Source organism: Nostoc sp. (assembly GCF_036916575.1).
GTDB lineage: Bacteria > Cyanobacteriota > Cyanobacteriia > Cyanobacteriales > Nostocaceae > Nostoc.
This window is the reverse complement of sequence record NZ_JBALGC010000139.1, coordinates 57672-101420: the sequence shown is the minus strand read 5'-3', so window position 1 is coordinate 101420 and position 43749 is coordinate 57672. Positions and strand designations below refer to the sequence as shown.

Here is a 43749-nt window from a genome sequence, read left to right as displayed (position 1 = left end):
AGCACCGAATTTTAATTACTGTACCGTATATGCTGCGCTGTTTCTTGAATCCTTTACCAGTAAGCATTTCAAGACTTAACGGGAAAAGTCAGATGTGGCAACGGGTTCATTGGGACAAGGACTGCCGATCGCGGTTGGTATTGCTTTAGCTGGAGAGTATTTAGACAAGCTGCCTTACCACACCTGGGTTTTGTTAGGGATAGTGAAATGGCAGAAGGTTCTATTTGGGAAGCCTTTGAACACACCAGTCACTACAAACTGGCAAATCTGATTGCCATCCTCGATGTCAACCGTTTAGGACAGCGAGGTGAAACGATGCTAGGCTGGAACACCCAAACATACTGCGATCGCGCTCTTGCTTTCGGCTAGAAGGCAATTGAAATCGACGGTCACAACCTAGAAGAAATTGACGAAGCTTATGCAGCAGCTATCGATAACCCTAATTGTCCGACATTGATTGTGGCTCGCACAAAGAAGGGCAAGGGTGTTGCAGATTTAGAAGATGTTGGCGGTTGGCATGGAAAAGCCTTGAAACCTGACCAAGCAAAGGCAGTGATCGAAGAACTAGGTGGTGAACGTCAGATCACTATTGCCGTATCAAAACCTAATTTACAAACCCAAAGAACTTCAACTTCAATTTGAAGTGATAAGCTCCCAGCAGATATTGCTGTCCTGCTCCAATTCCTACTAGTTTAACTGCTGGAGGGCGACGGCGATCGCAACAAAAACTAGACGCACTTCAGGCAGAATTTGACATCCGCAGCGAGAAGTTTAAGCAGATGAAGAAAGCTGTAGCAATTGAGGCTGGTACCGCCGTTAAGTTTCAATTAGAACAGCAGCTTCTTGACGAAGAGGCAAAACTGGTACATCTTGGTGATGAACTGGATAAAATTGAGTCCGCATTGCAATCATGAGACTTATGTAAATATACAGTTATTTGGCACATGGAAATCAGGATTTCCCCACCCAGAAAACAAGGAAAACAGAGATATTCAGTTAATTAGTGTTTGTTTATACTATTTCAATTTTTTGTAATCGTTATACTCATGACTTAGGTTCTACCTGGGAATTAGGAAGTGGCTTTGCCACTTCTTTTTATTGATCTGGTAGCCCAGTCAAAAATAAATTAAAAGTTAAAAGAAATTTCCTTTAACTTTTAACTTTTATTAATTATTATACAATTTGACAAAATACCTGCTATATCTACCATTGGTAGTAGAAGCGCACAGTTGTACGCCCCTACAGCCGATTCATTCGTTGCAAAGATTGTTGACAATGGGATAATATCGTGTTCGTCTAATTGACCAAGCAGTCTGACGGAATTCTGGGCATATAGACATGATATTAATCATTACTCATTGTATCTTGCCATCTCTCACGCTTGGGTTTGCTCTCCACATCGCGCGATCGCGCTTCTTGCCAAGTCCCCCACATTAGGGATTGCTGTTTTTCAACATGGTTAATAAACTGCATAATTGACTGATCTGCTTTGATGGGAGTTTTCAAATCAAACTTAATTGTTTGGACAATCTTAATATCACCCATAAGAAAATACTTAGCTACAATCTTAGTCAGCCATAGCACAACTCGATTGCATAACCAACCAAAAATTCCTTTACGTTTTTTAGTCATCAATAAGATTTGACCTTCAGTTTTTCCCCCTTCGTGGAGGCGAACTGCAACCATCATGTGGACATGGAAGAAATCGGGGCCAACTGTCACAATGCCAATGCTGCCGTACCAATAGCAAATACTGTAAGTTATTGCATTTTTGTAGAAAAGACGGATGAGCTTAATGAAAAAGCAATTGTTTTTGATGGGTGTAGTGTTACTGAAGATAATTGCATTCTCGTTCAGTTCCTGTCTTTCAAAAATAACTTCTATTGGCAGTTTGTGAATTGTATTGAGGTGTTGAGCATCAATCGCATTAATCATCACCACATTGGGGTGACAGTTCATCACGAAGTAGGAATGGATGGCGATATCACACTCCTTTTGTTCTAACTCTGGAGCAAAAGGTAGGGGTTGTTGTGGTATTTCTCCAGTCCAAATCCAAATCATTCCGTATTTCTCAGCAGTGGGCCAAGTTTGTAATTTCAAGGAAAGCGGCGTATCTAAACATGGGATATTAATACACATCCCCTCAGCATCAAACTTCCAGTCGTGGAAAAAACAACGCAGTGCATTACCCTCAACTTTGCCTTCAGCAAGGTGAGCGCCCATATGCGGACAATAGGCATCAAAGGTAACTACTCTTTTGTCTTTACCACGGTAAATCACTAGTTCTCTACCCAAAATTGTGATAGGTTTTACTTTACCTACCCGCAGATTTCGAGAGGGCATTACCCAATACCATCCCTCAATAAAACGCTCTGGATTATTAAAAATTTTAGGTTTACGGATTGAGCTAGAAGCCTGCGAGTTGAGATTCATTTTTATGGTTTCACTTGAAGTGAAGCAGTTGATCTAGAAGTAACATGGAAACCAAAAAAAAACAGTTACTTTCAGTACTATGACAAACAGTTACCCAATAAATAGATAAAATTTAGAAAGTAAAACTTTGAATAAATATTGTTAATAATGTCAAAATTATGCCATTCCAATATCAGTTTAACTAAGCTAATATCCATTTAGAATAGATATTTGAAAAATTAAAACTTAGTAAAATCTCTAATTAGATAAAAATTTAAAACACTGATGCCAATATTTTGCTTAACCTCAAACAGCTTAATAATTATATAAATTATGGATTGACAGAAAAGACCAAAGATGCATGATTTTAAAAGCCACATCTGTCGTCGGGGCAATTCATGAATTGCCCCAACAGCGCAGTTACCATCAAATAATGATTAATAAAAACCTTAAACGACGTGTTGACGTTAATATACAACATAATTCTTTTGTACAGTGCGTAAGTCATAAATTAGGAAAATATGTAATAATAATTACAAAATTAGGGAAAATCTCCGGTGTTAACTCAAGATAAAAAACTGCTTTTAATTGGTCAGGTAACAGATTTAAGCGGAATCCCCATCAGGACAATTCGATATTACGAGAGTTTAGGTTTAATCAAATCATCAAGACGAACAGAGGGAGGCTTTCGCCAGTTTTCATTGGATGTGCTGACTCGTCTAGCCTTCATTAAAAGGGCGCAAAATCTTGGTCTTAGCCTAGAAGAAATTGGAAATATTCTTCAGGTTTATGACCAAGGACAAGCTCCCTGTGGTGAAATCAAAGAAAAGCTCAAAGCTAAGGTCTTGCAGATTGATCGCCAAATTGATCAATTGTTAACCTTACGTTCTGAAATAGATGGATTACTTTCAGGCTGGAAGAATATCGGCGACCACCATGAGGATAGAATTTGTCCGATCATTCAAAATAAGACTTACAGTAGGAGTCAGAAGTAAAATAGGCTTTATATATCAATACGTTTTAGTTAAGGCTTAACGTTTTGTCAAAGTCAATAATAAGGATCACAAATGTGAATTGTAGGTTGTGTTTTACTTAACTCTAGCCAAGAAACGCCCAAATAATGTTAGGTTTAGTTCCTCATTTAAGACTCAGAACTTTTATAGAGAAGAAACCACCACAACTCTAGTCCAATTAAGGCTAAACCACCGATCGCAACACCAACTTTCAAGCCCAAAGGTTGCTCAATCCGATGAAATTGGCTAGTTTGCTCTGACGAGTGGGCTGGCATTTCTGCTAATGCTACACCTGATGTTCCAGTGAGAAGCACTAAAGCTGTAAAGCTTCCCCAAAGCATTTTTTTACTGAACATTTCCTAAATTAACCTGCAATTATGAGATAGTTTTTGGTTGAAAGTTACGCAATCTTAGAGCGTTGCTAACAACAGATAGCGAAGAAAGAGCCATTGCAGCCCCGGCGATAATTGGATTGAGTAACCAACCAAAGATAGGGAACAAAATTCCAGCCGCAATAGGAATTCCAATAACGTTGTAAATAAAGGCAAAGAAGAGATTTTGCCTGATATTGTTGATGGTGGCGCGACTCAGTTGAATTGCTGTGACAATTAACAGCAAATCTCCAGAAATTAGGGTGATATCGCTAGCAGCGATCGCCACATCTGTTCCCGTACCAATAGCAATTCCCACATCAGCTTGTGCTAGGCCTGGCGCATCATTTATGCCATCACCTACCATTGCTACAAGGGAGTGGGTATTGGGAAGAATTTTCCCTAGTCCCCAGCGATGCACTGAGCTTGTCGTTGGCGCAGCCTCTCGTAGAGAAGTGTCCCTAGTCCCCAATCTCTCTCTTTGCAGAGATTGGATAATCGCTGCCTTTTGATCTGGACGGACTTCGGCAAAGATTCGCTGGATGCCAACTTGTAGAGCGATCGCTTCGGCAGTTTTACGATTGTCTCCGGTCAACATTACTACTTCTAAACCTAACTTTTGTAAAGCTTGCACCACTGCTGTTGATGAAGGTTTGAGGGCATCAGCAATACCCATTATTCCTTGTAGTTCGCCATCTACAGCAATCAAAATGACTGTTTTACCAGCAGCTTCCCAGGCATCTTTATACTGCTGGAGACTGATGGTGTTAATTCCAAGTTCTGTTAACCAGCGTTGTGTACCAATTTGCACAAGCTGATTTGAAACAACTGCTTGGACACCACTACCTGCGTTCGCCTGAAAGTTCTTTGCATCTATTAAACTCACTTCTTGAGACTGGGCGTATTTTACAACTGCTGATGCTAAAGGATGCTCAGAATTGTCTTCCACCGTTGCTGCTAACTGTAAAAGCTTGATTTCATTACCATTAGCTGTGCCGTTGACAGTTACAAAGTCTGTAACCGTAGGTTTTCCCTGAGTCAAAGTGCCGGTTTTATCTAGAACGATGGTTTGAATTTTGTGTGCTAATTCTAAGCTGTCCGCACCCTTAATCAAGATGCCATTTTCTGCACCTTTGCCCGTCCCCACCATTACAGAAGTAGGGGTAGCTAAACCCAAAGCACAAGGACAAGCGATAATTAATACACCCACTGTTGTGATTGTTGCTAGGGTAAGGTTGCCCGTGAAATTAAACCAAATGACGAAAGTGGCGATCGCGATCGCAATCACAGCTGGGACAAACCATCCTGTCACTTGATCTGCCAAGCGTTGAATTGGGGCTTTAGAACCTTGTGCTTGTTGCACTAGTTTGACGATTTGAGCCAAAAACGTATCATTTCCGACTCTTGTCACCCGAAACTGAAATGCACCCACACCGTTAATCGTCGCCCCAATCACCTCATCTCCTGGCTGCTTTTTGACTGGCAAACTTTCACCTGTCACCATTGCTTCATCTACCGTCGAAGCGCCTGTAATCACTTCGCCATCTACCGGAATCTTTTCCCCAGGACGCACCAAAATCACATCGTTGATTCTGACTTCGGCGATGGGAACATCAATTTCCCTACCATCACGGATAACTCTGGCATCTCTAGGTTGTAGTCCAATCAGTTTGCGGATAGCTTCAGAAGTTTGTCCCCTAGCGCGATTTTCCAACAACCGCCCCAGCAAAATTAAGGTAATCACAATGGCAGCGACTTCGTAATAAAGATGAGGTATTAAGCCCTGAGCAATAAAAAATTTCGGGAAAACGGTGACAAACAAAGAATATAGATACGCTGCACTTGTACCCAAAGCAATCAGCGTGTCCATCGTCGCCGTATGGCGCTTGAGGGTTTTCCAGCCATTGCGGTAAAAAGATCCACCACACCAGAACACGACGGGTGTTGTCAGCACTAACTGTACCCAAGGATTTTGCAGAAAGCTTGGAATTAAGTCCAAGTTCAGCCCAGTCATCATGGGCAGCGATCCCAAAAATAGGAAAATGCTGATTACACCTCCCACTACTACCTTAAGGGAGAGTTCGCGTTGTAATGCTTGCCTACTCGCTTTCTCAGCATCATCTTCTTCAAAGAGCATTTCTTCCTGGAGTGAGTAGGAAGAGTATCCCGCAGCATCTATAGCAGCTTGGATTTTTTCCAAATTGGCTAAAGAGCGATCATATTTAATGATGGCTTGCTCTGCTCCAAAGTTAACGTTGCAGTCAATTACCCCAGGAACAGAGCGAATTGCCTTTTCGATATTGTTGGCGCAAGCAGCGCAACTCATGCCTCGAAGTTTGAGTGTGAGAGTATCCATAATTAGATGAACCGCCGTGATTGGTGGGCAGGATTTTAAAGATTAAGCAACTGGATAGCCAGCAGCAGCCAATGCTTCCTTAATTGCTGTTTCTGATGCTTGAGTTTGTACACTGACCAGCTTGGTTGTTGGATCAGCCTGAATGCTAGCATTGGCATCGACTGCCTGAAGTGCTTTGGTGATGGTGCTTGCACAAGCAGAACAAGCCATGTTGGGAACTGTGAGTTGGAGAGTCATAGATTTACGGGATAGAGTGGAAAAGCTAACCAGACCAAACTGGATGATTGAGGGACAACCTTCAACAGTCAGAAATAACTGCAAAGTAAAGTCGCCTTGAATTCATCCTAGACTCTCTAGCCGGCTGGAGAGTCTAGAGAATTTTAAAAGTTTTTCGCTAAACTTCAAATTTCTTTACATAAGTAGTACATAAATTGCTAAAAATACAACATACTACAAGAAACTTGTCTTCCGATGCAAGTATGTGTTATTAAGGTTATACAACCTGTTGTTTTCCCCACAGTTCTGGGAAAATGACCCTCCTCACCACTTGAGACGCGGCTGCTGAACCCAAGTCTCGTAAATCTCTTCACAACAAAAAGTCTTTTTTAAGGCTCGATTTGGAGTTTTCATGCAGCCAAAAAATCTGAAACGTCTCCTGCGTGCTTTAGAGTGGCAGGGTTTGGATGTAACTTACAACAATCGTACTTATTCAGTTCGTTTAGTTAATTCTCCTGATGCCCCTGTAGCAGAAGTGCTGCTGCCAGAAGGTTTCCCCGTTGAAGCGAAGGCACTCAAGCAGTTAGCGAATTTGGCAAGCGTCCGCCACCCGTCAGGTGGATGCGTGTGTCGAGGGACAGTTAGCTTTATTCTGAATTCTTCTTGGTCAAAACTGCCATGAAAAAGTTCCTAAGACCGTAAAAGGAGCACCAGGAGCGATGCTGTCTCGACCTGTAGACGCGTCAAAATATTTGACATCCAACAGATTTTTGAAGTTCAGCGCCGCTTTTAAATGACCTCTGGTATAGTAGACAGCTGCATCTACCCTTGTATAGCCAGGGAGTTCAAATGAGTGATCTAGATCACCTTCACGATTACCCACAAAAAACGCACCCGTGCCAAACCCTAGCCCTGACAACGGTCCATTCTGGATTCGGTAAGTTGTCCACAGACTGAAAGTATTATAAGGGACGCCATCCAAACGATTGCCCACCGGGTAAGTGTTATCTTTGGTAATTGTGGCATTAGTATAAGCATAGGATGTAATGATATTCCACTCTGGCAAAATTTTACCGACTACATCTATTTCCAGCCCTTGACTGTGCTGTTCACCAACCTGAATAGAAAAATCGGGGTTATTAGGATCATTAGTCAAAACATTGCTTCTAGTGATGTCATACAATGCAAGAGTTGAGGAAAGGCGACCTTGTAATAATTCTCCTTTCACACCGACTTCATATTGCTTACCTTTCTCTGGCTGAAAAGGTGTTCGATTGGCACTGACACCAACTTGCGGTACAAAAGATTTGCTATAACTGGCATAGAGAGATATCAGTTCAATTGGTTGATAGACAATTCCAATTCGTGGTGTAAATTGATTGGCATTTCCATTAGTTATCGAACCAACAGCAACAGAGAAATCCTGATCTTTTTCTGTATAAGTATCAAATCTGCCACCAACTAAGAGTTTGAGATTATCCAGTAAAGTGATTTGGTCTTGAAGATAGATGCCAAAGGTTCTTATATCTTGCGTGTACGGAGCTGAATCTTGAATTGAAGGAAAGGAAACACCATACACAGGATTAAAAATATTAATGGAAGCTCCGCGAGCATCCTGATAATCGTTGTCTAGTGCCGTCTGCTTGGCAAGTTCAATACCCAACAAAACAGTGTGAGCAATCGATCCGGTCTTAAACTTGCTAATCAGATCGTTTTGCAGCGTATATGTTTCGTAGTATTGGTTATTAACAGAAAGTCTCAAGGGCAGAGTCTGATTATCTGATAGCACATCACCTGCAACTATGATTGAATCACGACGCTCAAAAGCAGTGCTTACCCGAACGGCAGTACGAAGTGACAAATTCTGATTAAACTTATGGTCTAGATAGATATAGCCTTGCTTTTCATCAAATTCCAGTCCTGGTCGTTGTGGATCGAACAAAGCACGGCTGAAGGGCAAATTAGCTGGACGATTACCAATTGCCACTAGTCCCGTGTCAAGGGGTCTAGTGTCGTGTAAGTAAGAACCTCCCAAAGTCAGTGTTGTGTTGGGGTCAATTTTCACTGCAAGTGCAGGTGCAGTGAAGATCCTTTCCGAGTTGACAAAATCGCGGAAACTTCCCGCGTTCTCATAGGCAACATTCAGCCTATATGCGACAGTTTTACTCGAGTTCAATGGACCGGAAATATCTACAGAGGGTCGATAGAAGCTATAACTGCCAAATGTCAAATCAACGGCTGAGTAAGGTTCAAATAGTGGTTTTTTGCTGACTGTATTAATAATTCCTCCGGGTTCAGCTGTTCCGTAAAGTATCGAAGCAGGCCCTTTGAGAACTTCTATGCGCTCGATATTTGCTGTGTCTGGGTTGGCGCGAGCGGCATTATAGTCATTGTAGAAACCATCTTGGAACCGCCTTAAGGTAAATCCTCGAGCATAAAAAGTGCCAATGCGATCTCCGAAAGCATTGCCATTGACCACACCACTCACGTTTCGTAGTGCGTCTTCCTCGCGAAATGCTCTCTGATCCTCAATAACTTGTTTATTGATCGTTTGAATCGATCCGGGAATATCACGTAAAGGGGTGTCTGTCTTAGTCGCACTAGAGGCATTTGGTTCGCGATACCCATCTTGCTCACCTGTCACTATTAACTCAATCGGCTCATTACCCTGATCTGATGGTTGAGTTGGTTGCGTCTGGTTTTGGGGCTGACTAGCTTGGGACTGTTGCGTTTGAGGTGGCTGCTGTGATGGCGTGGCAGATAAAGCACTAGCAACAGAAAAAATTATACCCTCGTCTGGACTGTCATATAACTCGACAACTGGCTTACCCACTTCACCTGTGACTGTCAGCCTGATAGTATTGGCATCAAAGTTACTTACCGTGATCTCGCTAACACCCGCTATTGGTTTATCCGAGCGAAACGTAAACGCATCACCCGATGCTAAACGCAGTTGGGCATTAGGAATATCAGTAATAAAATTATTGCCAAAAGAGCGATTGATTAATTGCAACTGTTGCCCCTTAGTTGTCTGTAAAATTACCTCTACCCCTTTAGAGGTGGGATTTACTTTGACTTGCGTGACTTCCACAATTTCTGATACGGGTGTTGGCGACTGCACTAATAAGGTTCGAGCGCTAGTCACAATGGGTTCTAGCTGACTTAATTGAGTAATTTTTCTAGTTGCATTAGTTGCTGTCAAACTTATCTGGCGTAAGCTACTGATTTTGAGGTTCTTTGTCAGATTCTGGCTAAGACTAATTTCCTGTGCCAATACAGTCTGTCCAAAAAACATTGACACTAAAGTAGCCATTAACAATGGTAGTTTCAAATTCCACATATTTTTCTCACACCAAGATAAATTTAGCTAGTTAGGACTTACGCACTGTACAAAATAACTATCAGGTGTATTAACCAAAATTGGTCATTTTAGGCTATTGGTTAGTACTTTTAGATTATTAACGATCGCTGGCTAATAGTCAAAAAATCAAACTTGAATGCCTGAAAACCCAGATTCATATTTAATAGCTTTTATCAATACGTGACTTTTACTACTAAGTAACAGAGCAAATATTTTTGTCTGCTAATCAAGAATATTTAGCAAATTGTCCTTAGTAGTACAATATAGGATTTCAGTGTAAAAAATGGCTCCAAAATAAAATTTTTTTGCGCCCTAGCTGGAATTTTTTTTGACCAGAGTGACGCAACTGACTTTTCACGGTAAGTTCTCAAGCTCCGAAAAAGCGTGGCTTTTTCCACAGTCAAATTCTCAATAGCTCTGAGTTAATGAAAATAGCTAACGTAAAAATCAAGGCTTGGGAAACCCTCAAAATCACCTTTTCCACATCCCGTGAAAAGCCAGATAGACGCACAGGGGCGAGTCAAGAGACATCGCGCTTCCATCTCAACAATGCGATCATGGTACTTTACAGTCAAACAAAAAGCCCCTGGTCAATACCAGGGGTATCCATCCTTATTCCTTGATATTAGAATCGCATCTGTGAAGCTATGGTAAATCCGTAGTAATGCAATGACCGCATCAGATTGATGATTATTTTACAATCAGCTAGTTAAATAGGAATTTACCCAGCATCATAGATGAGAGCGATGTCTACGACGGGCTAAGTCTACGCTTCTTTCTCTTGACTTGATCAGAAAAATATGAAGCTGAAGGAAAAGAACTTAAGTGTTTTTAGGTAGTTGCACAGTGAACAGACTACCTTTACCTAGTTCAGAGGTGACCTGGATAGTTCCTGCGTGCGCTTTTACAATCCGGTGAGATAGATGTAGTCCTAAGCCACTACCTGAGCGTTTATGTTTACCTTGGCGAAATCGCTCGAAAATTGTTGCCTGATCTTCTGGTGCAATCCCATATCCTGTATCTTGAATCTCAATTGTTACCGAATCTGGATTGACTCGATTCGGTGATTTTTCAAAAATGCGGATTGTTATGCCTCCTGTATCTGTAAATTTGATGGCATTTGCGATCAAGTTGTTTACCACCCGCCGTAGTTCCAAGCGATCGCCCATAATAATACCAGCATTTTTTCCCTGTGAGTCTAATTCACGGGTGTCTATTTCCAGAGTCAAACCTTTTTCACTAGTTAGAGGACTTAGTTCGCTCACTACTTCTTGAGATATCTCACATAAATCGCATTCTTCCCAATTCAACGTTTTTTTACCTGCCTCGAAGCGATAGACTTCTAGAAGGGTGTTCACCATTTCCATCAAATTTTGGTTACTGCGAATCATGACTGCGATCGCCTGTTTCATTTCCGGCGAAATTTTGCAGAATGTTTCCATCTCAAACAAATTCAACATGCGATCAGAGGCCACTAGGGGAGTTCGCAAATCATGAGTCAGACGGGAAACAAAGTCTTCCCGTTGGCGGGCCATTTTTTGTTGCTCGTCCAGACTGTGCTTGAGACGCAGCAGCGATCGCACCCTTGCTAGTAGTTCATCAGTATCAAATGGTTTACGAATAAAATCGTCAGCACCAGCGTCCAAACCTTCTACAACGCTGGATTCGTGAAAGGCAGTAATCAACAGAATTGGAATATAAGAGATTGCAGGGTTGTTCCGAATCCGACGTGTGACTTCATAACCATCCATTCCTGGCATCATCACATCTAATAAAATCAGATCGGGTGGAGATTGTTCAACTTGCCGCAAAGCCTTTATTCCATCTGAAACCAAATCAATTTCATAACCCTCACTTTCTAAAATTGCTTGAACCAAAATGAGATTATCTGGAGTATCATCAACTGCGAGAATACGATCAATTTTATTATTTTCAACTACAGACATGATTTCTCAAATTTTATCAGTTTTTTTGGAAGTAATTTATAGTTTAAATTTAGGATATCCTATTGGAGCTTACCTAACTTGAGAAGATGAATGATGCGGATTTTTAGCAAAAAAAATCTCGTCACCATCTAATTAAAGCTGAAGTATCAGATGCTAAAGTCGATAATGTGATTTGACGCGGCAATTCAATTTTAAACATTGAACCGCTCCCTAATTTGCTATCAAGAAAGATTTTGCCGCCCATCATTCGTACCAGCGAATCTATAATTGCCAAACCCAAACCTGTGCCTGGATGTTTGCGAGTGATAGTTTGATCGACTTGCCGAAATGCTTCAAAAATACGTTTAAAATCTCTGGGTGCTATGCCAATACCTGTATCCCGAACAGTAATTACCACTCGATTTGCAGGTAGTTCTTTAACCTCAACCCAAATCTCACCAGACTCGGTGAACTTAATAGCGTTGGAGAGCAGGTTAATTAAAATCTGTTTGATCCGAACTGGATCATTAAATACTAAAGGATTTTGCAAATCGGTTTGCACTAACAATGATAGATTTTTGGCGTCAGCTAAGGAACACATTTCACCTACAGCAACATTTATTACCTTTGATACATCAAATATTTCCGCCTTTAAATCTAATCGTCCTGCTTCCAGCTTGGAAAAGTCGAGAACTTCATTCAGCAGCATCAGCAAATGCTTGCCATTATTCAAGATCCGCTCAACCATATCTGCTTGCTGGTGCGTTAGTTGACCGAACTTAGGACGCAATAGTATCTGCGAAAAACCAATAATCGCATTCATCGGCGTTCTGAGTTCGTGGGACATAGTTGCCAAAAAATGTGATTTTAGCTGTGATGCCTCCAATAGCTTGAAGTTTTGCATTTGAATATGTTGCTGTTGTCTCTCCAATTCTTGGTTCTTACGAATCAACTGTTCATGACTTTCTCTGAGTTGCTGGTTTGCCAAAGCTACCTGCGTTTCAGCCCGAAAAACCCGAATCGCACTCCGTAAAACCTGTGCCAATATTTCTGGGGATATCCTAGATTTAGAAAGATAGTCTGTAGCACCAGCTTTAATTAATTGAACAGCAATTTGTGCATCTCCTTCACCAGTTAGAATTACTAAAGGAACTTTAATTCCCGAAGAACGTAGCTGTTGAATCAAGGTTAGTCCATCCTGGTCTAGTAAGCGATAGTTCAGGAAAACACAATCATAAGGAGTAGTACTTAAGGCAGAGAACGCATCATTGCCGTCGCCTACTTTAAACAGTTCCATCTGAACACCTGCTTTAGTCAGGGCACGACAAACTGCTATCCAGTCTACCTCGTCATCGTCTACAACCAAAATTTTCAGCGTCTCTTCCATCGATTTTTATTTTCGCCGCCAAACATAGGTTGATGTATAACATTTCTCTTTTCAGATTATCCAATTAATAGAATATAAGATTTTCGGACATCTAAAATCTGTAACTTGATTGACTAAGGCGTTTCGCACAATATCCAATACTTGTTGAGCGTTGCCATCATCTCTATAAACTGAACCAGGTTAATAATATTAACTTTGTTGAATGCCTGCTTGACATTTATCACATCAACTTTGTTTTCCTCCACTAGTAGTATGTTAATCACTCTTTCGAGCTTTTCCTGGGGTTAAATTCAGTCTGTTGTATCCTCAATCTGTTTAATTTACTAGAGTATTGGAATTAAAGTCCTAGCAAATCACCAATGGCTCTCAAAAAATTAGCAATTAACAAACCGAAAACTATTGATCTGAATACAGCAAACAGAACTAATATTAAAGTAAAATAAAATACTTTACTTAACTTAAAACAATTGTAAATGAGTGAGCCAGCGACCGTCGTCAGCCCTTGGTGAGAGTTGCATACCAAATTTTCTTAACGATCGCCAGACCTGTGTTAGTATTTTTTTGGCGATCGCGGACTTCCACTATTCGGAAAATTACCAAGACCTTCTCCTGAACTTTAGGAAGAATACCAAGTTATTCCAAGCCTTTTGGTATTAAAAAAATTACTTGTCCACTTTGATTTCTCAAGGGTTTAGTTTGTGAGCCGTGTATCGACATAGTAGACAGAGGTATGATTACCCTTCGTAGTCCTGCTTGAATTGCTTTTGAGATTGTCCACCCTCAAGCCTGACTTTCACGTTATGTAGAAAAACCAACAAAAGACCTAAACCTTGAACGAGTCTCTCTACAAGGGTTAGGCGAAAATTCCAAACCTCTTGCTTTTTTGGGTAGCCACTGCGTTGAGGAGCCAGTGTGATCTTCTCCCGACCTGAAGGAGCGTCTCGAAAAGTTAGGAAGACGATGCCGCGCATAGCGTAGTGTGAGCGAGTATTCGAGCGTCTGGGGGGTTAAAAATCGGTCGAAACAGTCGCTTACTTTTTCCTAAGGCAACTTTGACCTCTTGTAACTTGTCCATTTTTGTAAGCTTTTTTAAAGCTTTATACAAGATAATAATAATTAACTAATGGAAGATAACAACTCAAAGCTGAATTTTAAGCAAGAGGAGCAATTTGGCAGTCGTCTCTATCTTTTATACTTTTTGTGCAAATATCCATATATCTCCAGCTAGATTTGTCCTCTATCTAAATATAAAAAATAAGGTATTTATTATTTCTATCGGTGGATGCAGATGGGTTTAAATATCATCTATCTTTGGGATGGTAAAATAAGAGATAGCGCTTACAAAAGATAATACTTTCAAAGATACAAACAGCGTCACAGTGAGTGTAGCGATGAATGAAATTAGCATTATTTTAATTGAAGATCATGACTTAACGCGAATGGGGCTACGAGCGGCATTACAGTCTCATAGCGCATTAAAAGTAATTGGCGAAGCCTCAAATGCTACGCAAGGACTAAAACTTTTAGAAACGGCAAAGCCAGATGTAGCTGTTGTAGATATCGGTTTGCCTGACATGGATGGCATTGAACTCACCCGTAAATTTAAACGCAACCAAGCTGAAACTGGGCAAGCCACGACGAAAATTCTGATCCTGACAATGGATCATACAGAGGATGCTGTACTTGCAGCCTTCGCGGCGGGCGCTGATTCTTATTATATGAAAGAAACAAGCATCAGTAAATTAACGGAGGCGATCCAAGCAACTTATGGCGGTAACTCTTGGATTGATCCGGCAATTGCCAACGTGGTATTACGGAAGATGCGTCAAGGTATTCCTGGAGAGAGCCAAAATTCTGACAAGCCAAAGACTGTAAAAATTGAGGCGCTGGCGTCAGAATACGAGCAAGTTTTGGAAACATACCCCCTGACTCAACGGGAACTGGAAATCTTAGAGTTGATTGTAGCTGGGTGTAGCAATGGGCAAATTGCCGAGAAACTCTACATTACAGTTGGTACTGTGAAGACCCATGTTCGCAATATTCTAAATAAACTGTGTGCCGATGATCGTACCCAAGCTGCTGTGAGGGCCTTACGTTCTGGGTTGGTGGCGTGAGGGACGACGGATGAGGGAGCAGCAAAGCAGGGGGAAATAACCAATGCCCAATGCCCTTTCATCCCAATCGTTCCTGTAAACATTCAGCAATGCGTAGTGCTGCACCTGGTTTTCCCATGCGCCGCAGACCATTTTCAGCAATAATTTGCAAAATATCAGCATCTTTGAATAAGGATTGTACGATCTTGGCAACTTCTGCTGGCTGTTTAACTAAAATCAAAGATGAGCCTAAATGACGACTTTGAGCTTCAGCAAAGGCAGGGTTATATTGGGGGCCATTACCAGGAATTGCGATCGCAGGTTTCCCCAAACCGATAAACTGTTCTGTGGCTGTCCCTGCCATTGCGATCGCTAAATCTCCCAAATGCAAGCAATCATTATAGGCTTGTTGTGTCAACAGGAGATATGCATTCCTTTGTTTAAATGTCAATACATTTGGCTCAGAAATTTGGATAGGAGATGCTGATTCAGTGCGCCAGCCTTGGGATTGCACACTTTGGGATAAAATATTAGAGTCTAAACCAGGAGTGATCGCACCTAAAAATACCACCGTGCCAGAAGTATAGAACACTGAATCTCGCTCCTGGAAACTTGCCATCAACGCAGATACGGCAATCATAATTGTTTCCCAGTTGGTGTATACCTCTGGTGGACGGGAGCCAGGAAGAAGAGTCACCATAAAAGGTCGAACTGTCTCTTGCTGTTGACTATTCTTACTATAAAATTGTTGGCGTGAAAACGTCGGTTGCAGACCATCCATCATCGGATTACCCAAATTAAAAGCTGGAATTGGCCATTGTTTTAACGTTTTCGTCGTCAGTGCATCTCTAGGGAACACCGCCTTACAACGGCGACGACTCATTAACCAACGTTCCCAAGGATGGTAAACTGAACCGGAAAAGTTTTCCCAACGCATACCTTTAGATTTTCGTGGTAATAATCCAGCTTCATCCCGCACATAATATTCAGATTTCGCCGTACCCACAAAAGCATAATTAGCGCCACTGAAAGTTGCAAACAATAGCGGGACAATATCTCCCACAGCTAAAATCGCTCTCTTGTTACCTAATTTTTTTTGGGAACTCACCCAACAGCGCACAGCTTTAATCTGGCTGAGAGTAAGTTGCAATAAACCACCGCGTACATCTCGCACTAATTGCTGTCCATCCATATAAATAAAACCGCCAGAAGGCATAGTGCGGACTGAACCGATAAGGGGGATATCCAACTGTTGATAAGCCCGTCCTTCACCCACCAGAGGTAAAGCAAATATCTCTGGTGGGTTTGATTGTCGTTGGAGTTCTTGTAAAATCCGAACTGCAATGACATCTTCCCCATGACCATTACTTAATACAAGTAACCGCAAAGGATAAGTTGCAGCTTGCGAGTTAGAAGCTAGAGATAATCGAGATACATTACTCATAGGAAACAAAACATCAATATTAACTGTCTGTTTGGGTAAGAGGCAATACGCTTGGATTAAGAGCAGGACTTACCCGAAAATTAAGAAAAACGAACCACAAAGGGGAGGCAGCGCGGTCTTGGGGGTCTCCCCCATGAGGGACTGCCGTCGCAAAGGACACATAGACGCAACAGCGGCTTCCCGCAGGGTAGGAATAAGAGTTCCAGAGAGTTTTTTCGTAAGTCCTGAAAGGTTTTTGGCGCTAACTGAACCGTATTGGGGTAAGAGGTATAAAAAAGGAAAATTGCTTCCCTAGAAACTATAGTTGCATAACAATTCTCTCAAAATACCGTCGCTGTACAAACAGGTACAAACAAAAATTCTCCAGTAGTCTTAAAGTTAGCCCAAGAGGAAAATTCCAAAGTCATTTTCCCCGTCTCCCTTATAGAACCTATCCCACTATTCTAAAAATCCCTACTTATTTTCGTAAAATGTGCTTGAAAACCTTGATTTTTCGTTTTTAGTTCTCAATCAGCTTAAGCTTTGTCCGTGCGGTGGTCTAAGTTTTTGGTCAATACATTTGGCTATCTCCATCTGTTTGAGCCATTCCACTATCACTGGAATATGATCAATCCGTTCCAAACTTATTTCCACTGTTTCCTCTTATACTTGCACCTGCGTCTTTTAGCGATCGCTCTTTGCGCCAACAATTGCGCTCTCGCTGTTCTCTACACTACCGAGAAATCAGAAGCGATATGCGATTGGGTTGGAAAATCGTTCTACTCCTTTCTCCACAAAGAATTAATTCTTCTTGCCATCTCAAAATAAGCGAACGTACAGTATTAAGTCTCTTGTTTAATTGTTAATAAAGATGTGGGTAATGGATAGTTTAAAAATCGAGCCTTAACCCAAATGTATTGTGATTTAATCGGCAGTTTTACCAATGTTAGAAAAAATAGAGCAGTTGCACTGTAATACAACTGCTCTAAAAAAGTACTTAGATAAATATTTTCTACCTATCTACAGAACCCATGATTACGTCAACACTGCCGAGAATGACTACGATATCTGCAACCTTCATGCCGCGCAGTAAATGTGGGACAATTTGGAGGTTGTTGAAGTCCGCGGCGCGTATCTTCCATCGTGCAGGGAAGACATTATCATCGCCAACTAAATAAATTCCCAATTCACCTTTGCCACTTTCTACACGAGAGTAGATTTCACCCTTGGGAATCTTGAAAGTGGGAGAAACTTTTTTGCCGATGAATTGATAATCAAATGCGTCCCACTCTGATTTTTTACCTGCGGCTAAACGCTTGGCTTCCAGATTTTCGTAAGGGCCGCCAGGAAGTCCTTTAATTGCTTGGCGAATAATCTTTACAGATTCGCGCATTTCCCGCATCCGCACCACATAACGGGCAAAGCAATCACCGGCGGTTTCCCACTGCACGTCCCAGTCGAAGTCGTCGTAGCATTCGTAATGGTCAACTTTCCGTAAATCCCATTTCACACCAGAGGCGCGTAACATTGGGCCAGAAAGTCCCCAGTTAATTGCTTCTTCACGGGTGACAGTACCAATACCTTCGACACGTCGGCGGAAGATGGGGTTATCGGTTACTAAGCGTTCGTACTCATCAACTTTGGGTACTAAATGGTCGCAGAATTCCACACACTTATCTACCCAACCATAGGGCAAATCGGCTGCTACTCCACCAATGCGGAAGTAGTTGTTATTCACCATCCGATAGCCTGTGGCAGCTTCCCACAAATCATAAATCATCTCCCGTTCCCGGAACTGGTAGAAGAAGGGAGTTTGAGCGCCCACGTCAGCGAGGAAGGGACCAAACCACAGCAAGTGGTTAGCGATGCGGTTCAACTCCAGCATGATGACGCGGATGTAGCTGGCGCGTTTGGGGACAGCGACACCTGCAAGCTTTTCTGGGGCGTTGACGGTGACGGCTTCGTTGAACATTCCCGCAGCGTAGTCCCAGCGACTAACGTAAGGGACGTACATTACATTAGTGCGGTTCTCAGCAATTTTTTCCATTCCCCGGTGCAGGTAGCCGATGACCGGTTCACAGTCAACGACATCCTCGCCATCCAGAGTCATGATTAGCCGCAGAACCCCGTGCATTGAGGGGTGGTGTGGCCCCATGTTTAGCACCATCGGTTCAGTGCGGGTTTCTAGTCTGGTCATATATTTCGTGTTCTCCTGTTGTGTTCGTGTAGCGTGCTGAAGGCAAAATTTTAAATTGAACCGCCAAAATGTTAACCAGGCCTGATTTATCTAGTCTGCCAAGCCAAAATTAAGCTTGCAGGAGCAATACTTTTAGGAAAACTACCTTTAGGGCGTCTAGATGTATTGCCCATACAGGGGTATGTTGGAAAGGGAGTGACAGAGGAGGGATTTTACTTGATGTTTCATTTTGTTGCACTTCTTCAATTATTATATGGAAGCTCGATATCAGGGACTTGAGGTGCAAGATTTTTCTCACATTCCCGTTTTGGGTCGGGAGGTAATTGAAGGTTTGGCGGTGCGTCCGGGTGGGCATTATTTAGATGTGACGGTAGGCGGTGGTGGTCACAGTCGCCTGATCTTAGAAGTTGCGGCGGATGTGCGGATAACGGCAGTTGACCAAGATGAGGAGGCTTTAGCAGCAGCGAGGAAAGAATTGGCAGAGTTTGGCGTTAGCGTACCCCTACGGGGAAGCAAGCTACGCGAAGCGTCTCCGTCAGAAGAAGCTCCTTTGTTCGCGCAGCGTCTCCGACAGGAGAAGGAGGCTCGCGTACAATTTATTTATAGCAATTTTGCAAACTACGAGTTTACCCCTAACACTTTCGATGGTATCTTAGCCGATTTGGGGGTGAGTTCTTACCATTTAGATCAGCCGGAACGGGGTTTTAGCTTTCGCCACGCGGCAAGTTTGGATATGCGAATGGATCGAGGGCGATCGCTAACTGCTGCTGATGTGATTAATAATTGGGATGAAGCGGATTTAGCAGACATTTTCTTTAAGTACGGTGAAGAGAGATTATCGCGGCGCATTGCTAGACGCATTGTTGAACGGCGTCCATTGCACACGACTGTTGAATTGGCTGAAGCGATCGCTTCTTGTGTTCCCCCGAAATACCGTTATGGGAGAATTCACCCGGCTACCCGTGTTTTTCAAGCTCTGCGAATTGTCGTTAACGATGAGTTAAAATCCCTAGAAACCTTTTTGGATAAAGCACCAAATGCCCTTGTCCCTGGTGGCAGAATTGCGATTATCAGTTTTCATAGTCTGGAAGACCGCCTGGTGAAGCATGGTTTAAGAAATTCACCTTTGTTAAAAGTCTTGACAAAAAAGCCGATTATTGCATTAGAAGAGGAAATTCAGAGAAATATGCGATCGCGATCGGCTAAACTGAGAATAGCAGAGAGAAAGCAGGAGTGAGGTGAGATACAAATGGGAAAAATCTAGTTAATCCTCATCTCATTAGCACAAGTCATGGAAAAAGTAGGAATGCACCGCAAGGGACATCTGCAAGAGAACAAAATATAGCGCTTCTAGGTTGAGTTTAATACAGACCTAACAAGAACAGCCCTTTCCCTGCAAGGGAAGGGGAGTAAGCCTCAAAGCCTCTCTCCTTTTAGGAGAGAGGTCAGAGTTTGTTGCATCCAAACGATAACTGCTATAGATAAAACAGAAATGGCCTAGTGGCACATTACTCTACGCCATCCTTGAGAATGCATTTTCCTCTACTCGCTCTTGACTTTACCTAGTGAGAAGAAATCTGACAACCTAATTTTTAAAGCAGAAATTACCAGGATAACAGTTTTCCAAATATTATTAAGATTAACCACCCAACAAGGATAGTCTTTGTGCAGCATCTCCCAATTCACTTCGTACAAATCCCCTAGCCATTCTTCACGTCGTTCTGTGGGGAAGAGGTAAGCAATTGGGGAAGCTATCCACCTACTAGTCCAAGTTTCAGCAGGATCAGATTTTTTATACTTGCGTAATCTCTTGTTTAACTTAGAAAACTTCTCTAGATTTTCTACTAAGTCTTCTAAATCGTTCAGCACTTTCTGAGCTTTCAACTCTTCTACAACTTTTATCACTTCCTTTGATTTTAAAGATGTTATGACATCCAGGTGTTGTGTCTTGAGTTGAATTTCTTTAATAGCAAATTCCCAATCGTTATCTTCAATTTCTGTGCCTGCTGTTCCACTAACTGGGCTGCCAAGTAAGTAAGTTGGAGCGGAAAGACTGGACGGCTTCGAGAGTCGCAACGCCGCTACCTGTAAGTTTGTAATAGCGCCGTCTTGCTCCACCTCGTTCTTCACGCCCTTCATCTCCCCAACGGGATTCGACAAGCCCTTTCTTTTCCAGAGAATGGAGAACAGGGTAAAGGGTGCCAATCCCCATCTTAGTGTTACCGCCACTAGCCTCTTCCATAGCCTGCGGAATTTGGAGACCATAGAGTTCTTTGTTGTAGAGTGCGAGCAATACGATTTCTTCTCGTGGTGAAACTTGGGCATTGGTTGAACCTTTATTAAGTATCGCGTTTTTGTTTGAAGCCATAAAAACCACTCTTAGTTCAGATTAAGTACTTAGACATTTCTCGTTGTTACGACCCCTGTTATGGGGCAACGAGCCTACTTACTGTTACGACTCCTATAAAGGGGCAGCAAGAATTTTATCTTAAATTAACTATATCTTATAAATTTGATAATTGCTGTAAAGCATCTATGCAGATTGAGCAAGCCATACTTGCTGGCAACACTTTAAAACTTGCAGAGCAATTCCTTTTGAGAAAGGATATCAACTTCGCTCAAACAACAATCTGTTAACTTAGCATTGTTGAAAAGTTAAAAAAGAGTAGATGGAAATTAGCAACCTGTTTACAGCAGGTGGCGTAGTCATCTCGCCTCTGCTAGGATTCTGCTCGTTAGCGGTGGCGCTAATTGTCGAACGTATCAGCTTTTGGGTAAGGATAAATAATCGGCAAAACAAGGTGATACCAAAGGTGCTACATCTTTATCGCCTTGATAATGTAATTAGTGCTGTGCCTAGCAGATGAAGCGAAACTGGGTAATGTAAATTAGTAATCGGTAATTGGGATTAGTTCACTAGTTGTTACCGATTTTGCTCTACAATTTTCGACTCTAATTGTATTCTAAAATGACAAATAGCTTTTTTCGCTAAAGTTTTTGAGGGAATACTCTATGACTATTTGGGTAAATGAGCAAATTGATCCGTCTGGGATGATTCATGCCTGTATTGCCTGTTGTAATGAATCTCAAGCCAAAGATTGTCATGATTCCTTTGAGAATAATTTGACTGAGACGCAAAAAGCAGCAGGTTGGGTAGCGCAATTGCGGACAGTCGATTCTTGGGATGAAGTGCCGGTGAATTCTTTAAAACTCAATTAATTGGGTGCTATCGAAAGTAGGCTGCATAGCTTAAGCATTTCCTGGCAGACACGATTACCTTTGTTTTTTCTGCTTACTTTTGGCAAAACACCAACACGCTTTGCTTCACCAGACGCCTGGTTAATCCAGCTTTGCTGACAGTTATACTATTTTGGTTTTGACTGCAAATTCTTATCAGATGCAGGTTATTTATTGGGATTTGGAGCGAACATATTTCAGGAGCGTAGGCGTAGCCCGCCATAGGCATCGCTTGTCTACCATAGGCTGCACCTATGCCAATGCCTACAGCGATCGCAGCAAATCCCATGAGAACAGGTTAATAAAGGATAAAATTCGGATTAAAATTATCAAATTATTAACAACTGCTATCAAAAAAAGTAATATATTATAGGAAATTGATGATTTTTTGGAACTTTTAAGAGTTATCATCTATACCGGAGATTAAATTAAAAAACTTGCATAAACCGAATCAATTTAGTGAACTATCCCAGAGTTTACACTTCGGAGCAAGCCTGTCCCATTAATTTAGTTGACGAAACGGGACAAGCGGTTCAAATTTCAATTCATGCTCCCAGTCAATATATCTGTACCAACTGCGAACGGATATTACCAGATTGGAAACAGCAGCCATTTTTACGAGTAGTGATTGTCTTACAACAATCGCGTTATCTACTAGTCGAAAAGACAGCAGAAGTAGAGACAGAGAAAGAACGCTTGCGAGAAAAGTTTATGAGATTTGGCTGCGATTTAGCATTTAATCTGCGCGATCGCGGCTATTTAACAGACCTAATCGACCCTCGTACAGGCTATCCTTTACTGTCTCATCCCGGAGCAATTCCACATGATGACACAGCAGTTGTCAAAGCTTTGCTCAACTATCCAGTGATTAAAAATCAATGCCGTGTACTAGTGCATCCCGACTGGGGTGCAGCAGTTTATCCTAGTATCTTGATATCAGAAGCTCTGCCAATTGTGATCGAATGGGTTACAAAAGGTATAGCAGCCATGCATGGGTGGAAAGAAATTGATTATTAGTCATTAGTCATTGGTCATTGGTCATTGGTCATTGGTCATTGGTTATTTCTTTGTGATCTCCTTTGAAAAGGTTGGAGACGGGTGTACTTCACTCAATTGCAATTCGCTATATTTTAACTTAGTCAACCAGCTAGTTGAGAACAATTCTCTATAAATGTTAATCTATATCTAGAGCTAGCAGTACCAAGACATTAATGGCGAACATTATTTCACAAGCTGAGTTCCAAGATAGATGGTATAATTTAAATAAAAGTACTTACTATCCAGATCCATTAGATTCTTCTGACATTATCTACTCATATCCTGAGCAGTTTGGTATAGGATACGAGCGCTGGATTGAATTACGAGATATTAGTCTGTTGATTATTAATCAGAAATATCACGATGATTTACAAATAGTATTTGAAGCTGGTCAAGATGAATTTGAAGGGATAGAATTTGGTTTTAATTTATCAGGTAGTTATAGTTCTAATCGATTAGATTTTCCATACAAGAAAAGCGGTAGAGAAAATTTTTTACAGTGGGATTTTCCCAGTGGGCAGGATTATGATGCCTTTGTTGAGACTTGGTTTAGAAATGAGCATTTTTTAAAAGTTGATATACATCTTAAATCTTCAGAGGTTTTAAATAGTTTTGTGCGCTGCGTAAATCAAGAACTACCGCCAGATTTCATCAAACTTCTTGAAGGCAAGAGTCAACAAAGTTATATTGAAAATAATAAACTCACCTCAGCGATGTATCTACCGCTTCAACAAATTATTAATTGCCCATTTCAAGGTATGACCAAACAGATTTATTTAGAGGCTAAATGTTTAGAATTAATTGCTTTGAAATTAGAGCAACTGACAAAAATTGAAAATGCATCTGTTAAATCTATAACTCTTAAACCAAAAGATATTGAGAAGATTCGCCACGCCCGAGATATTCTGATTTTTCAACAAGAAAACCCTCCTTCGCTATTAGATTTGGCGCGGCAGGTAGGTATAAATGACAACAAATTAAAAACTGGATTTCGTGAAGTATTTGGTACAACAGTCTTTGGTTACTTGCATAATCATCGCATGGAAATAGCTAGACAGTTGCTGCAAGACGAAAAAATGCGTGTAGCTGCGGTTGCAAATGCAGTGGGATATGCGAACCCTGGTCATTTTGCTGCTGGGTTTAAACGCAAGTTTGGTGTGAGTCCCTCTGAATGTAAAGCCGGGAAGAAAATATTCGAGTAATTTTAATTTTCTTTCAATATCCCCAAAACTGCTTTGAAGTGGAGGTTATAGACTCAAAGTCAAAAGCCGACTCTCCCGCAATGGATCAAAATCTCCGTGGTTGAGTTGATTTATGCCTGGAAAATCACGTAAGTTCTTTCTATTAGCTAACTAGCAAATTTATCTATAACCATTTGTGGTTAGTGGGGAGAAAATTAGATGAAATCTAAGCGACAAAGTGGGATAAGTTTGGTTAGTTTTGTATTTACTCTGATTGCAATATTGATACAACCTGCAACTGGCAGCGAAGTCTCAAAGCAAAATTTCGTTTCATATAAGCATGATTATGTCAATAAAGTGGCTTCACTATTAGTACAGGAACCTGTCAGCCAAGTTGTTAAAGTTACAGGTGTTAAGCTTAATAGCACAAGTACGGGCATTGAATTAGTTTTACAAACTTCTCTTGGGGAAGCACTCAAACCTATTGCCAAAACTGAGGGTAATAGCTTCATTGCAGATATCCCGAATGTTGTTTTGGAATTGCCAGATGGTAAAGAGTTTCGCTCTGAGAATCCTGTTAAAGGTATTGTTAGTGTAACTGTAACAGCGCTTGATGCTAGTAGTATTCGGGTGATAGTTATAGGAGAAGCAAGTAGCCCAAAGGTTGAATTATTTGACGACCCAGAGGGTTTAGTGTTTGGTTTTACACCAGCCCCATCTTCTCAAGCACAAACTCAGCCGACTCCTCCACAACAGCCAGGTAATCAAACACAACCAATTCAACCATCAGCATCTGGTGATCAACCAATTGAGTTGGTAGTGACAGGTGAGCAAGATGGATACAATTCATCCGATGCATCAACTGCAACCAAAACCGATACTCCTCTACGCGACATTCCCCAGTCCATTCAAGTCATCCCAGCAACCGTGATTCAAGATCAAGGTGCAGTTCGTCTGAACGAAGCAGTCCGCAATGTGAGTGGTGTGGCAATTTCAAGCACTACTGGTAATACTAATGACAATTACATAATTCGGGGATTCGATGCCAACGTTTACAAAAATGGTTTCCTTGACGATTATTACTCTACTGGCACCTTTCGAGACAGTGCCAATATCGAGCGAGTTGAAGTCCTCAAAGGACCAGCCTCCGTATTGTTTGGACGCTTGGAACCTTCGGGTGTCATCAACGTGGTAACAAAAAAGCCATTAGCTGAACCCTATTACAATTTAAGTTTTACCGCAGGTAGCTATAGTTTTTATCGCCCTACACTAGATTTTTCCGGTCCATTAACAGAGGACGGAAAATTAGGTTATCGTCTTAACATTGCCTACGAAAATTCTGGAAGTTTCCGCGACTTTGTACACACAGAAAGATTTTTAATCGCTCCTGTAATCACCTGGAAAATTGGTGACAATACAAACCTAACTTTGGAAGGTGAATATCTCCACGTGGAAAATCCTCTAGATCGTGGGCTAGTGACAATTGGTAATAAAATTGCAGATATTCCGATTAGCCGCTATCTCAGCGATCCAAGAAATCAATTAGTTGCTGATGAATCAAAAACCTACCTGACTTTAAATCATAACTTTAATCAGAATTTATCGCTGCGTACTGCTTTTCGGGTGACGACTCAATTATACACAAATAATCGTTTTGACGTTGAGGGATTTAGTGCTAGTAACAACGGAATTCTTGATCTTACGGGTAATGCCAGGAATGGTTATTTTGAAACTTATTTTCTACAGAATGACTTAACTGCTAAATTCAAAACTGGCTCTGTCAAGCATACAGTTTTGTTGGGTGTAGAACTTGGTAAATTGTATCAAGCCCAGAAGGGCGAAAGCGGAAATGCTGGTAGTATTAATATTTTTAATCCTGTTTACAACTTTTCTTATGATCCATATCAACCGGATTACGATAGCACAGAGAATGACAACTCTTTCGGAATTTACCTTCAAGATCAGATAAGTGTTTTTGATAATCTCAAACTCCTTGTTGGTGGCAGATTTGACACTTATCATTCCAAAACACAAGATCTCCTCAATTCCTCAACCACAGTCACAGATAGTGATGCATTTTCACCCCGTGTGGGAGTCGTTTACCAACCGACAAAAGAAATTTCATTGTTTGCCAACTATAGTCGCTCGTTTAATCCTGTCAGTGGTACCGCTAAGAACGGTGATGCTTTTGAGCCTACAAGGGGAACTGGATACGAAGTCGGTATCAAAGGAGACTTTTTAAATGGTCGTCTCTCCTCTACCCTAGCCTTCTACACAGTTAACAAAACCAATGTATTAACTGTTGATCCCAGCGATCCTAATTTTTCAATTCAGGTAGGTGAACAACGCGCTCGTGGGATTGAGTTGGATATCGCTGGAGAAATATTACCTGGTTGGAAAGTGATTGGCTCATACGCTTATACGAATGCAGAAATCACTCAAGACAATACCTTTCCAGTCGAAAATGCTCTGGCTACGACACCGCGAAATATTGGTTCATTGTGGACAACTTATACATTTCAAACAGGTTCTTTAGAAGGGTTTGGTTTTGGTGGAGGCATTTTTGCAGCTAGCAAAGCTTATGGAGATCTGAATAACTCTTACACTGTACCTGGTTATGTACGTACTGATGCGGCTATTTTCTACAAAAAGGATCGCTTGAGAGCATCTGTTAACTTCAAGAACCTATTTAGTGTCAGATATTTCGAGGGCACATTTTTTGGTTCAGCCAATCCGGCTGCACCGTTTACAGTTCAAGGAACGATTTCTTGGGAGTTTTGACATACAGCTATCAGTCATTCTAGATGATACTCTTTGGAAGTCACTTCTGTTGTTATGCTGCGCCCTAAGCGTAGCTATGCCGCAGGCTTTAGGCGATCGCATTACCTCAACAGAGCGATCGCTTAACATCTTCAGCAGCAAAGTGCTGCGAATACAAGATCGATTAAATCCAACCCGCGCTGAGGTTATACTCAACTCATTTTCCCCGTTGCATTACGGTACTTTTGGAGGCGTCGGGCGCTTCTTACTCGTTTTATTCAAACGTTCCAGTCATCGATGCAGCAACATATTATCAAGAGTGCACTAGATGATCGCCAGATGTCCAAGCCTTCATTGCTCCTACAACTGCCATTTATAGGCAATCTTTTGCCTAAGATTCTTGGATTTGGCTTGTTTGCAGTTCATGTGAAGAATTAGGCTTGAACCAGTAATTCAATTTGTGCCAGAGTTCCACTCACTTAGCTGAAGACGATTTAGGAGAACTCGGCAATTGATTAGAAATTGCTATCAACTCCTTGAGTGTACTAAGTACTTATCAGTTATTATTCTTAGGTTTACGCAATTTCTGAGAACCAATTGGGCCGAGAATTTGGTTAAGGTCACGCAACTGTTCAGCTGTACCCATCCCAATTAGCCGATCTCCCGGCATTAACATCGTATCGCCAGTGGGGCCACCGATGAGAGTCCCATCAAGGCGGCGAATTGCCAGAACCAATGCCCCAGTTTGCGATCGCAATCTCGCTTTTTGTAAAGTTTGACCAACAAAGGGACAAAAAATCGGATCGAGTAAAAATTCTTCCATATACAATTGGCGGTCTGCACCTGTCAAAATCCCGTCTACAAAGTCCAATACTTGGGGTCTGAGAGCCGCAGCAGCCATGCGCTTCCCACCAGTAATATAGGGGGATATCACTTCATCTGCACCACCGCGTTGTAACTTCTGCAAAGCTTCTTCTGTACTTGCGCGGGCGATCGCTCGAATTCCCGTATTCAGTGTTTTTGCTGATAAAACAATATATAAATTTTCGGCATCTGAAGGAAGTGCTGCAACGATACAAGTCGCTCTTTCAATACCAACTTTCAAAAGTGTGTCATCTAGGGTAGCGTCACCTTGGTATGCCGTGTAACCTTCCATCTGCGCCCTTTGTATAGATTCCATCTCCGAATCAATCACCACAAAAAGTACACCTTCTGCCTGGAATTCCTTGGCAATTTGACGACCAGTCCGACTAAATCCACAGATGATGTAATGTTCTGACAGGGATTCCATTAACCGCCTCTGCTGCTGTAGCCGAATTCCTTCTTGAAAGTAGCCTTGAATGATCGCTTCTGTAAATCTATTGACAATGTAACCGATATTCACTACACCTAACAAAATCAGGGCAATTGTAAACAATCGTCCTCGGCTACCCATTGGGTGGATCTCTCCATATCCCACAGTCGCTAAAGTGATCACTGTCATGTAAGCCGCGTCTTCCCATGACCAGCCCTCCACTAACCAATACCACAAAGTGCCAATGACGAAAACCCCGCCAAGAGCGATCGCCCCAGCCATTAACTCCTTTTGGATACGTTGATATTTTTGCTCAAGTGTTGAGAATGACGTAACAATAGTACTTTTAGCCTACTTTTTTTAGTTTTCTACTAACTTTATACCATTCTTTCTTTTTAGTACATTTAAACTACAAGTTATCCAAACTAATAGTCCAAACTCAATACTTCTAAGACTTAAAATATTTATCTTTAACTTTACCAGGACTTATGCAAAAAGGCAGTAAAAGCCTTGATATACCGTATGTTTCAAAGATAATGTTGGTATTACTTTTTCGATTAATTTATTAGCTTTACTGATGATACAAGCCCAAGGGAATTATCAAAAAAACTGTATTAAGCAATACGGTTTTTTTGGTAAAAATCAGCTGTTGCAGGTCACTACACCAAAGCGCCCACTATAGGCGATATCTTCTCTACGAGAGGCTACGCCAACGGTGAGCTTTCCTGCGGAACGCTGCGCGGTAAGCGAAGCTATGCCGTAGGTTTTACGCTAACGCAGAATTTTTCGGTCTACTGACATTGTTCTAGTACTGATGAATCACCATACTGTACTGTGTAGATAGTAGCTGCATGGTAAATAACTAAAGATGATTGCTGCTGTTGTTCGACCTCTGAATTTGATAATTGGTTTGCTGCTATGTTGTTGTTTCTTGCTTACAAGCTGTCACCCGACACAGATGAAAAGCAAAGCATCTCAGGTAGCTCAATTAGTTCTAGTTTCGCTAAATGACCCGACTACTTTTAACTTTGCGATTAATGATTCTCCATACAGTGTTTTTTCTTTAATTTATAAGGGATTGCTCGATGAGAATGTTATAACTACTAAGTTGGAGCCTGCACTGGCGGAATCTTGGTCAATATCTGCTGATCAAAAGCGAATTATTTTTACTTTAAAAACAGGGTTGAAATGGTCAGATGGTGAACCTCTCACGGCAGATGATGTAGTCTTTACATATCGGGACATTTATCTGAATAAAAAAATTCCCACTTTATATAGAGATTTTTTGCGTATTGGCAACACAGAAACTTTCCCATCAGTGCAGAAACTAGATGATCTACGAGTTGAGTTTACTTTTGTGGAACCTTTTGCCCCTTTTTTGAGATACGCTGAAAAACTAGCAATTTTGCCAGCTCATGCCTTGCGTGCTTCTGTACTATCCAATGATGCCAATGGTAATCCTCAGTTTCTCTCAATGTGGGGAACCAATACTGATCCGCGAAAAATTATCTGCAATGGCCCTTACCAAATAGAAAGTTATACTCCTGCTGAACGGGTAATTTTACGACGTAACCCCTATTATTGGCGCAAAGATGTTCAAAGACATCCTCAGCCTTATATTCAACGGATTGTCTGGCAAATTATTTCTTCTACAGAAAATCAGTTACAAAGATTTCGCTCAGGGGAACTGGATACTTTGAATGTGACTCCAGCAGTATTTGGGTTACTCAAGAAAGAGGAAAAGCGAGGAAAATTCATTATTTACAATGGTGGTCCGACTGAAGGTTTTAGCCTTATGGGTTTCAATCTCAACCAAGCTCGTAATTCCAAAGGTAAGCCTTTTATAGACCCGATCAAATCTCGATGGTTTAATAACTTAGTTTTTAGGCAAGCAGTTGCCTATGCCATTGACCGCAACCGAATTAAAACTAATATCTATCGCGGTTTAGGTGAAATACAACATTCGCCAATTGCTGTTCAAAGTCCCTATTACTTGTCCCCAGCAGCAGGGTTAAAAGTTTATGATTATAATCCTCAGAAAGCTAGGCAGATGTTGTTAGAGGCTGGTTTTAGGTACAACTCTCAAAAAGAACTGTTAGACCAAGATGGAAATCGGGTGCAATTCAATCTCTTAGTGAAATCAGAAGAGCAATCAAGAATCGATGCTGCAGTTCAAATCCAACAAGACCTCAGTCAAATTGGTATCAAAGCAGATATGCAGGTAGTCAGTTTTAACATAGTATTGCAAAAGCTACTCTCTCGTCGAGATTGGGATTGTTATGTCGGTGCGTTTGGTGTTGACGGTGCAGATGTTGAACCTAATCTTCTATCTTTATTTTGGACTAGTCAAGGCTCATTTCATCAGTTTAACCAAGGTGCTCTACCAGGAAAACCCCCATTGCAAGGATGGGTAGTTTCTGATTGGGAGAGAGAAATTGACAGTCTTTTCCACGCCGGATTCAAAGAACTAGACCAGAGCAAGCGCAAGGCGATTTATGACAGATTTCAGCAAATTGTGGCGGAACAGTTGCCCATATTCTGCCTTGTGAATCCAATCTCGTTTGAGGCGGTGCGTGAACGTGTCAATCCCATCAAATTTTCTGCCTTGGGGGAAACTTTATGGAATATTGATGAACTGAAAATCACAGAAAAATAATTCCAACCAGAGATTTAAGGTATTATAACTAATTCATAATTCGTATAAATCACCCTCAAGAACTTCCAACTCTCTTATACCAATTCTCCATAAACTTGCACTTAATGATTATTCCTTTTTGCGTAAAAGCGTAGCGTTTTTAATGCATCCTGATGCATTGGCATTGTAAAGAGACACATTAACAATGTGGCCGACGCATTAACATTGTAAGGGGATGCATTAACAATGCATCAAGATGCATTGGCATTGCAGGGGGACGCATTAACAATGCATCAAGATGCATTGACATTGCAAGGGATTGCCAAATTTAATTCGCTACGAATTAATGAAATGCTGTACTTAGCTCCCTTGGAGTTTTCCCGCACACAGCAAGGGAAATTTCCTCATGTGTCCTAGCACCATTAAAACCACAGACTAGCGACGAGTCAGGCTTAGACATCAGTGAGAAAACCCCTGAACTAGACTCTACCTAAGACTTGCGATACCTACGACGGGCTGCACCTACGCAAACTACCTATTGCTCAAGTGTTGAGTACAAAGTTTTTTTTCACCACCGCCAAGCGTTTGAGGTTATATAAGCGTTAGCCTAAAAGGAAGTACAAGTTGTACTAAATAAAAAGTAATTTTTAAGGATTTCTAGGAAACTAGTAAATAACTATATAATGAAAAACTTTCAGGAGGAGCGGTAGTGAGCCTACAAACTCTCGTTGACCAAGCCACCATCCCCCCAGATTCAGGGTCAGCATCCAGTCCCTTTGATGCAGATAGCTTTAATGAAGCTGTCATGTCTACCTACGCCCGGTTTCCTTTAGCCCTAGAACGGGGTGCTGGATGCCGGGTTTGGGATACACAGGGGCGAGAATATCTAGACTTTGTGGCTGGAATTGCCACTTGTACTTTGGGACACGCCCACCCAGTTATGGTAGAAGCGGTGACACGCCAAATCCAAAAGCTGCACCATGTCTCTAATTTGTATTACATCCCTGAGCAAGGTGAATTGGCAAAATGGATCGTTGATCATTCCTGTGCCGATCGCGTATTTTTCTGCAACTCTGGAGCTGAAGCTAACGAAGCCGCAATTAAACTGGCGCGGAAATATGCCCACACAGTATTAGACATTGAAAAACCGATTATTTTAACCGCCAATGCCAGTTTCCACGGGCGGACTTTGGCAACGATTACCGCTACTGCACAACCGAAGTATCAAAAGTACTTTGATCCCTTGGTTCCTGGGTTCCACTACGTAAATTACAACGATATTAACGCTATGGAAGTAGCGATTAGCGAGTTAGATGAAGGCGATTATCGGGTAGCAGCAATTCTGATTGAGCCATTGCAGGGAGAAGGCGGTGTGCGTCCAGGAGATGTTGCTTATTTCAAAAAACTCCGGCAAATTTGCGATGAAACTGGCATTTTGTTGATTTTCGACGAAGTGCAAGTTGGCATGGGGCGCAGTGGCAAATTGTGGGGTTACGAACATCTCGGCGTTGAACCGGATATCTTCACTAGTGCCAAAGGCTTAGGTGGCGGTATTCCCATTGGTGCAATGATGAGCAAGAAATTCTGTGATGTTTTTCAACCAGGGGAACACGCCAGCACCTTTGGCGGAAATCCCTTTGTGTGTGGTGTCGCACTCAGTGTTTGTCAGACATTGGAGCGGGAAAATATTTTGCAGAATGTGCAAGACAGGGGTGAACAATTGCGATCTGGATTGAGGGCGATCGCAGCTAAATATCCTCAGCAGGTTGGCGAAGTTCGGGGATGGGGTTTAATCAACGGTTTGGAGTTGGGATCTGACATTGGGCTAACCGCAGCCGATGTCGTCAATGCTGCCATCAACGAGGGCGTATTACTCGTACCAGCCGGGCCAAAAGTAGTCCGATTTGTGCCACCGCTAATTGTCACAGAGGCGGAAGTAAACACTGCCTTGGAAGCTGTAGACAAGGCGATCGCAACTCTCACAGCTTAGATAATCAAAAAGCGAGGATAAGTCTTTATGCCTATTTCTCGCTTTTTCTCACTTTTAAATTAATTGTCACTAAAATTATTAGACCTCTTGCAAAAGTCCTAAATGCGTGGGACAAGTAAGTAAGAGTTAATAGACTTGTTTTGTACCGTTTAGCGAATAGTCAATTTAAACGTATATCTGAGACTAATCGAACTTTTAGGTAATCGACTTGTGGATTTGGAGGTCTGTTAGAAACTCGATGAGCAATCTATTAACCTCGACTGGGCGTTCTTGCTGAATCCAATGACCAGCCTTTGGGAGCAATACCTTCTGCTTCAGGTTGGGCACGTTTTCCTCTAGGGTGTCGAATGCTTCACGGTACATTGTGATCACTGCATCTACTTCTCCCGCTACAAACAATGTTGGCTGGCGCAGCTTTGCGCCGCTAAGAAACGGTGTTAGTTCCCATATTTTATCTATGTTTCGATACCAGTTCAACCCGCCCCGGAAACCAGTCCGCTCAAACTCAGAGGTGAAAAAGTCGATATCCTGGTCTGTTAACCAAGCCGGAAGTTGCTCCGATGCGTAACTTGTGTCTATTGGCTTCTCCGACTTGTTAAACAGGAAGCGCCAACGTTTTTCTGGTGGTGGATCTCCTGAGGCGGAGTAGAGAATTGCACGTATGGTAGCGCGAACATCAGACTCTAGTTCCGCCTCAGCTTTACCTGGTTCTTGAAAGTACAGTTGATAGAACTCCTGCTCGCCTGCCATCAACTTCATTGCTTCTGTCGGTCGAATGTCTGACCAACTGCGGAGTTGATAGGGCACACTCAGCAGAGAGATAGCATGGAAGATATCTGGACGGAGTAGGGCACAATACCAGGCAACAGGTGCGCCCCAATCGTGTCCAACAATGATTGCTTGCTCCTCACCCAGCGCATGAACCAGACCAACAATATCACCAACCAACTGGAAAATATGGTATGCCTCAATTGGTTCCGGTCTTGAGGTCTGTCCATAGCCGCGCTGGTCTGGTGCTACCGCGTGGAACCCAGCTTCCGCTAATGCCGATAACTGATGCCGCCAGGAATACCAACATTCTGGGAAGCCGTGACACAAGATCACCAATGGACCTTGCCCCTGCTCGGCAATATGCATGTTGATACCGTTGGTTTCGATGAAACGGTGAGTTACTAAGGTCATATTTCCTCAATTCCTTTTTTAGGGTTGAAGCAGCTCTTTTCATGTTGGTAAATGAACTACAAAAGTTAAAAAGTTTGATGCTGCCCTCACTGAAAACTAATTAATGAGGTTTATCATCAAAAGAGTAAAAAATTATTGCCAACGGTATCTTCTCTACTTCTTTCCAACACGTCACCATTATCTAGCACAAAGGGATCAAGGTGGAAAACTTTTCGCTTTACTGAATGTCATTTATAATTGGTCTTCCAAGTTGAGTTTTGCACGTCGCCCAATATAAGCGTTTGTGGCGATCGCCTGAGCGCACAACCTCAAGCATCTGGTTTAAATCTCGCTTTAGCACTGTACACAACCGTTTGAAGTCTTCTTCTTTCAAGCTTTTCACCTGTTTGTAGGTCATATAAGGCACTACGCTTTTACTACTTTTCTCATGTCACAGGGACTTTTGCAAAAGGCGTATTGATTTTTTTAACTATGTATTTAGCTATGTATTTAGTATTCCTATCCCTGCGTTCTCTTCATTCTGGGGAAATTTCCCGATAAGCCTGCCGACACTGCTCATAATTATCCGGCAAAATTTCAGCATTACCAAAACATAATTGCTCGTGAGTGGTAATTAAAGTTTCATAAGGCTGTATGGGAGTCACAGATGATCGCAGCAATTGCAGATATTCTCCATCTGTACGGCTGAGTTTGTGGGGTGCGATCGCGTTTTGATCCAACTGCTGCAACATCGCTAAATACACACAACGGCAAGCTTCACGGTAGTTACCCTGACGGTAAAATTCTTGCGATCGCTCCAACAAAAGGGCTATGGATGACTCACTAGAGCGATTTTTTACGCGAAAATCAGTAAAATTGCTACTTCTATTTAGCCAAGAATATACATAAGGACTGAATTCTCGCCATAATCGCCAACCCACCCAAGCTATAAATAAGCCTATTACCAGCCAAAAGAGGAATTTTAGCAACTGGACTAGCCAAGGGCTAATCGACCATCCAGTAGGTAATTCTGGCAGAGCCTGTTCAAAGCGGTAAAACTGGTATTCCCACCATTCTCCCACTTGTTGTTGAAATTGAGACAACTGCCAATTCCAGCTAGTTTTTTCAAAAGCATCTGTAGGCATAGGTAGGGAGTGGGGAGTGGGGAGTAGAGAGTGGGGAGCAGGGGAGGCAGGGGAGCAGAATTAATAACCAATGCCCATGCCCCATGCCCCCATGCCCAATGACTAATGACTATCGACTACTGACTCTTTTTTTATCACTATCGAGCCGATAACAATAAGTAGCGCACCGAATGCAAGAAATCCTAGATCCCAAACTAACTGATTTGGGCCTGGTTTCACATGATGGATACCGAGAATTTGGTGGTCAATTAAACCTTCAATAAAGTCAAACAACCCAGCCCCAATTAATATTGACCCAATAAAGGTTTGTGATGACCAAGGAACATCATCACGCCCTCCTGCACGCCATAGCAACACAAGTCCTACCACGGTGAATACCCAATCCAAGGCATGAAATAACCCATCCCATACCATATTCAAATCTGTATTCGCCGTGTTTGTCAGAGGTCGAATGCTACTGAGCATATGATGCCACTGGAGGAGCTGATGCAGTAAAATTCCATCAAGAAATCCTCCCAGACCCACACCAAGACAAATTCCAGCAGTAATTAACGGTGCGCGCCGATTGAAGGTTTCACTTTTTGCCTCCATTGTCAACCTCATAGATAGGCTTTCTTACCAAAATACAACATCTTTTGGGAGAAAAATCTTCTATTTTGAGGCAAGTACGATCATTCAACTGAAATTAAGAATTTACAAATCAAATTTAATCTGCATACCCGCTTTCACTGGGTCGAAATCTTGAGGAAAATGGGTGCTGCGATCGTAGTCTGCTTTTTTCAAGTTCGCTCCTTTGAGGTCAGCTTGGTAAAGATTCGCTGAGATCAATAATGCTCCTCTAAGATCAGCATCCTTCAGATTAGCTTGACCAAGATCAGCAAAGCTCAGGTCAGTTCCCTTCAAATTAGCGCTACTCAAGTTAGCTTCACTCAAGTCAGCATAACTGAGGTCAGATCCTTTGAGGTTAATGCCCTGCAAATCAGCATTGCCCAGTTCTGCTTTACTAAAGTCCCGTTTTCCGGCTGCATAACTCTCCACAAGAGTAGCAACATTATTTATGGGTTGTTGAGAATTGGCTTCAGGCATATAACAGCCTCACAGGTTATCTCGTTATTACTTTGATAAGCTAAACCACATCTAGTTTGGATAATTTGAAATTGTACATTTCTTGTGGGGTGGGCGACACGAGCGCCCAATATATGCTTTGGTTTTTGTGGAACAGCTTATTAAGGATGAAAATTCTCCCACTTCATCCTTGCTAAATGTAATACATCAGTTCCTTCTGCTTTCGGATTGCTCTTCGTTCACAAAGGTCTTGAAGTGTATATTTTTCCAAAACGGAGTTAGCAGCCTGACGTGCTTCCTGCCAGACTTCTTGAATTAGCTCACCTTCTACCGTGTTGGGAGTCGGCTCACAATTAGAGACAACAATATCTGACCCTTCCATGCAGCTAAAAGCATCAAACACTGTAATCTTACCAGGGTCTCGTGCCAAAACATAGCCACCTTTGGCTCCGCGTATACTCTTAATTAAACCTCCACGTCTTAATGTTGCCAGGAGTTGTTCCAAATAGCGGTTTGGTATGTCTTGCAATGCCGCTATCTCTCGAATTTGCAAGGCATCACCGTTAGGGTAGCAGGTTGCTAACTCTAACAGGGCTAGAAGTGCGTATTCTGATTTGTTAGAGATGACCACAAATGTAAAATTTTGAACTCATATTTAAAGATACAAAGTTTTTGAGTTGGTTTCCCTAAGCTACTGCTAAGAAAAACTTTACAATCAACTTATTATTGACCGGCTAACTTCACTTTAAAGACCTTTCAGGATAGAAGCAATTATTTTTGTTTGTTATTTCAATAAATAAAAATTATTGATTATTGTACAGTCTTCCTAAGGTAAAACTGACTTAAAAGCTTAGTCTGTCTCGTTTTAACCAAATTGTGTCAGTGATTATTGCAGCTTATTAGCCTGAAATTGTGATGTTTGGCGACCAGGCGCTGGGCGTTTACGCATCCATTGGAAAGCAATAATATTGAATAGCAAACCAATGAGAAATAAAAGCAGCATTAGTGGAAGCCGCTATATGTACAAATTTCTCGAAAATGGCAAAATAACTGTAAAGGTAGTTCCCACGCCGATCGCACTTTCGACAATAATCTCGCCGCCATGTAAATCTACAGCCTGCTTGACGATGGACATCCCCAATCCCATTCCTGGGATATTGCCTGCATTACTGGCGCGATGGAAGGGTTTAAAGATGTGTTCAATGTCAGAAGAGGGAATGCCAATACCAGAGTCTTGAATCTGGAATATAGCTTGATCGTTGGCAGTGGTGACAGAAAACTTAACTTTGCTACCAATAAGAGAGTATTTTAGACAATTCGAGAATAAATTACTCAAGATTTGCCGCAGTAGTTTAGCGTCTAAGTTAGCTGCGGTGGATTGGCACTCACTACTAAAAATGATCCCATGTTGTGAGCGATCGCTCTGTTCTAATTCTTCTAATAGATCACGGCAAAATTCCATCAAATTTAGGGGTGTTGGATTTAACTCTAAGGAGCGTGTTTCATCCTGACTCAGCACCAATACATCATTCAACAACTGGGTCATGTGCATAACTGATGTTTGAATACGATGCAGGTGGATATTTTGTCGCTCCTTTGTCCATAGGTGGCGATAATGTTCTAGTAGTTCCGCAGAAGAGTGGATGGTAGCCAAAGGGTTGCGAAACTCATGGGAGATGGTGGTAATCAAGCGGGATTTGAGTTCACTAAACTGCTTTTCTTTTACCAACGCTTGTCGCATCGCCTCTTCTGCCCATTGCAGCTTGGCTTGGGTTCGCTTGCTTTCGCTAATGTCGTGCAATAGCCAGCGCAGACCAACTAACTTAGCTTGTTGATTACGGATAGCAGCCACCTTAACTGCAGCGATAATGGGCGTTCTTTTATACGGTTGCAGGTTTACTTCCCACTCTTGAATTTTCCACTTTGAGATTTCGGCATAATCGCGCAGATGAATTAGTTTCAAATGAAAATCTATCATTTCTTTCTCAACCACATAAATCTCCAGGAGTTTGCCCAAAAGCAAACTCTTGGAAATGTTTAGTAAGGTAGTGGCGGCAGAATTAGCTTCTTGAATTACCCCTTTTGGATCAGTTACCAAATAGGCGTCTGGTACTTCTTCAAACAGTTCCTGATAGTGTTGACCTTGTGCCACCAAATCCTGTTGAGCATTGAATAACTCTTCATTTTGCTGCTGTAGGTTTTCGTTAGCTATTTGCAGTTCTTCCAAAGCTAGGTGGATTTCTTGGAATACTGCGGCGACGAGTTCAATATCTTCCTGTGCTTTTTGCTGCTCACTCTGGCGTTGCAAAAGGGCGACGCGCTTACGCATATTCTGTAATAGTAAGGCTAAATCGTCCAAATTCACGCTCTTACTCCTAATTTTGGACATCTAAAGTTGGGTTTTATTTTAGATTCCCTACTTAGATGATCTTAGCTTTTGGAATATAATAGTCATCAATTATCAGTTTAATTGCTTTACATTTAAGTTCCGTGTCATAGATTTAATAACTGTTGATCAAGAAGTAGGGAGTACATAGGCAAAGGTCTAATGCCAGTAACCCCTAACGCGGAATGGAGTGGCAGAGGATATCTGTTTTAGAATGCAGCTTGGTGTAAGCTTGATACTGATTAATCAGGCTCAAAACTCCATTAATCAGTCTTTGATACTGATTACAGCTATTTTCAGGTAAATAGACCAAGCAGTAGGGGCACAGCAATGCTCATTGGTGTCAACTTAAGAAAAAATCTGCTTTGAGAGGACGTTTTGCCCTCATTCCCTAACCCCTTCTCCCAAATTGGGAGAAGGGGAACTAGAGAATTTGCTCCCCTCTCCCAAAATTGGGAGAGGGGTTGGGGGTGAGGGTCAAACCTGGAAAGTTCGCCAAATCTAGCTTATACGTTAAGTTGACACCTATGAGCTTTTTCTGTGCCCCTACGAAAAATGTGGTTCAAATACATGAAAACTGCTGTAATCAGGCTCAGAACTCCGTTAATCAGTCTTTGAGAGTCGCAGACGCAGATCAGAACACCACAATTCTGCTCCTGTGGCTGTTTATTAATTGGGTTAGGGACTTCTAACAAATTTTATTTGGAAGTCCTTTAATGTTTTTGTCTGGCAATGTTGCTTAATTTGGCTCTTAAATCTGCCCATTTGATGCCTGCTAGGCTGGGCAAAACAATATGAGCGGCTCCAACTCGTTCAACAGGGCCCAGTCCTACTGCCCACATACCAGCAGCTAAAGCCGCGTCAATGCCTGCTGCGGCATCTTCTACAACCACACATTGCCCTGGTTCAAGTTCTAGCTGCTTGGCTGCGTATAGAAATAAGTCGGGTGCTGGCTTGGGTTCCTGTACACTATAACCGTCAGCGATCACATCTATTTTATCAGCAATGCCCAATCGCTCGATCACTGTGCGGGCATTTTTGCTACCTGAACCAATACCTATCTTAATACCAGCTTGCCGCAGTTCATCCAAGAAGGCGATCGCACCTGGTAACAAATCCTTGGGCGTCATATTTTGCATCAATTCTACATAATAGCGATTCTTGCGCTCCATCATCTCCTCAATTTGTGCTTCCGAATACGGTCTATCCCCAAGAATCAGCATCAGAGAAGCACGACGGGATACACCCCGCAGCGCGTCGTTAGCTTGCCGATTAAACGGTATACCCTCTTCATCTGCTAGCTTCTGCCAAGCTAGATAATGAAGTTCTGCTGTATCTGTTAGCACACCATCTAGGTCGAAAATGAATCCTTGGATGTTGGGGGAGTGAGTACAGACGCGATTAATCGCGTCTGTACTGGGGAGTGGGGGGGGTGAGGAGGCAGAGAAGGCAGGGGAAGTCTGGTGTTCAGAAGCTTGTGACTGGGAATTTGGGGGATTTGGGGAGAGGGAAAGTTGGAAAGATTTTAGTTGACTAATTGTGTCTTGGGCGACTTGTCCCCGATGCAGATCGAAATCGTGCCATTTCCCGCGCCAGTGCAGTTTAAACTTCAGGCGCGTCCAGCCAGGGGGCAGGTGGGGATTGGCTACGGGGCCATTTTCAGTTAGTTGGATGCCGCCGAACCCAAAAATTACAGCTTGCCAAATGCCACCTGCATTAGCGCCATGAATTCCATCGCTGGTGTTACCTCGGTTATCTTCAAGATCCACCATTAACGCCTGCATAAACTGTTCGTAAGCTTCGGTTGATTTGCCCAAATCTGAAGCTAAGATGGCCTGAACTGCTGGGCCAAGGGACGAACCATAGGTAATATCGGTGCGGGGTGCGTAGTAGTCCCAATTTGTCTGTAATGCTTTTTCGTTATAGGGAAAATCTGCTGATTCTCGCATTAAATATAGGAGCATTAATACGTCTGGCTGCTTGAGTACTTGAGACTTGTTGGTTTTATCCATACCCAAGATGGCTTGCATGGAACGATCGCGTGGTTCATATTCTGCTAAGTTGACATCTTCCAATTGGAAAAATCCCTCGATCTGCTCGATTAGTTCTGTTGATGGGTCATAGAGAAACAATATTTTGTCGATGATCTCTTGCCAGTGCGTTCGTTCTTGTTGGGTGAGTTTTAGTTTCTGTTCTAGTTCGGTGGCTCGTTCCAAGAAATTGTCAACCAACCAATCATAAACTGCGATCGCTTTCTCTAGATGCCATTGCGCCATCCGGTTTGTAAAGGCGTTGTTGTGGACGAATTCATGGTATTCATCCGTTCCAATCACTCCCTGAATTTCATACCGTTCGCCCTCAGAATTGAATTCGACCCGGCTACCCCAAAAAATAGCGGCATCTAAGATAATCTCTGCGCCGCACCTTTGCATCCACTCATCGTCACCAGTGGCTTGCCAGTAGTTCCAAATGGCGTAGGGAATATCTGCATTGATATGAATTTCGCGATCGCGGCACCAAATCCGCACGTCTTCACCATAAAAATCACTGCCGATAGCCCAACGTGGTGTTACTTCATCACCAGTATCAGCACTTTCCCAGGCAAACATTGCCCCTTTATACCCGTAATGGGCTGCCTTGCGTCTAGCTCCATTCAAAGTGTGCCAACGGTAACTGAGTAAATTGCGGGCGATCGCTGGTTGCGTAAACAGAAACAGGGGCTGCATAAAAATTTCTGTATCCCAAAATATATGACCGCGATAGCCAAACCCAGAAAGGGTTTTAGCAGGAATGCTCACCTTCTCATCATGCCGTGGGGCAGCAATCAGCAGTTGAAACAGATTGTAACGAACAGCAAAAGTAGCTGTACTATCCCCCTCAATCAGGATGTCACTTTGCTCCCAAACCTCATCCCATGCCTGTTCATGAGCTTTTAGTAATGTTGCGTAGTCTGCCAGTTGCGCGAGTTTTTCTTGAGCTGCTGGGACTGGTGTTTCAATCTCCCGTGAGCTAAAAACTGTGACGATTTTTTCTACCGTAACGGTCTGTTGCGCTTTAACCTGGTAGCTCGTACTCAAGGTAGGATAACCAGGTGCGGTACTAACTTGCAAAAATGCTTCAGCGCCTGATATTGTTACCTTAGCTGCCATACAGAGTTCAATTCGAGAGTTGCGGGTGCGGCGTTGCAACCAGATTCCGTGGTCGGTCTTGCCCTGGTCTAGTCCTTCCCAGTGATTGAAACCCTGATTTTCTGGATAGCCGTTAATGCTAGCTTGAACTTCAATTAACCCATCAAAATCTACTGGCGTTATATTGCAGCGTAGCGCCAATACGTGCGGATCTGCCAGACTCGCAAAGCGTTCAAAGCTTATATCTATGGTGTTCCCACTGGGAGAGCGCCAACGCAAGGCACGGATCAGTAGTCCATTACGCAAATCAAGTTGCCGATCATAGCGCAATATCTCACCTTGATCGAGACGAAAGCGATCGCCATTTACAATCACTACCAAGGGTAGCCAGTCAGGGCAATTTACCAGTTCAGTATATACCACCGGCACATCATCGTAGACACCGTGGATAAAAGTAGCTGGCAATCCATGAGGATAACCTTCCTCAAAACTCCCCCTTGTTCCCAAGTATCCATTGCCGATTGTAAAGACGGTTTCTTTAGATTGCAATTGCTCAGGGTCAAACTGGGTTTCGATTAATATCCAGTCTGTGTAAATAAAATGGCGAGAACGACCTTTTGTGTGCATAAAGTGAGGATTGGGGATTGGGGACAAATCAATTCAAAATTCACGCATTCAAAATTCAAAATTAAAGAACTCCTGGAGAACAGAGGGGCGAATAAAGTTTTTTGACTTTTAATTTCCCTATAGGGGGGACTGGGAATTGGAGATTTTGAGTCTTTGAGATGGATGAACGAGTCTCTAGTTCTCCTTATCCCTTTTGTCTCCCTCATCTTCCCTGCTCCCCTGCTCCCTCACCCACCCATGTGTTTTTCCAAAATCTTTTCGGCTCTGGGTTTATAAATAAGATGAAATAAGGTTTCCATGTACCGATCTCTGGCTTCGTTATTTTCGGGAGCAACAAAGTTCCAAAAACTAAATATTTTAGCAAGCAGTAGTAATTGATTGCTATGTAAATGCCAATTATATTTGTGATGAATTCGCTGACTCATCCATTCTGATACTTCGTGCCAGTATTCAGCATCAGTATCGCATTGGTCAAGGAAGTCTAAAATTTTCTTTGCTGTTCCTTCTAAGTCCATAGGATTAAGATTAAATCCATTTTCCTGGTTCTCGATAATTTCTAAAGAACCACCAAATTGAGTAGCGAAACTAGGCAAGCCGGAAATCATCGCTTCCAAAATACTCCGCCCGAAAGATTCAAAGCGGGCAAAATGGACATAAATTCCCTGAGAATCTGCAACTACCCGGTAGGCTTCGCCGAGGTCGCTGCTAGGGATACGCATTCCCACCCAGCGAATCTTGCCATAGAGATGATATTGATCAATAATCTCATGCAATTTTTGAATTTCTTCTACTTCTTCTAGATTTGTAGCTTCATCTGGATGTAGTTTACTACTTAAAAGGATTAGGTTACAACGCTCTTGCAACGCCTGACTTTTACCAAAGCATTCAGCTAACCCAGTGAGATTTTTGACTGAGGTGATGGGAGCAAAGGCAAAGATTGGTCGCTTATTAGGGTGAGCTAAATGACCAAAGATTTGAGGGTCTTCGCGGTTAAAGAGTAAGTCGTGGACTTGGGTGCGAAGGTTAAAATCTCGTTTTTCTTTTTGGCTGTAGGGAAAGAAAATATTTTCATTTATTCCCGGCGGCACTAAGTTGAATTTAGGACTAAACAAATCAATCCCATCAACCACATGATACAACTGCGGCATCGTAAACCACTTGTACGACTCGTATTGACCTATGGTGTCTGGTGTACCGACAATTTCTTGGTAGGACGATGTGATGATAAAGTCGGCTGCATTCATGCTAATCAAATCGGCGGTGAATTGTGCCGAGAAGTGATATTGGTCTTCTAAATCTTGCCAATATAAATTGCTAAATAGATATTTAGGTTTTTCCAAGGAATGGG

The 43749-nt window shown here is 42.2% G+C and carries 35 protein-coding genes and 4 pseudogenes (1 of these 39 cut by a window edge); 15 read left to right on the top strand and 24 right to left on the bottom strand.

Features of this window, described 5'->3' with window-relative positions; translation table 11 throughout:
- Nucleotides 1–91 precede the first annotated feature (91 nt).
- Nucleotides 92–630: pseudogene (locus V7L29_RS31195) on the top strand (thiamine pyrophosphate-dependent enzyme); the annotation flags it as partial.
- Between the two features lie 149 nt (nucleotides 631–779).
- Nucleotides 780–914 carry a hypothetical protein gene (locus V7L29_RS31190; RefSeq protein WP_334689795.1) on the top strand — a complete coding sequence of 45 codons (135 nt, stop codon included), beginning with the start codon at nucleotides 780–782 and terminating at the stop codon, nucleotides 912–914.
- A 430-nt stretch (nucleotides 915–1344) separates the two neighbouring features.
- Here the strand turns inward: V7L29_RS31190 and V7L29_RS31185 are convergent, their stop codons facing one another.
- Nucleotides 1345–2433, bottom strand: a complete 1089-nt coding sequence (locus V7L29_RS31185) for an aromatic ring-hydroxylating dioxygenase subunit alpha (protein ID WP_334689794.1) — start codon at nucleotides 2431–2433, stop codon at nucleotides 1345–1347.
- 536 nt (nucleotides 2434–2969) lie between these two features.
- Between V7L29_RS31185 and V7L29_RS31180 the strand changes: the two genes are divergently transcribed.
- Nucleotides 2970–3407, top strand: coding sequence for a heavy metal-responsive transcriptional regulator (locus tag V7L29_RS31180; protein ID WP_334689793.1), 438 nt, complete (start codon nucleotides 2970–2972; stop codon nucleotides 3405–3407).
- 146 nt (nucleotides 3408–3553) lie between these two features.
- On the opposite strand, the gene V7L29_RS31175 is transcribed toward V7L29_RS31180, so the two are convergent.
- The 3 genes from V7L29_RS31175 to V7L29_RS31165 are packed head-to-tail and all read right to left on the bottom strand — an operon-like array spanning nucleotide 3554 to nucleotide 6389.
- Nucleotides 3554–3781 (bottom strand): hypothetical protein, encoded by a 228-nt coding sequence (locus tag V7L29_RS31175; protein WP_334737920.1) that lies wholly within the window; start codon nucleotides 3779–3781, stop codon nucleotides 3554–3556.
- Nucleotides 3782–3800: 19 nt separating this feature from the next.
- Nucleotides 3801–6152, bottom strand: a complete 2352-nt coding sequence (locus V7L29_RS31170) for a heavy metal translocating P-type ATPase (protein WP_334737919.1) — start codon at nucleotides 6150–6152, stop codon at nucleotides 3801–3803.
- Between the two features lie 42 nt (nucleotides 6153–6194).
- A complete protein-coding gene (locus V7L29_RS31165; protein WP_300412388.1) occupies nucleotides 6195–6389 on the bottom strand; it encodes a heavy-metal-associated domain-containing protein in 195 nt (64 codons plus the stop codon).
- Nucleotides 6390–6780: 391 nt separating this feature from the next.
- On the opposite strand from V7L29_RS31165, the gene V7L29_RS31160 reads away from it, so the two are divergent.
- Complete coding sequence (locus V7L29_RS31160) at nucleotides 6781–7050, top strand: hypothetical protein (RefSeq protein WP_334737918.1); 270 nt, start codon at nucleotides 6781–6783, stop codon at nucleotides 7048–7050.
- Here the strand turns inward: V7L29_RS31160 and V7L29_RS31155 are convergent.
- Nucleotides 7036–9708 carry a TonB-dependent siderophore receptor gene (locus V7L29_RS31155; protein WP_334737917.1) on the bottom strand — a complete coding sequence of 891 codons (2673 nt, stop codon included), beginning with the start codon at nucleotides 9706–9708 and terminating at the stop codon, nucleotides 7036–7038. The two genes, V7L29_RS31160 and V7L29_RS31155, sit on opposite strands and share 15 nt — an antisense overlap.
- A 446-nt stretch (nucleotides 9709–10154) precedes the next feature.
- Between V7L29_RS31155 and V7L29_RS31150 the strand changes: the two genes are divergently transcribed.
- On the top strand, nucleotides 10155–10352 hold the full coding sequence (locus tag V7L29_RS31150) for a hypothetical protein (RefSeq protein WP_334737916.1): 198 nt from the start codon (nucleotides 10155–10157) through the stop codon (nucleotides 10350–10352).
- Nucleotides 10353–10550: 198 nt separating this feature from the next.
- On the opposite strand, the gene V7L29_RS31145 is transcribed toward V7L29_RS31150, so the two are convergent.
- From V7L29_RS31145 to V7L29_RS31135, 4 genes and pseudogenes are all read right to left on the bottom strand, one after another.
- The gene (locus tag V7L29_RS31145; RefSeq protein WP_334737915.1) at nucleotides 10551–11675 is read right to left on the bottom strand and encodes a sensor histidine kinase; all 1125 of its coding nucleotides are present in this window, start codon (nucleotides 11673–11675) and stop codon (nucleotides 10551–10553) included.
- Between the two features lie 69 nt (nucleotides 11676–11744).
- Nucleotides 11745–13041: pseudogene (locus tag V7L29_RS31140) on the bottom strand (ATP-binding response regulator).
- 179 nt (nucleotides 13042–13220) lie between these two features.
- A pseudogene (locus tag V7L29_RS35700) lies at nucleotides 13221–13304 on the bottom strand (response regulator); the annotation flags it as partial.
- Between the two features lie 471 nt (nucleotides 13305–13775).
- Nucleotides 13776–14012: a hypothetical protein gene (locus V7L29_RS31135; RefSeq protein WP_334737914.1), complete on the bottom strand. Its 237-nt coding sequence runs from the start codon at nucleotides 14010–14012 to the stop codon at nucleotides 13776–13778.
- A gap of 420 nt (nucleotides 14013–14432) precedes the next feature.
- Here V7L29_RS31135 and V7L29_RS31130 point away from each other — a divergent pair, with 420 nt between their 5' ends.
- Entirely contained in the window at nucleotides 14433–15155 is a 723-nt protein-coding gene (locus V7L29_RS31130) for a response regulator transcription factor (protein ID WP_334689786.1), read from the top strand.
- 58 nt (nucleotides 15156–15213) lie between these two features.
- Here the strand turns inward: V7L29_RS31130 and V7L29_RS31125 are convergent, their stop codons facing one another.
- The gene (locus V7L29_RS31125; protein ID WP_334737913.1) at nucleotides 15214–16578 is read right to left on the bottom strand and encodes a lipid-A-disaccharide synthase-related protein; all 1365 of its coding nucleotides are present in this window, start codon (nucleotides 16576–16578) and stop codon (nucleotides 15214–15216) included.
- A 991-nt stretch (nucleotides 16579–17569) separates the two neighbouring features.
- A complete protein-coding gene (locus V7L29_RS31120; RefSeq protein ID WP_334689783.1) occupies nucleotides 17570–18754 on the bottom strand; it encodes an NAD(P)H-quinone oxidoreductase subunit H in 1185 nt (394 codons plus the stop codon).
- Between the two features lie 253 nt (nucleotides 18755–19007).
- Here V7L29_RS31120 and rsmH point away from each other — a divergent pair, with 253 nt between their 5' ends.
- Entirely contained in the window at nucleotides 19008–19991 is a 984-nt protein-coding gene (gene rsmH, locus V7L29_RS31115) for a 16S rRNA (cytosine(1402)-N(4))-methyltransferase RsmH (protein WP_334737912.1), read from the top strand.
- 305 nt (nucleotides 19992–20296) lie between these two features.
- Here the strand turns inward: rsmH and V7L29_RS31110 are convergent, their stop codons facing one another.
- Complete coding sequence (locus V7L29_RS31110) at nucleotides 20297–20830, bottom strand: hypothetical protein (RefSeq protein WP_334737911.1); 534 nt, start codon at nucleotides 20828–20830, stop codon at nucleotides 20297–20299.
- A complete protein-coding gene (locus V7L29_RS31105; RefSeq protein WP_334737910.1) occupies nucleotides 20769–21122 on the bottom strand; it encodes a PadR family transcriptional regulator in 354 nt (117 codons plus the stop codon). Before V7L29_RS31105 ends, V7L29_RS31110 begins: the two co-directional genes overlap by 62 nt.
- A gap of 301 nt (nucleotides 21123–21423) precedes the next feature.
- On the opposite strand from V7L29_RS31105, the pseudogene V7L29_RS31100 reads away from it, so the two are divergent.
- A pseudogene (locus V7L29_RS31100) lies at nucleotides 21424–21609 on the top strand (MotA/TolQ/ExbB proton channel family protein); the annotation flags it as partial.
- Nucleotides 21610–21766: 157 nt separating this feature from the next.
- On the top strand, nucleotides 21767–21973 hold the full coding sequence (locus V7L29_RS31095; protein WP_334737909.1) for a glycogen debranching protein: 207 nt from the start codon (nucleotides 21767–21769) through the stop codon (nucleotides 21971–21973).
- A gap of 73 nt (nucleotides 21974–22046) precedes the next feature.
- On the opposite strand, the gene V7L29_RS31090 is transcribed toward V7L29_RS31095, so the two are convergent.
- A complete protein-coding gene (locus tag V7L29_RS31090; RefSeq protein WP_334737908.1) occupies nucleotides 22047–22280 on the bottom strand; it encodes a hypothetical protein in 234 nt (77 codons plus the stop codon).
- 170 nt (nucleotides 22281–22450) lie between these two features.
- On the opposite strand from V7L29_RS31090, the gene V7L29_RS31085 reads away from it, so the two are divergent.
- The 3 genes from V7L29_RS31085 to V7L29_RS31075 all read left to right on the top strand — a co-directional run bounded on the left by V7L29_RS31085 (nucleotide 22451) and on the right by V7L29_RS31075 (nucleotide 26991).
- Nucleotides 22451–23008 (top strand): methylmalonic aciduria and homocystinuria type D protein, encoded by a 558-nt coding sequence (locus V7L29_RS31085; RefSeq protein WP_334737907.1) that lies wholly within the window; start codon nucleotides 22451–22453, stop codon nucleotides 23006–23008.
- A 194-nt stretch (nucleotides 23009–23202) separates the two neighbouring features.
- On the top strand, nucleotides 23203–24231 hold the full coding sequence (locus V7L29_RS31080; RefSeq protein WP_334737906.1) for a helix-turn-helix transcriptional regulator: 1029 nt from the start codon (nucleotides 23203–23205) through the stop codon (nucleotides 24229–24231).
- 198 nt (nucleotides 24232–24429) lie between these two features.
- Entirely contained in the window at nucleotides 24430–26991 is a 2562-nt protein-coding gene (locus V7L29_RS31075) for a TonB-dependent siderophore receptor (protein WP_334737905.1), read from the top strand.
- A gap of 535 nt (nucleotides 26992–27526) precedes the next feature.
- Here the strand turns inward: V7L29_RS31075 and V7L29_RS31070 are convergent.
- A complete protein-coding gene (locus tag V7L29_RS31070; RefSeq protein ID WP_334689242.1) occupies nucleotides 27527–28546 on the bottom strand; it encodes a potassium channel family protein in 1020 nt (339 codons plus the stop codon).
- 586 nt (nucleotides 28547–29132) lie between these two features.
- On the opposite strand from V7L29_RS31070, the gene V7L29_RS31065 reads away from it, so the two are divergent.
- The 3 genes from V7L29_RS31065 to V7L29_RS31055 all read left to right on the top strand — a co-directional run bounded on the left by V7L29_RS31065 (nucleotide 29133) and on the right by V7L29_RS31055 (nucleotide 32889).
- Nucleotides 29133–30920 (top strand): ABC transporter substrate-binding protein, encoded by a 1788-nt coding sequence (locus V7L29_RS31065; RefSeq protein WP_442944298.1) that lies wholly within the window; start codon nucleotides 29133–29135, stop codon nucleotides 30918–30920.
- A 225-nt stretch (nucleotides 30921–31145) separates the two neighbouring features.
- Nucleotides 31146–31316, top strand: coding sequence for a hypothetical protein (locus V7L29_RS31060; protein WP_334689240.1), 171 nt, complete (start codon nucleotides 31146–31148; stop codon nucleotides 31314–31316).
- Between the two features lie 292 nt (nucleotides 31317–31608).
- Nucleotides 31609–32889, top strand: coding sequence for an aspartate aminotransferase family protein (locus tag V7L29_RS31055; RefSeq protein ID WP_334737903.1), 1281 nt, complete (start codon nucleotides 31609–31611; stop codon nucleotides 32887–32889).
- Between the two features lie 195 nt (nucleotides 32890–33084).
- Here V7L29_RS31055 and V7L29_RS31050 read toward each other — a convergent pair whose 3' ends face one another.
- From V7L29_RS31050 to V7L29_RS31010, 9 genes are all read right to left on the bottom strand, one after another.
- Nucleotides 33085–34071, bottom strand: a complete 987-nt coding sequence (locus V7L29_RS31050) for an alpha/beta fold hydrolase (RefSeq protein ID WP_334689238.1) — start codon at nucleotides 34069–34071, stop codon at nucleotides 33085–33087.
- A 217-nt stretch (nucleotides 34072–34288) separates the two neighbouring features.
- Nucleotides 34289–34468 carry a hypothetical protein gene (locus tag V7L29_RS31045; RefSeq protein ID WP_334689237.1) on the bottom strand — a complete coding sequence of 60 codons (180 nt, stop codon included), beginning with the start codon at nucleotides 34466–34468 and terminating at the stop codon, nucleotides 34289–34291.
- Between the two features lie 118 nt (nucleotides 34469–34586).
- Nucleotides 34587–35195, bottom strand: coding sequence for a DUF4129 domain-containing protein (locus V7L29_RS31040; protein WP_334737902.1), 609 nt, complete (start codon nucleotides 35193–35195; stop codon nucleotides 34587–34589).
- A gap of 102 nt (nucleotides 35196–35297) precedes the next feature.
- The gene (locus V7L29_RS31035) at nucleotides 35298–35786 is read right to left on the bottom strand and encodes a DUF2243 domain-containing protein (protein ID WP_334688818.1); all 489 of its coding nucleotides are present in this window, start codon (nucleotides 35784–35786) and stop codon (nucleotides 35298–35300) included.
- A 102-nt stretch (nucleotides 35787–35888) separates the two neighbouring features.
- Nucleotides 35889–36281, bottom strand: a complete 393-nt coding sequence (locus tag V7L29_RS31030) for a pentapeptide repeat-containing protein (RefSeq protein ID WP_334688815.1) — start codon at nucleotides 36279–36281, stop codon at nucleotides 35889–35891.
- Between the two features lie 172 nt (nucleotides 36282–36453).
- On the bottom strand, nucleotides 36454–36891 hold the full coding sequence (locus V7L29_RS31025; protein WP_334688814.1) for an RrF2 family transcriptional regulator: 438 nt from the start codon (nucleotides 36889–36891) through the stop codon (nucleotides 36454–36456).
- Between the two features lie 384 nt (nucleotides 36892–37275).
- Nucleotides 37276–38625 carry a PAS domain-containing sensor histidine kinase gene (locus V7L29_RS31020; protein WP_334737901.1) on the bottom strand — a complete coding sequence of 450 codons (1350 nt, stop codon included), beginning with the start codon at nucleotides 38623–38625 and terminating at the stop codon, nucleotides 37276–37278.
- Between the two features lie 734 nt (nucleotides 38626–39359).
- Complete coding sequence (pgmB, locus tag V7L29_RS31015; RefSeq protein ID WP_334737900.1) at nucleotides 39360–42401, bottom strand: beta-phosphoglucomutase; 3042 nt, start codon at nucleotides 42399–42401, stop codon at nucleotides 39360–39362.
- Nucleotides 42402–42628: 227 nt separating this feature from the next.
- Nucleotides 42629–43749, bottom strand: the end of a protein-coding gene (locus V7L29_RS31010) for a sucrose synthase (RefSeq protein WP_334737899.1). It continues 1291 nt past the right edge of the window; only the last 1121 of its 2412 coding nucleotides appear in the window; the start codon falls outside the window, past its right edge — the gene reads right to left on this strand; it ends in the stop codon at nucleotides 42629–42631.

Bases quoted from the DNA above. Each gene is read 5' to 3' on its own strand.
- V7L29_RS31070 (WP_334689242.1), bottom strand. From the start codon at position 28,546: ATGGCTGGGGCGATCGCTCTTGGCGGGGTTTTCGTCATTGGCACTTTG.
- V7L29_RS31125 (WP_334737913.1), bottom strand. From the start codon at position 16,578: ATGAGTAATGTATCTCGATTATCTCTAGCTTCTAACTCGCAAGCTGCA.
- V7L29_RS31060 (WP_334689240.1), top strand. From the start codon at position 31,146: ATGCATCAAGATGCATTGGCATTGCAGGGGGACGCATTAACAATGCAT.
- V7L29_RS31155 (WP_334737917.1), bottom strand. From the start codon at position 9,708: ATGTGGAATTTGAAACTACCATTGTTAATGGCTACTTTAGTGTCAATG.
- V7L29_RS31135 (WP_334737914.1), bottom strand. From the start codon at position 14,012: ATGCGCGGCATCGTCTTCCTAACTTTTCGAGACGCTCCTTCAGGTCGG.
- V7L29_RS31190 (WP_334689795.1), top strand. From the start codon at position 780: ATGAAGAAAGCTGTAGCAATTGAGGCTGGTACCGCCGTTAAGTTTCAA.
- rsmH (WP_334737912.1), top strand. From the start codon at position 19,008: ATGGAAGCTCGATATCAGGGACTTGAGGTGCAAGATTTTTCTCACATT.
- V7L29_RS31130 (WP_334689786.1), top strand. From the start codon at position 14,433: ATGAATGAAATTAGCATTATTTTAATTGAAGATCATGACTTAACGCGA.
- V7L29_RS31065 (WP_442944298.1), top strand. From the start codon at position 29,133: ATGATTGCTGCTGTTGTTCGACCTCTGAATTTGATAATTGGTTTGCTG.
- V7L29_RS31145 (WP_334737915.1), bottom strand. From the start codon at position 11,675: ATGTCTGTAGTTGAAAATAATAAAATTGATCGTATTCTCGCAGTTGAT.
- V7L29_RS31170 (WP_334737919.1), bottom strand. From the start codon at position 6,152: ATGGATACTCTCACACTCAAACTTCGAGGCATGAGTTGCGCTGCTTGC.
- V7L29_RS31165 (WP_300412388.1), bottom strand. From the start codon at position 6,389: ATGACTCTCCAACTCACAGTTCCCAACATGGCTTGTTCTGCTTGTGCA.
- V7L29_RS31090 (WP_334737908.1), bottom strand. From the start codon at position 22,280: ATGGGATTTGCTGCGATCGCTGTAGGCATTGGCATAGGTGCAGCCTAT.
- V7L29_RS31050 (WP_334689238.1), bottom strand. From the start codon at position 34,071: ATGACCTTAGTAACTCACCGTTTCATCGAAACCAACGGTATCAACATG.
- V7L29_RS31175 (WP_334737920.1), bottom strand. From the start codon at position 3,781: ATGTTCAGTAAAAAAATGCTTTGGGGAAGCTTTACAGCTTTAGTGCTT.
- V7L29_RS31080 (WP_334737906.1), top strand. From the start codon at position 23,203: ATGGCGAACATTATTTCACAAGCTGAGTTCCAAGATAGATGGTATAAT.
- V7L29_RS31185 (WP_334689794.1), bottom strand. From the start codon at position 2,433: ATGAATCTCAACTCGCAGGCTTCTAGCTCAATCCGTAAACCTAAAATT.
- V7L29_RS31095 (WP_334737909.1), top strand. From the start codon at position 21,767: ATGACTATTTGGGTAAATGAGCAAATTGATCCGTCTGGGATGATTCAT.
- V7L29_RS31075 (WP_334737905.1), top strand. From the start codon at position 24,430: ATGAAATCTAAGCGACAAAGTGGGATAAGTTTGGTTAGTTTTGTATTT.
- V7L29_RS31035 (WP_334688818.1), bottom strand. From the start codon at position 35,786: ATGGAGGCAAAAAGTGAAACCTTCAATCGGCGCGCACCGTTAATTACT.
- V7L29_RS31150 (WP_334737916.1), top strand. From the start codon at position 10,155: ATGAAAATAGCTAACGTAAAAATCAAGGCTTGGGAAACCCTCAAAATC.
- pgmB (WP_334737900.1), bottom strand. From the start codon at position 42,401: ATGCACACAAAAGGTCGTTCTCGCCATTTTATTTACACAGACTGGATA.
- V7L29_RS31105 (WP_334737910.1), bottom strand. From the start codon at position 21,122: ATGGCTTCAAACAAAAACGCGATACTTAATAAAGGTTCAACCAATGCC.
- V7L29_RS31030 (WP_334688815.1), bottom strand. From the start codon at position 36,281: ATGCCTGAAGCCAATTCTCAACAACCCATAAATAATGTTGCTACTCTT.
- V7L29_RS31045 (WP_334689237.1), bottom strand. From the start codon at position 34,468: ATGACCTACAAACAGGTGAAAAGCTTGAAAGAAGAAGACTTCAAACGG.
- V7L29_RS31040 (WP_334737902.1), bottom strand. From the start codon at position 35,195: ATGCCTACAGATGCTTTTGAAAAAACTAGCTGGAATTGGCAGTTGTCT.
- V7L29_RS31120 (WP_334689783.1), bottom strand. From the start codon at position 18,754: ATGACCAGACTAGAAACCCGCACTGAACCGATGGTGCTAAACATGGGG.
- V7L29_RS31160 (WP_334737918.1), top strand. From the start codon at position 6,781: ATGCAGCCAAAAAATCTGAAACGTCTCCTGCGTGCTTTAGAGTGGCAG.